Genomic DNA, 55717 nt, shown 5'->3' on the forward strand with positions numbered 1-55717 from the left:
AGGGACCCGCCCAGCACGGCTGCCAGCTTCAGGATGCCGAAGCGCTCGACCAGGCGGGCCTGGGCATCCACCCAGTCCTGCACGGTGACGACGGGGAAGTCGGCGCCCCAGGCCCGGCCCGTGGCGGGGTTGACATGCATGGGGCCGGTCGAGCCGAAGCAGGAACCGAGGTTGTTGACGCCGATGACGAAGAACTTGTCGGTGTCCAGCGGCTTGCCCGGGCCGATGAGGTTGTCCCACCAGCCCTCGCTCTTGGCTTGGCCGGCCAGGGTTCCGGCGACATGGTGGCTGGCATTCAGCGCATGGCAGACCAGCACGGCATTGCTGCGCTCGGCATTGAGCTGGCCATAGGTCTCGACCATCAGGTCGTAGGCCGGCAGGCTGGCCCCGCTGCGCAGCGGCAGCGGCTCGTCGAAATGAAAACTCTGCGGCGACACGTCGCCGACGCTACGGCCCGTCATGGCCTCACTCCAATAAAAAAACCGGCGCCGCTGTTGCGGGACGCCGGTTGATCGGAGCCCTGTTTAGCGGCATTTATTGAGCGCCCGCAATCCGGAACAAATCGGCGCTGATGAATTGTAGGCCCCTCGGCCAAGGAGTACCTTGGCCGGTCTTGCAGACCGCGCTGCGGCAGGCGCCGCAGCCCTTCGGCAGGCACATCGCGCCCACTGGGCGCAATGTGTCCGGCCTCAGCCCCCGCGGGGACGGCGATGCTTGCGGCATTGAACCGCAAGCACATCGCCAGCGGGGCCGGCTTGGGACGGCCCGGCGCTCGCCCCCAAGAACGCACTACGGCCGCATCAGAACCTGAACTGCGAGACCGCGCCGGTCAGCAACTGCAGCTGCTGGCGCAGGCTGTCGGCGGCGGCGGCGGACTCCTCTACCAGCGCGGCGTTCTGCTGCGTCATGTGGTCGAGCTGGCTGACGGCGCCGTTGATCTGGCCGATGCGCGAGCTCTGGTCGGCCGCACCGGCCGCCACCTCGCCGATCATGTCGCTGACCTTTTGCACGTTGTCGACGATCTCCTGCATGGTGGTGCCAGCATGCTGCACGAGCCGGGAGCCCGTCTCGGTGCGCTCCAGGCTGGCCGCGATCAGCGACTTGATCTCGCGCGCCGCGTCGGCCGAGCGCTGCGCGAGCAGGCGAACCTCGCTGGCGACGACCGCGAAGCCGCGCCCCTGCTCGCCGGCGCGTGCCGCCTCGACGGCCGCGTTCAGCGCCAGGATGTTGGTCTGGAAGGCGATGCTGTCGATCAGCCCGAGGATGTCGCCGATGCGGCGCGAACTGGTGTTGATCTGCTCCATCGTCGCGACGACGTCGGCCACCTCCTGGCCGCCGCGGCGCGCCACCTCGGCTGCGCCTTCGGCCAGCTGGCGGGCCTTGCCGGCAGCGTCGGCGCCATGGCGCACGCCGCTGGTCAGGTCCTCCATCGAACTGGTCGTCTGCTGCAGGCTGGACGCCGCCTGCTCGGTGCGCTGGCTCAGGTCCTGGTTGCCCGAGGCGACCTCGGTGCTGGCCGTCTCGATGCTCATCGCGGAAGTCTTCACCTGCCGCACCAGATCGCGCAGGCTGGATTGCATCGCATCCAGGGCGCGCAACAGCTCGGAGGCTTCGTCGCGACCGACGATGCGGATGGCGTTGTTCAGGTCGCCGCTGGCGATGGACTGGGCCACGCTGCCGGCATAGCGCATCGGGCTGGTGATGGTGGACGAGTTGATCAGCGTGAGCGGCACGACGAGCACCATGACGAGGACCAGCACGGCCAGCGATCGCCAGGCGATGCGGCCCATCTCGGCGCCGAACTCGGCCTCGGTGGCCTTGGCCTGGGCATCGATGAGGGCGGCGATGCTCTCAACGCGCTTCTCGGTCTCGCGCATCGCTGCCTTGGGCCGGTTCAACATGCGGTCGGCCACCTTGGCGGTGTCAAAGCCGCCGGCCTCGATCTGGTTGAGCACCGGCTGGGCCGCCGTGCGGTAGTCCTGCAGAAACTTCAGCGCCTCGGCCGCCACGGCCTTGTTCTCCTCCCGCGTGCCCTCCTGCAGGCCCTGCAGCGCCGCTACCAGGCGCTGGGCTGCCGCGTCCCAGCGCTGGCGGAACTGCTTGACCTGCTCGGGCGTCTCGTAGGCGATGACCATCTCCTTTTCCTCCAGCCGCACGTCGGCCAGCCCTTGGCGGATGGCGGCCAGGTGCTGCAGGTCGCGCATCGCATGCGTGGTGACGTCGACATTGAGCGCCATCAGCTGGCGGCCACCAAGCAAGCCGGTCACGCCCAAAGCGGCAAACATCAGCAGCACCAGCAAGATGGCCCCGTGCATGCGGGTGCGGATGGTGAAGCTGCGCATCCAGGTGGCGAGGTCCATGTTCGTGTCTCCTAGTTAGGCCGCTTGGGCAGCGGCCTCGTTGCCTGCATGCTAGTGAAGCGGCTACTGATGGCAAGCGACCTTTTGCCGCAACTTGTGGTTACTGAACACTTGACCAATAATCGCCGACATGCCCCGCCCCAGCCAAGATCAGGATCAAGCCCTGCTCGCCGCCGGCGCCGCCCTCTACCCGGGGCTCGGCTGCGCGGGTCTGTCGGTGCGCCGCGTGGCCGAGGCGGCCGGCGTCAACCCGGCCATGGTCCACTACCACTTCGGCAGCAAGGACGCCTTCCTGCGCGCCTTGTTGCAGCGGCATTACGAGGAGATGTTCAGCGCGCTGTCGCTGAGCAGCCAAGGTGAAGCCGATGTCATGGAGCGACTGGCCACGGCCCTGCTGGGCGTGGCGCGCTTTGTGCGCGAGCACCGGCCGCTGATCGCGCGGGTCTGGGCCGATGCTCAGGCCGGTCAGGGCGTGGCCCAGGATTTCTTGCGCGCCAACGCGCCGCGCCACCTGGGCGTGCTGCTTGCCCTGCTGCAGGAGGCCGAGGCGCGCGATTGCCTGCCGCGGCAACCGCTGCTGACACGCTTTTCCTTCCTGATGGGCGCAGTCGTTGCGCCGCTGATCCTGGTCGGCGGCATGAAATCCATCGATGTTGTCCCCCCCGCGCTGCTGGCCGCAGTGGACGACGAAGTGCTGTCGGATGCGGCCTTGCAACGGCGCATCGAATGGGCGCTGCTCGGCCTGGCCAGCGGCGTCTGAGGAGTCGACATGAAACGAATCCTTCCCTTGCTCGCCGTGCTGCTGGTCGGCTGCGGCGACAAGCCGCCCGAGGGCTGGACGGGTTATGCCGAGGCCGAATTGGTCTATATCGCGCCGCCGGTGGCCGGTCGGCTGGCCACGCTGGCCGTTCGCTCCGGCGAGGCCGTCACCGCCGGCCAGGCGCTGTTCGAGCTGGATGCGACACCCGAGCTCGCCGCCGACGCCGAGGCCAGCGCACGCGCGAGAAGCGCCCAGGCCCAGGCACAGGATGCCGACAAGGGCCGGCGCGGCCCCGAGCTGGCCGTCACGAAGGCTCAACTCGACCAGGCCCGCGCTGCTGAACGCCTGGCCAGCATCGACCTGACGCGCCAGCAGGAGTTGCTTGGCCGGGGCTTCGTCGCCCAGGCTCGCGTCGACGACGCCGCGACGGTGCTGGCCCAGGCCCGTGCTCGCGTGATGGAGCTGGACGCCGCGTTGCAAGTGGGCCGGCTGCCGGCGCGGGATGACGAGCGCAATGCCGCCCGCGCTCTGGCCGACGCAGCCCAGAGCAGCCGCGCGCAGACGGCCTGGCGCGTCGAGCAGAAGCGCCAGAGCGCACCCATGCCGGCGCGCGTGCAGGACGTCTTCCTGCGTCCCGGCGAGTGGGTGGCCGCTGGCCAACCCGTGCTGGCCCTGCTGCCGCCGGCCAACCGCAAGGCGCGCTTCTACGTGCCGCAGTCGGCGGTCGGCGGCTTGAAGCTGGATGCGCCGGTGAACTTGCGCTGCGACGGCTGTGGCGCAGCCATTGCGGCGCGCATCAGCTTCATCGCCGCCGGCCCGGAATACACGCCGCCAGTCATCTACTCCAACCAGCAGCGCGACAAACTCGTCTTCCTTGTCGAGGCGCGGCCGGTGAAGGCCGAGGACGCGGAGCGCTTGCATCCGGGGCAGCCGTTGGATGTCACGCCATGACGGCGCCGAGCGCAGGGCCGCCCCAAGCCGGCGCGCATCCCCTCGGGGGATCGGGCGCGGTACACCGCGACCGAGGGGCCAGCAACCTCGAGCTGGCCATTGATGTCCGGGGGCTGAGCAAGTCCTATGGCAAACGCAAGGTGGTCGACAACGTCGACATGCAGGTCGCCACCGGCCGCATCGTCGGCTTCCTTGGCCCCAATGGCAGCGGCAAGACGACGTCCTTGCGCATGCTGTGCGGGCTGCTGACGCCCGATGCTGGCGAAGGGAAAGTGCTGGGCCTGGACTTCCGCCGCCAGGCCGCCGAGGTCAAGCGCCAGGTCGGCTACATGACGCAGAAGTTCGGCCTCTACGAAGACCTGTCGATCCGCGAGAACCTGGACTTCATCGCACGCCTGTTCTCGATGGAGAACCGCCACGAGGCCGTCGATGCGGCGCTGCAGCGGCTCGGGCTCAAGACCCGCGAGAAGCAACTCGCCGGCGCGCTGTCCGGCGGCTGGAAGCAGCGCCTGGCCCTGGCCGCCTGCCTGCTGCACAAACCTCGCCTGTTGCTGCTGGATGAACCCACGGCCGGCGTCGACCCCAAGGCGCGGCGCGAGTTCTGGGACCAGATCCACCAGCTCGCTCAGGAAGGCATCACCGTGCTCGTGTCCACCCACTACATGGACGAAGCCGAGCGCTGCGACGAGCTGGTCTATATCGCCTATGGCCGCGTGCTGGCGCGTGGCACGGCAGCATCCGTCGTGCAGGAGGCGGGCGCCAAGGATCTCGAAGACGCCTTCGTCAAGCTCGTCGGCCAGGCCACTGACAACTATTCGGAAGCGCACTGATGCAGTCCCTGGCCCGCATCGTCGCCATCGCGCTGAAGGAAGTGCAGCAGATGCTGCGCGACAAGCTCACCTTCGCGATGGCGGTGGGCGTGCCCATCATGCAGCTGGTGCTGTTCGGCTATGCCATCAACACCGACCCCAAGGGCCTGCCCACGGCCGTCGTCTCGCAGGACACCAGCCCGATGGCACACAGCCTGGTCGCGGCGCTGCAGACGAGTGGCTACTTCCACATCGTCGAGAGCGGCATCGCGGAGTCGCGCGGGGACGCGCTGCTGCAGAGAGGCGACATCCAGTTCCTCGTCGTCGTGCCGGACGACTTCGGCGCCCGCGTTGTGCGCGGCGAAAAGCCCGCCGTGCTGATCGCCGCCGATGCCACCGATCCGTCGGCCGGCGGCAATGCCATCGCCGCCTTGAGCCAACTCGGCCAGACGGCGCTGAACCGCGACCTGCGCGGTGCCCTGGCCTCGCAGGCCCCGCAGCCCCTGCCCTTCGAGGTGCGCATCCAGCGCCGCTACAACCCCGAAGGCCTGTCGCGCTACAACATCGTGCCCGGGTTGGTCGGCACCATCCTGACGATGACCATGGTCATGCTGACGGCGCTGGCCATGACGCGAGAACGCGAGCGCGGCACGATGGAGAACCTGCTGGCCACGCCGGTGCGGCCCTTCGAGGTCATGGCCGGCAAGATCCTGCCCTATATCGTGCTGGGCTATGTGCAGCTGGGCGTCATCCTCGGCGCGGCCTTTGCGCTCTTCAACGTGCCCATGGTGGGCAGCGTGACGCTGCTGCTGGCCATGATCGGCGTCTTCATGCTGGCCAACCTGGGCGTGGGCTTCACCTTCTCGACGCTGGCGCAGAACCAGCTGCAGGCCCTGCAGCTGACCTTCTTCTTTTTCCTGCCGTCCATGCTGCTGTCGGGCTTCATGTTCCCTTTTCGCGGCATGCCGCAATGGGCGCAATACCTGGGCGAGGTGCTGCCGCTGACCCACTTCCTGCGCATCGTGCGCGGCGTCATGCTCAAGGGCTCGGGCGCAGCCGAGCTGCTGCCGGAGTTGTGGCCCATGCTGGCCTTTCTGGCCGCGGCGGGTGGCATCGCATTGCTGCGCTACCGGCAGACTCTCGACTGATCAATAGACGGGATCCGGCAGCTTTTCCTTGGCCACGACGCGCTGCGTTGCCGCCCGCTCGAACACCCGCTTCAGATAGGCGCCCAAAGCCGGCCGCGTCTTGGCCGGGTTGGCCTGCATGCGGGTCCAGCGGCACAGCATGAAGGCCAACGGGTCCACGGCGGTGAACTGGTCACCGAGAAACCAGTCGCCGCCGTGGCGGGCCAGTTCGGCGTCCATCTGGTCCAGCATCGGCGCGATCTGCGCCTCGGCACGGGCCTTCACCTCGTCGGCGTTGGCGGCCATGCGGTCGGGGTAGAAATAGTGGATCAGCATGGCCTGCAGCGTGTTGGTCAGCCAGACCATCCACTTGTAGTACTGGGCCCGCTCGGCGGTGCCGGGCGCTGGCGCAAAGCCGGCGTGGCAGTCGGCCAGATGCATCAGGATGGCGGCCGTCTCGTAGAGCACCAGGTCACCGTCGACCAGCACCGGGATCACGCCGTTCGGGTTGAGCTTCAGATAGGCCGGCGACTTGTGCTCGTTGTTGGCACGGTCCACCTGGCGCAGCGTGTAGGGAATGCCCATTTCCTCGAGCAGGAGATGGGGCGCGAAGCTCGCGTTGCTGGGGTAGTAAAACAGTTCGATCATGGCGGTGCGACAGGCTGGGAACAGGAAGCGGTGAACTTTACGTGGCCGCAATGCCACCGCAGTGCACCCGCGCGACGCTGACGGCGTTGGCAATCCACCCCTGACTTCGGGTTGAAGACGATGAAGACTCTGCTCCATTCCTCTGCTGCGGCCCTGCTGGCGCTGACCGCTGTTCTGGCCGCACCGGCCGCCCACGCCGACGTGCGCGTTCGCGCCAACATCGGCATGGTGTTCGACAACCGCTACCACCACGACCACTACTACCCCGCGCCCGGCTATGTGGCACCCCACGTGCCCTACGGCTCGGTCATGATCGGCGCCGGCCCGGGGCGCTACTGGTTCCACGGCGGCGTCTGGTACCAGCCCTATGGCCCGCGCTACCGCGTCGTGCTGCCACCGGTCGGCGTGGTCATTCCGCTGCTGCCACCGGCCTATGTCACGCTGACGCTGAGCGGCCTGCCCTACTACTACGCCAACGGCGTCTACTACCGGCCGGTGCCGGAAGGCTACGTCGTCACGACACCGCCGCCCGAAGCCGCCACGGCCCAGGTGATGCCGGCACCTGCGGCCCCGGCGCCGAGGCCCGAACCCATCGTCTATCCGCGCAACGGCCAGTCGCCCGAGCAACTGGAGAACGACCGCCGCGACTGCAACCGCTGGGCGACGACTCAGCCGAACGCGCAGGCCGACAGCAGCGTGTTCAACCGCGCCATCGAAGCCTGCATGGACGGCCGCGGCTACACGATGAAGTAACGCCTCTCTGGGGCCGAGCGCCGGGCCGCTCCCAAGCCGGCCCGTCAGGCGATGTGCTCGCGGCTCAACGCCGCGAGCATCGCCGTCCCCTAGGGGGACCGACCAGGCGCGTCCGCGTTCAGCGAGACGCGACTGGGCGAGGGGCGCCCGTACCTCACGGCGGTCATCTCCGCCAGGATGCTGAGCGCAATCTCCGGCGGCGTGCGCGCACCGATGTCCAGGCCGACGGGGCCATGCAGGCGATCCAGCTCCGCATCGGTCAGCCCGAAATGCTCGCCCAGCCGCGCACGGCGCTTGGCCTGGTTGACGCGCGAGCCGATGGCGCCCACATAGAAGGCCGCGCCCTTGAGCGCCTCCATCAGCGCGAGGTCGTCCAGCTTGGGGTCGTGCGTCAACGCCACGATGGCCGTGGCGCCATCGGGCTTGAAGGCGATGACGACGTCATCGGGCATGTCGCGCGTCAACGTGACGCCAGGGATGGCGAAACCATCGGCGTACTCGGCGCGCGGGTCGCAGACGGTGACGCCATAGCCCAGTGCCAGCGCCATCTGGGCGAGGTAGTCGGTCATCTGGCCGGCGCCGATGACGAGCAAGCGCCATTGCGGGCCATGGTGGCTGACGAGCTGGGTGTCGGTCAGCGTCAAGGTGTCGGCACCCGGCTCGGCGTCGGCCAGCGTGGCGATGCCGGTTGCCAGGTCCAGCGTGCGGCGCACGCGCTCGCCGCGCTCCAGCCGTGCCAGCAACGCGTCGACACCCGACTGCGGCCCCAGTGGCTCCAGCATCAGCTCCAGCGTGCCGCCGCAGGGCAGGCCGAAGCGGCGCGCCTCCTCGGCGCCAACGCCGTAACGCAACGGCGTCGGCCGGGCCAACTTCAAGCTGCCCGCACGCAATTGGGCGACCAGGTCGTCCTCGATGCAACCGCCGGACACCGAGCCGGCGATCAGCCCGTCGTCGCGAACGGCCACCAGCGACCCGACCGGCCGCGGCGCCGAGCCCCAAGTGCGCGTGATCGTGCCCAGCACGACGCCACGTGCCTCGGCCCGCCACGCGGCGGCCGTGCGCAAAACGCTGAGATCGAGGTTGTCCATGTCTTGTCGGTGAGGTCAGCCGCCACCATACCGCGAGCGGCGCCAGCTTGCAGCGACCATGACGTGCGGCCACACACGGGCCGCTTCCTACACTGGCCAACCCTCGTTGAAAGTCCCTCATGAAGAAAGCCTTTCTCGCCACCCTCCTCTTTGCCAGTTTGGCCAGCCTGGCCGGCTCGGCCCTCCCCCAGCTGCCGGTCCAGGCCCAGCCCGACCACGCCAAGCTGCTGGCCAGCAGCGACCCCAAGCTCGCGGCCAACAAGCGCCTGGTTTACAACTTCTGGCGCGAAGTCTTCGAGGGCGGGCACATGGAGCTGGCGGACCGCTACCTGGCCGAGTCCTATATCCAGCACAACCCGGAGGTGCCGACCGGGCGCGCCGGCTTTGTCGACGTGTTCTCCAAGGTCGCCACACCCAAGCCCATCGAGGCCCGCGTCAAGGCGCCGCTGGTTGCCATCGTGGCCGAGCGCGATCTGGTGATCCTCAGCTTCGTCAGCGAGCTGCCCGACCCCAAGGACGCCACCAAGACCTACACGACCACCTGGTTCGACATGTTCCGCATCGAGAACGGCAAGATCGCCGAGCACTGGGACCCCGACACCAAGCACTGACACCCGCCGGGCAGCTGACTGCCCATCTATAGGGGTTTGCGCAGCCCCTGCCTGCCCGACGGCAGGCGACGATAGCCTCGCGACGGCCACCCAGGCCGCACCGAGGAGACATCGAGATGGGCATTCCTATCAAGCTGGCAATAAACGGGCGGACGGTGAGCCGCGAGGTCGCGCCCGACCAGTTGCTGGTGCAATTTCTGCGCGAAGACCTGGCACTGACCGGCACCCATGTCGGCTGCGACACCGCGCAATGCGGCGCCTGCACCGTCCACTTGAACGGCCGGGCGGTGAAGTCCTGCAGCATGCTGGCCGTGCAGGCCGACGGCGCGGCGGTAACCACCATCGAAGGCCTGACTGGCGCCGACGGCGTCTTGCATCCCATGCAGGCCGCTTTCAAGGAATGCCACGGTCTGCAATGCGGCTTCTGTACGCCGGGCATGGTCATGAGCGCCATCGATCTCGTGCAGCACCACGACTGTTCCAGCGAGACCGCCATCCGCGAGGGGCTGGAGGGCAATCTCTGCCGCTGCACGGGCTATCAGAACATCGTGCGCGCCGTGCAGGTCGGTGCCCAAGCCATGAAGGGAGCCTGACCATGAACGCACCCAAGGAAGGCTTCATCGGCCAGAGCGTCAAGCGCCGCGAGGACGCGCGCTTCCTGACCGGCCGCGGCCAGTACACCGACGACATCGTGCTGCCACGCCAGACGTTCGGCGTCTTCGTGCGCAGCAGCCACGCCCATGCGCGGCTCCAGCGCGTGGACACCGCCGCGGCGAAGGCGGCCGAGGGCGTGCTGGGCGTCTACACGGGCGAGCACTTCCGCGACGTCGGTGGTCTGCCCTGCGGCTGGCTGATCAACAGCATCGACGGCACGCCGATGAAGGAGCCCAAGCACCCCATCCTGGCTGACGGCAAGGTGCGCTACGTGGGCGACGCGCTGGCCCTGGTCGTGGCCGAGACCCTGGCCGAAGCCAAGGCCGCGGCGGCGCTGGTGGAGGTGGACTACGAGGAGCTGCCGGCGGTAGCCGACACGGCCACGGCGGCCGGCCACGCGGGCACGGTGCACGACGAAGCCACGGACAACCGCTGCTACACCTGGGGCTGCGGCGACAAGGCCGCGACCGACGCGGCTTTTGTCAACGCGCCGCACATCACCAAGCTCCAGTTCCGCAACAACCGCCTCATCCCCAACGCCATCGAGCCACGCGCCGCCAACGCCAGCTACGACCCCAGCAGCGACCACTACACGCTCTATGTGGCCAACCAGAACCCGCACGTCGAGCGCCTGCTGATGTGCGCCTTCGTGCTCGGCATTCCCGAGCACAAGCTGCGCGTCGTGGCGCCCGATGTGGGCGGCGGCTTCGGCTCCAAGATCTTCCTGTACGCCGAGGAGACGGCGCTGGTCTGGGCCAGCAAGCAGCTGGGCCGGCCGATCAAGTGGACGGCCGAGCGCAGCGAGAGTTTCCTCAGCGACGCCCATGGCCGCGACCATGTGACGACGGCAGAACTGGCCACCGACAGCAACGGTGCCTTCCTGGCCATGCGCGTGCACACGACGGCCAACCTCGGCGCCTACCTGTCGACCTTCGCCTCCTGCGTGCCGACCATCCTGTACGCGACGCTGCTGGCCGGCCAGTACACGACGCCGAAGATCTACGCCGAGGTCACCGGCGTGTTCACCAACACCGCGCCGGTGGACGCCTACCGCGGTGCCGGCCGGCCCGAGGCAACCTATGTCGTCGAGCGGCTGGTGGAAACGGCCGCGCACGAGCTCGGCATCGATCCCGCCGAGATCCGCCGCCGCAACTTCATCAAGGAGTTTCCCTACGCGACGCCAGTCGGTCTGACCTATGACATCGGCGACTACGACGCCACGCTCACGCAAGTGCAGCAGCTCGCCGACGTGGCGGGCTTCGCGGCCCGCAAGGCCGTCAGCGCGGCCAAGGGGCTGAAGCGCGGCATCGGCTACTCGACCTACATCGAAGCCTGCGGCCTGGCGCCGAGCAATGTCGCCGGGGCGCTCGGCGCGCGCGCCGGCCTGTTCGAGGCCGCCGAGGTGCGCGTGCATCCAACCGGCAAGGTCACCGTCTTCACCGGCAGCCACTCGCATGGCCAGGGCCATGAGACGACCTTCGCGCAGGTCGTGGCCGACCGCCTCGGCATTCCGCTGGAAGACATCGACATCCAGCACGGCGACACCGGCAAGGTGCTGTTCGGCATGGGCACCTATGGCAGCCGCTCCCTCGCCGTGGGCGGCGCGGCCATCGTCAAGGCGGTGGACAAGGTCATCGCCAAGGGCAGGAAGATCGCCGCCCATCTGCTGGAGGCGGGCGAGGGCGACATCGAGTTCAAGGACGGCGAGTACCGTATCGCCGGCACCGACCGCGCCATCCCCTTCGCCCAGGTGTCGCTGACGGCCTACGTGCCGCACAACTACCCGCTCGACAAGCTGGAACCCGGCCTCAACGAGAACGCCTTCTACGACCCGAGCAACTTCACCTATCCGGCTGGCAGCTATGTCTGCGAAGTGGAGGTGGACCCCGCCACCGGCGTCGTGCGCATAGCCCGCTTCAGCGCGGTGGACGACTTCGGCAACATCGTCAATCCGATGATCGTCGAAGGCCAGGTGCATGGCGGCTTGGCGCAGGGCATCGGCCAGGCGCTGCTGGAGCATGGCGTCTACGACCCGGAATCGGGTCAGCTGCTCACGGGCAGCTACATGGACTACGCGATGCCGCGCGCCGACGACCTGCCGAGCTTCACCGTGCAGACAGCCAAGGGCACGCCCTGCACGCACAACCCGCTGGGCGTGAAAGGCTGCGGCGAAGCCGGCGCGATCGGCTCGCCGGCCGCCGTGATGAACGCGATCTGCGACGCCATCGGCGTCAAGGACCTGGCCATGCCGGCCACGCCGTGCACGGTCTGGACGGCGCTGCAATCGGCCAAGGCCTGAGGAGATGACGATGAACTACCAAGCCGCATCCTCCGTCGCCGCCGCCCGCCTGGGCGCGGAAGACAAATTCCTGGCCGGTGGCCAGTCCCTGCTCGGCGCCATCAAGCTCGGCCTGGCCGCGCCCGCAGGCCTGGTCGACGTGCGCCGCCTGCCCGAGTTGCAGGGCATCACGGTCGATGCCAAGACCGTGCGCATCGGCGCCGCGACGACGCACGCGACGGTCGCCGCCTCAAGCGACGTGCAGCGCGCCATCCCCGCGCTGGCCGACCTGGCCGGCCGCATCGGCGACCGCCAGGTGCGCAACGTCGGCACGCTGGGCGGCAGCCTGGCCAACAACGACCCCGCCGCCTGCTACCCGGCCGCCGTACTGGGCTTGGGCGCCACCATCCACACCAGCAGCCGCCAGATCGCCGCCGACGACTTCTTCCAGGGCCTGTTCACGACGGCGCTGCAGGACGGCGAGCTGATCACCGCCGTCAGCTTCCCCATCCCGAAGGCGGCCGCCTGGCAGAAGTTCAAGCAGCCGGCCTCGCGCTTCTCGCTGGTGGGCGTGTTCGTGGCGCGCCTGGACGGCGGCGTGCGCGTGGCGGTCACCGGCGCTGGGCCGGGTGTGTTCCGCTGCAGCGAGCTGGAGACGGCGCTCGGCCGCGACTGGAGCGCGGCCGCGGCACGTGCGGTCAAGGTCAGCGCCGATGGGCTGAACAGCGATCTGCACGGCACGGCGGCCTATCGTGCGGCGCTGATCCCGGAGCTGGCCGCGCGGGCCATCGCAGCGGCTTAGCTCGCGGTCTTTTCGCTCTCCTGCGCCGCCACCACCGCCTCGCGCCACAGCCGCGAGGGAATGAAGGTGCGCAACTGCTCCATGGCCTTGTCGATCAGGGCCGGGTGCAGGCCATGGTCGAGATGGGGCAGCAGATCGGCCGTCACATCGGCACCGAGGTCGACCAGGGACTGGGCTGCGTCCACCAGGTGGCGGTAGGGGAAGCGCTGGTCCGCCAGCCCATGCAGCAGGTGCACGCAGACGTCCTGCGGCGCATGCTCCGGCCGGGCCAGGTAGCCGCCGGCAAAGGCCAGCACGCGGCCGACGAGTTCGGGTTCGGCCTGCACGGCCTCCAGCGCCAGCAAAGCGCCGTCGCCAACACCGGCCAGCGCAACGCGCTGCCAGGGAAGATCCAGTTTGCGGGCCTCCAGGCGCAGGCGCTCGATCAGATGGGGCAGCGCGGCGCTGACGCCCTCGGCGCCGGGCGCAGCGTCCAGCCACCAGCGGCAGCGGCCCTCGGCGTCGCGCAGGGGCGGGTGCAGATTGAGCGTCAGCGCGTTGGGATATTGGGCATGCAGGGCCGCGGCCAGCGGTGCGAGGGTGTCGGGGCCATCGGGGGCGATGCCGCTGTCAGGGAGCAGGGCGAACAGCAGGCCGGGCGCTGTTGCATCTTGAGGGAGGCTCATGACGCCATTTTCGGTCCTGCCCGCTATCCTGCGCTGCTGTTTTGATGTTTCGCCCCACCCGGGCCCGCCTTGATGGAACTGAAAGTAAACGGCCAGGCCATGACGCTGCCAGGCATCGCCAGCGACCCGGCGATGCCGCTGCTGTGGGCGCTACGCGACGGCCTGAACCTGACCGGCACCAAGTTCGGCTGCGGCATCGCCGCCTGCGGCGCCTGCACGGTGCATGTCGACGGCGCAGCAACGCGTTCCTGCGTGACGCCGGTGGGCGCTGTGGCGGGCAAGTCCATCACGACCATCGAAGGCCTCGCAGGCAAAGACCATCCCCATGCATTGCAGCTCGCCTGGCTGGCCGAGCAGGTGCCGCAATGCGGCTACTGCCAGAGCGGCATGCTGATGGCCGCCGCGGCGCTGCTGGCCAAGAACCAGGCCCCCAGCGACGCCGACATCGACGCGGCGATGACCAACCTCTGCCGCTGCGGCACCTACCCGCGCGTGCGCGCCGCGATCAAGCAAGCGGCCAGACAGATGAAGGCCAAGCCATGAGGCGGGCCGAGCGCTGGGCCGCTCCCGAGCCGGCCCGCATCCCCTCGGGGGCTGAGGCCCGACTTCGCCAGCCCGGTGGGCTGGCGATGCCTGCCGAAGAGCTGCGGCACCGACCGCAGCGCGGCCTGCAAGGCCGACCGATGTACCCATCGGGCGAGGGGCCGACATGAAGCGACGGACGCTGCTCTTGACCGGGGCTGGCGCGTTGGGGGCGCTGATCGTCGGCTGGGGCTTCATGCCGCCACGCTCACGCCTGGGCAACGCCCACACGCTGCCGCCGGTCAACGGCGAGGTCGGGCTGAATGGCTGGATCAAGATCGCCGCCGATGGCACTGTGCTGCTGGCCATGAACCGCAGCGAGATGGGCCAGGGCGTGCATACCGCACTGGCGCAGCTGGTGGCCGAAGAGCTCGACGTGCCGCTGCACACGGTGCGCCTGACGCCAGCCGGCCATGACGCCATCTACGGCAATATCGCCACCTCCCTGGGCAATATCCCTTTCGGTCCACGCGACCACGAGCGCCGCGCCTTCAGGTTCTCGTCCTGGGTCACGGCCAAGGTCGCTCGCGAGCTCGGGCTGAACCTGACAGGTGGCTCCTCGACCGTCGCCGACGCCTGGGATGCACTGCGCCTGGCGGCCGCCACGGCGCGCGCCCAGTTGCTGGGCGCCGCGGCGCTGAAGCACAAGCTGCCGGTGGCCGAGCTGTCGGTCAAGGCCGGCGTCATCCACCATGCAAGCGGCGCGCTCAGCCACTATGGCGAGCTCGCCACCCAGGCGGCGCTGACACCGCCTGGCGACGTGGCGCTGAAGCCGCGCAGCCAGTGGACGCAGATCGGCCAGGCCCTGCCGCGCCTGGACCTGGCCGCCAAGGTGGACGGCAGTGCGCGCTTCGGCCTGGACGTGCGCGAGCATGGTCAGGTCTTCGCCACCATTCGCCACTGCCCCATGCTGGGCGGCGGCCTGGGGCCGGCCAACGTCGACGCGGTGCGCGCGCGGCCCGGCGTGCTGCGCGTCGTGGCCCTCGGCCCCATCGCGGGCTCCACGGCGGCCTATGCCGTCGTCGCCCGCACCACTTGGCATGCCTTGGAGGCCGCCAAGGCGCTGGACGTGCAATGGCAGCCGCCGCCGAACGGCAGGCTGGATTCCAGGGCCATCCTCGCGTCGCTGGAGAGTGAGGCGCGCCGCGCCCACGAAGCCGGCGATGGCTTCGCCTTCCTGAAGCAGGGTGATGTGAAAGCCGCGTTGGCCGGGGCCGCGACGAAACTGGAGGCTATCTACAGCGCGCCTCATCTCGCTCACGCCACCATGGAGCCGATGAATTGCACGGTCCAAGTGCTGGACGGCCACGTCAGCGTCTGGGCGCCGACCCAGGTGCCGGGCTTTGCGCGCGACATCGCCGCGCGCGTGGCCGGCGTGACGCCGGAAGCGGTGACGGTGCACGTGACCTATCTCGGCGGCGGTTTCGGCCGGCGGCTGGAGGTGGACTTCATAGCCCAGGCCGTGCGCGTCGCGCTGGAGATGGGCGGGCTGCCGGTGCAGTTGGTCTGGTCGCGCGAGGAGGACATGACGCACGACTTCTATCGCCCCGCCGAGGTGGCCGTGCTGCAGGGCGGGCTGGACGCCCAAGGCCGCCCTGTGGCGCTGGCCATCACCAATGCCGCGGACGCCCTGCTGCCGCGCTGGGCCGAGCGCGTCATGCCCGGGCTGGCGCCGACGCTGGACGTGCTGAACCGCAACGCCTTCCCCGATGGCCGCGCGCCGGCCGCCCTCTTCAAGCGCGGCGACGCGCCCGACAAGACGGCCTCCGAAGGATTCTTCGACCTGGCCTATGCCATCGCCAACACGCGCGTCGCCCACCAGGCCACGCACAGCGGCGTGCCGGTCGGCATGTGGCGCGCCGTGGGTCATTCCCACCACGCCTTCTTCAAGGAAAGCTTCATCGACGAGATGGCCCACGCCGCCAAGGCCGATCCGGTGGCCTTTCGCCTGGCGCTGCTGGAGGGCCTGCCGCGCCACCAGGCCGTGCTGAAGCGCGCGGCCGAGGCGGCCGGCTGGGGGCAGCCACTGCCAACGGGCGTGGCGCGTGGTGTGGCCGTGCACGAGAGCTTTGGCAGCGTCGTGGCCCAGGTCGTGGAAGTGACGCGGAACCAGGGGCCCAGCGTGAAGCGGGTCGTCTGCGCCATCGACTGCGGCACTGTCGTCAACCCCAGCATCGTCGTGCGCCAGATGGAGAGCTGCATCGTCTTCGGGCTTACAGCCGCGCTGTGGGGACGCATCGACATCGTGGGCGGCGAGGTGCAGCAGAAGAGCTTCCCCGACCACCCGCTGATGACGCTGGCCCAATGCCCTGTCATCGAGACCCATCTGATGCCCAGTGACGGCCTGCCCAGCGGCGTCGGCGAGCCTGGCTTGCCGCCGGTTGCGCCAGCCCTGGCCAATGCCTGGTTCGCGCTGACGGGCGAGCGCCGGCGCAGCCTGCCGCTGCGGGCCTGAGGGCAGCCGCCCCCCTCGTTCACGGGGTGTCGATGCAGCTGACAGTCGTGCTCTCCGTCGCACGAAGCGGCCGCTTACCGCCCAGGAAGAATGGGCAATGGCGCGAAGTTTGCGTGCCGTAGATCATTTCTTCTTTCGAGGGCGGCGCCATGAGAACTCTTCAGCATCTGCTTGCCACCGCCCTCCTCGCGGGCACCGCGTTTGCCCAGGCCGCACCCGTCTACTGGACCGACTGGCAAAGCAGCAATCCCAACGCCGCCGGCTTCGAGGGCTATGGCGTCATCACGACGACCACCGCCACGGTCAACGTGACCTATACCAACCGCCAGGGCGTCGGTTTCTACGACACCGGCAGCGGCTTCGACTATTGGGCCTACGGCACGTCCTACACCAGCAGCGCCGTCGACAACCGGCCTACCGGCTCTGACCAGATCGCACTGGCGGCTGCCGGCTCACAGACGCTGCACTTCTCCCAGGCCATCGCCAATCCGGTGTTTGCCTTCATCAGCCTGAACGGCAACGGCTACGGCTTCGACCAGGACTTCGACATCCTCAGCGTCGGCTGCGGCTACTGGGGTTGCGGCAATGTCACCAAGAACGTCATCGACCACGGCGGCGGCGTGTTCGAGTACCAGCTTATCGGCAGCGGCGAGCCCCACGGCGCCATCCGCTTCAAGGGCAGCTTCGACACCGTCACCTGGAACAGCCTGACCAACGAGTACTGGAATGGCTTCACGGTTGGCGTGCAGGGTACGGCGGTCGAGGTCTTCGGCCTGCCCGAGCCCACGGGCCTGGCGCTGACCAGCCTGGCACTGGTCGTCGCGGTCGGCGCGCGCCGTCGCCGCAGCTGAACCCACAGTCCTCCATGAAAAACGGCGGCCCGCGGGCCGCCGTTTTGCTTTGGGCCCGCGGTATTCCGGACCAAGCGCCGGGCCTGCCATTGGCCAGAGGCCAATGGCCTTCCGTAGGCACAAGCAGTCCGCAGGGACTGCTTGTGTCCGGCTCCAGTTCACCAAGCCGGCCCGTCTGACGATGTGCTTGCCGGTCGATCCGGCAAGCATCGCCGTCCTCCAGGGGGACCGGGCGAGGGGCTCACACTTTTATCGAGAACGGGTTGAAGTTGGTGCCGCGGTCGTAATGGTCTTCACCTTCGGCGCGCTTCAGGAAGGCGACGACCTTGGCAGTCAGCGGGTACATGACGGCCTCCCAGATGGTCTTGAACAGGTACTGCGTGACGATGACGGCGAAGAGCTGGTCGTTGGGCCAGATGCCGTAGAAGGCGATCAGGAAGAAGACACCCGTGTCGACCAGTTGGCCCACCACCGTGGAGCCGACGATGCGTGCCCACAGCATGCGGCCCTGCGTCGCGATCTTCATCTTGGCCAGCACGAAGCTGTTGGCAAAGCTGCCGCAGGCAAAGGCGATCATCGAACCCGCGACGATGCGCCAGGTGTTGCCGAACACGGCGTCCAGGTGCGGCTGGTAGGCCGCCATGAAGTCGTTCTGCGCCGGCGGCAGGTTGACGACGACAAAGGCCATGAAGGCCGAGAACACCAGGGCGCCAAAGCCGGCCCAGACGACGCGGCGGTCGCGGCCGTAGCCGTAGACCTCGGTCAGGATGTCGCCAAAGATGTAGCTGATCGGGAAGAAGAACAGGTCGGCGCCGAAGGTGACCGTGCCGATGACCGGCAAGGTCAGCTGGGCCGCCTTGGCCGCACCGATCAGGTTGGAGCACAGCAGCACGCAGACGAAGGCCGCCATGATCAAGTCGTAGTACTTGAAGCTGCGGGGCGCTGATGGGGTCATGGGGCTCCTCCTGTTGGAGCCGGCATTGTCAGTGCTTGCCTGTGAGACGCAGCAAGGTCTGATGCAGCTTGGGCGTGTCGATCGGCTTGGTCAGGAAGTCGTTCATGCCGGCGGCAAAGGCATCGTCGCGCTCCGAGATCAGGGCCGCCGCCGTCAGCGCAACGATGGGCAGCTCGGCGGCCGAGAAGTGCTTGCGCAGTTCGCGGGTGGCGTCGTGCCCGCCCATGACGGGCATCTGCACGTCCATCAGCACGATGTCGAAGGGCTTGCCGACGCTGGCCGCGGCCAGCACGGCCTCGATGGCCTGGCGGCCGTCGCTGGCCTGGGCGACCTCCATGCCCCACTGCTCCAGCTGGGCGACGGCGATCAGCATGTTGACCGGATGGTCCTCGGCGATCAGCACGCGCCGGCCATGCAGGGCCTCGTGGGCCGCACTCTGGGCACGCGTCTCGCGCGGCTGGTGGGCCATGGGCGCCGGCGCGGCGGGCAGGGGCAGTTCGGCCCAGAAGGCCGAGCCCTCGCCCGGGGCGCTGTTGACGCCGACTTCGCCGCCCATCAGCATGGCGAGTTCGCGGCAGATGGACAGGCCCAGACCCGTGCCACCGAAGCGCCGCGTCGTCGACTCGTCGGCCTGGGTGAAGGGCTGGAAGAGCCGGCCCTGCTGTTCGGTCGCGATGCCGGGGCCGGTGTCACGCACCTCGATGTGCACCCACTCGCCGGCGCTGCCGCGCGCGTTGGCGGGCAGGGCCTTGACGCTGACCGTGACGCCGCCGGTCTCGGTGAACTTCAGCGCATTGGTCAGGTAGTTGGACAGGATCTGGCGCGTGCGCAGCGGGTCGCCGAAGACCCAGCTCGGCAGGGCCGGGTCGATCTCGACGGCGAAGGTCAGGCCGCGCGCCTGGGCCAGCGTGAGGTAGGCCAGGCGGATGGAGGCGAGCAGCTCGCGCAGCGAGAACGGCTGGCTCTCCAGCGTCAGCCGCCCGGCCTCGATCTTGGACAGGTCCAGGATGTCGGAGATCAGCCCGGACAGGCTTTCGGCGCTGTCCATCATCTGGTTGAGATAGTCGCGCCGCTGCTGGTCGGAGAGGTCGGGCTGCTGGGCCAGGCGGCCCAGGCCGAGCAGGCCGTTGAGCGGCGTGCGGATCTCATGGCTGGTGTTGGCCAGGAAGGCGCTCTTGGCGCGGCTGGCGGCCTGGGCCTCGTCCTTGGCGTGGGCGAGCTGCTGCTCGACGCGGCGGCGCTCGGTGACGTCCTCGATGATCCAGATCGTGCCGCCGCGGCTCGGGTGGGCCGGGTCGACGGCCTGGGCGAGCAGGCGGGCCAGGAAGGTGGAGCCGTCGCGGCGGCGCATGATGCGCTCGGCCTCGACCTGCTGGCCGCCCGCGAGCTGCGGCCCGAGGTCGCGGCCCACGGCCTGCCACTCCTCGACGCCGGGCCAGACGACGCTGCCATGCTGGCCGATCAACGCGCCGCGCTCCCAGCCGAACATGGCCTCCACGCGCGGGTTGGCCAGCACGAACTGCTGGTCGCGCGTGAGGGCAATGCCGATGGACGCGTTCTCCAGGATGGCGCCATGCACGAGGCGGGTGCGCTCGCTCTCGCTCACGTCGCGCGCATACAGCACGAGGTAGTTCTGCCCGTCCATCTCGAAAGGCGCGACCGACACCAGCATGGAGACGGCGCTGCCGTCCTTGCGGCGGAAGCTGATGGGCACGTTGTTGGCGAGGCCGTYGCGGTGGATGGCCTCGCGGATGGCGGTGCGGTCGGCGGCGTTGTGCCAGATGCCGATGTCCTCGGCCGTGCGGCCCAGCACCTCGGAATTGCTCCAGCCGGTCAAGCTTTCGAAGGCCTTGTTGACCATCGCATAGCGGCCGCTCTCGGCCTCGGTCAGCGTGATGACGTCGGGGCTGGTGGCCACCAGGTGCGACAGCAGGCCCTCCGAGCGGCGCAGCGCGTCCTGGGCGCGGCTCTGCTCGGTCTGGTCGGTGAAGAAGGTCAGCGTGGCCGGACCCGAGGCGGTCTCGACACGCACGCTGGTGGCCTGCACCAGGCGGCGCCGCCGCGACAGCGTGCGCAGCCGGTACTCGGCCATGGGCTGCATCGCGCCCGGGGCCATGCCCTCCAGCCGTGCGGCCTGCTGGCGGGCGGTCTCGTCGTCGCCGGGCTCGTAATGGCTGAACAGGTCCTGCCCGATCATGCTGGAGCGCTGCGCGTAGCCGAACATCGCCATGGCCGCCGGATTGGCGTCGACGACGCGGCCCCAGCGGTGCAGAACCAGCGGGCTGGGCGAGCGGCGAAACAACTCGCGGTAGCGCGTCTCGGTCGCCTGCACGGTCTGCTCGGCGGCCACTTCGCCCGTCACGTCACGGCCCACGCCCCAATAGCCGCGGAAGTTGCCCTGCGCGTCAAAGCGCGGTTCGCCGCTGATGGAGACCCAGCGCGCGCTGCCGTCCATGCCGACGCGTCGCGCCACCATGCCATGGAAGGGTCGGTGCGATTCGAGATCGGCGCGGTGAGCGTCGAGCTCGTCATCGGACAGGCCCATGCCGTCGATTTCCCACGGGGTCTTGCCCAGGCGTGAATTGAGGTCCAGGCCCGAGGTGCCGGGCCTTTCCTCGGCGACATGGGTGAAGCGGAACTCGCGGTCCATCTCCCAGTACCAGTCCACGGCCATGCCCAGCAGGCCGCGGAAACGCGCCGTGCGCTCGTCGGCCTCGGCCAGCGAGCGCTTGACCATCCTCAACAGGCCCAGGCCGGCCACCAGGCCCGAGCCCAGCAGGCCGAACTGCACGATGACACGCAGCACGAGGCTGGACGCCCCCATGGGATGCGTGACCCAGCCCAGTGCCTCGCCGGCGCCAAGGCCCGCCAGCGCGACGGCGCCCAGCAACGTCAGCACGGCGCCGGCAAACAGGCCCAGCAATCCCGTGGCGAAGGCGACGACCAGACTCATCAGCGGCAGGCACAGCGACCACAGGCCCAGGTCGCGCGACACGGCAGCGGCCACCGGCAGGGCCAGTACCAGCGCCATCATGCCCAGCGTGATGAGAGGCTGTTCCTTGCGGCGCGGCGCGCGCGAGAGCACGACCAGGCGCAGCAGGGCCAGCACCGAAATCAGCAGGGCCAGCGCCACCGGCGGCCAGCCGTCCAGCCATTCACCGCGCTGGCGCGTGAGCCACAGCAGCGCGGCCACCGGCACGAAGACCGGGCCGCAAGCCATCAGGAAGACCAGCGAGGCCTGCCAGCGCATGCTGGTTTGCAATCGTTCCCGCTGCTGCTCGGGCGGTTCGGCGTGCCCGACGAGGCTGCTGAGTTCTTCGCCGGTCCGCACCATGTTCAGGCGAGCGCCAATCTGGTGGCTTCGGCCACGGCACGGGCGCGCTCGGCGAAATCGGCACCGCTGCTGGCGTAGAGGATGGCGCGCGAGGAGTTCACGACCAGCGGCGCACTGCGGCCCGCGGCCTGCACGACGGCTGCCGCATCGCCACCCTGTGCGCCAACGCCCGGCACCAGCAGCGGCAGCGTCGGTGCGAGCTCGCGCACACGGGCGATCTCGCCAGGGTAGGTGGCGCCCACGACAAGGCCGAGCTGGCCATTGCGGTTCCACTGCGTCTCGGCCAGATGGGCCAGATGCTCGAACAGCCGCGGCTGGCCGGGCACGTCGGCCAGGCGCTGCATCTGCCAGTCGTCGCCACCCTTGTTGGAGGTGCGGCACAGCAGGATGGCGCCCTTGCCTTCGTAGGCGAGATAGGGTTCGACGGAATCGAAGCCCATGAAGGGCGACAGCGTGACGGCGTCGGCCTGGTAGCGCACGAAGGCCTCGCGGGCGTATTGCTCGGCGGTGGAGCCGATGTCGCCACGCTTGGCGTCGAGGATGACGGGCACGCCGGGCGCGACCTCGTGGATGTGCGAGATGAGGCGCTCGAGCTGCCCTTCGGCACCGTGGGCGGCGAAGTAGGCGATCTGCGGCTTGAAGGCACAGACGAGGTCCTTGGTCGCGTCGACGATTGCCGCGCAGAAGTCATAGAACTTCGACGCGTCGCCGGCCCAGGCGCCCGGCAGCTTGGACGGCTCGGGATCGAGGCCGACGCAAAGGCGCGATTGGGGAGTCAGGGCTTGGAGCTGGGCGACGAAGGTCATCAGTAGGCGGAAATGGGAAGGGTTCGGGCAAGGACGAATTCTGCAAAGGCCTCGGCCGGCAGCGGCCGGCTGAACAGATAGCCCTGCACGGCATGGCAGCCCTGGCGGCGCAGGAAGGCGAGCTGGCCCTCGGTCTCGACACCCTCGGCCAGGGTCTGCAGGCCCAGGGCGCCGGCCATGCGGATGACGGCGTCGACGATGGCGCGGTCTTCGGCGTCGTCGGTCAGGTCGCGCACGAAGGACTGGTCGATCTTGAGCTTGCTGACGCGGAACTTCTTCAGATAGCTCAGCGATGAGTAGCCGGTGCCGAAGTCGTCGATGGACAGATGCACGCCGCGGGCATGCAGTTCGTTCATGACGGTGATGGCGACGGCCGGGTTGTCCATGGCGGCGCCCTCCGTCAGCTCCAGCTCCAGGCGCCCGGCCGGCATGCCGACCTCGTCCAGCACGCGGCCAACGAGCTCGGGCAGGTCGTCATGGCGGAACTGCACGGCCGACAGGTTGACGGCCATGGTCAGCCCGGGCAGGCCGGCGGCATCCCAGCGACGCAGCTGCGACAGCGCTTCACGCAGCACCCATTCGCCGATCGGCAGGATCAGGCCTGAGGTCTCGGCCACCGGGATGAACTCGGCCGGCGAGACCCAGCCCAGCTCGGGATGGTTCCAGCGCAGCAGGGCTTCGGCGCCGACGATGGTGCTGTCGCCATCGGCATCCAGCGAGAACTGCGGCTGGTAATGCAGGCTGAGCTGGTTGCGTTCCTGGGCGCGGCGCAGCGCGTTCTCCAACTGCAGGGCACGGGCCGACTGGGCCTGCATCTCGCTGGTGAAGAAGCGGTAGGCGTTGCGGCCGTCACGCTTGGCGCGGTACATGGCCGCGTCGGCGCATTTGCACAGCGTGTCGAAGTCGTCGCCGTCGGTCGGGAACATCGCGATGCCCATGGACGGCGTGACGGTCAGCTCCTGCTGCTCGACGTGAAAGGGCGCGCTGGCCAGCGCCATCAGCTTGGTGGCCAGGTGGGCGGCGCCAGCGATGTCGGTCAGCGGCAGCACCAGCACGAACTCATCGCCACCCATGCGGGCCACGGTGTCCTGCTCGCGCACCGCGCCACGCAGCCGTGAGGCGAGCTGGGTCAGCAGGCTGTCGCCGACGCGGTGGCCGAGGGAGTCGTTGACGTTCTTGAAGTGGTCCAGGTCCAGGAAAAGCACGGCCAGCGGCTCGTCGCCGCGGCGCGCGATGTCGATGGCCTGGCTGGCGCGGTCGGCCAGCAGGTGGCGGTTGGGCAGGCCGGTCAGGCCGTCGAACAGGGCCAGGCGCTCGGCGCGTGCCTCCGCCGCCTGCTGCTCGGCAATCTTGAGCTCCAGGGCTGCGACGGTCTGGCTGAGCTGCTCGGTGCGCTGCACCACCAGGGCCTCAAGCTGGGCCTTGGCCTGCACCAGCTCCAGCTCGGCCTGCTTGCGGGCGGTGATGTCCTGGGTGATCCAGATCGAGCCGCGCGACAGGTCGCTGCGGTCAATGGCCTTGCTGCGCACCTCGCAGTAGATGGAGGTGCCGTCCTTGCGGGCGAGCAGCATCTCGGCGTGGAAGGCGTCGCCGCGCGCCAGCGGCGCGTAGCAGGCGTCGCCAGCGGCCTTCCAGTCCTCGTCGGTCAGGTACCAGGCGCGCGACAACTGGCCGTCGAGCTCGCCCGGCGCATAGCCGAACAGTTGCTCGAAGGCGCGGTTGCAGCGCGTCACGCGGCGGCCGCGCAGGAAGACGATGCCGACCATGGCGTGGTCGAAGATGAGCTGCTGCTCGGCGTGCAGGTCCTGCAGCGTGGCATCGGCCAGCTTGCGCTCGTGGATGTCATCGACGATCCAGATCGAGCCATCGGCCGGATCGTCGGCATGGATGAGGCGGCCCGTCAGATGGGCCCAGAACAGCTCGCCGTTCTGGCGCCGCATCAACTGCTCGTCGCGGAAGGTTTCACCGGCGGCCAGCACCGGGTAGGCCCGGGCGCCCAGGCTGCGGGCGTCCTGCTCGCTCTCGTACAACTCCAGGCTGCTGGTGCCAACGGCCGCATCCGGGCTGTCAAAACCGAAGATCTCGGCGTAGCGCTGGTTGCAGCGCACCAGGGTGCGCGCCTTCACGAAGACAACGCCGACGCCCGCGTTGGCCAGGATGACATCCAGTTCGCGCAAAGCCTGGCTGAGCGCGGGGTTGTCGCTGGAGTCGGGCGCGAAGCTCATGAACGGGCTATACGGCGGCAGGGGTCCGGTGGGCGGGCAGGAATTGGAGCATGACCGGTTATTGTCTGACCTCATGCATATCCTGGATACCGAACGCCTGTCGCTGCGTGAATTCACACCGCTAGACGCGCCCTTCCTGCTCCGCCTGGTCAACGAACCGGGCTGGATCCGCAACATCAACAACCCCGGCGTGCGCACCGTCGATGACGCCCTGGCCTGGGCCGAGGGGCGGCTGTTCAAGGCCTACCGGGAGCTCGGCCACGGCTTCTGGGCCCTGGAGCGGCGCACCGACGGCGTGCTTGTGGGCATGTGCGGCCTGTTCAAGCGCCCCGCCCTGCCCGAGCCCGACCTCGGCTATGCGCTGCTGGCCGAGCATGAAGGCAATGGCTACGCGCTGGAGGCGGCGCAGGCCTGCGTGGCGCATGCGAAGGCGGCGCTGGGCTGGCCGGTGCTGATGGCCATCACGGCCGTTGACAACACGCCCAGCGTGGCCCTGCTGGGCAAGCTGGGCTTCATCGAGCAGGGCCAGGAACAGCTCGAGGGCTACAACGATCTCTCGAGGGTGTTCCGCTTGGCTCTCTAGCCAGTTGGGGACAGAGCGGCTCGCTTGCGCTCGCTCGGTCTGTCCCGCAAAGCTTCCCTAATCAGTTGGGGACAGAGCTACTCGCTTGCGCTCGCTCGGTCTGTCCCGCAAAGCCATTAGATTCGCTTCGCCAGGTCTTGCGCCAGGCCGGTGTAGCTGCCCGGCGTCATCTTCAGCAACCGGGCCTTCTCGGCCTTGGGCAGGTCCAGGCCTTCGATGAAGGCGCGGATGGATTCCTGCGTGATGGCCTTGCCGCGCGTCAGCTCCTTGAGCTGCTCGTAGGGGTTGGGCAGGCCGAAGCGGCGCATGACGGTCTGGATGGGCTCGGCCAGCACTTCCCAGGCGGCGTCGAGATCGTCGGCCAGCGCGGCCTCATTGACCTCCAGCTTGCCCAGTCCCTTGGCCAGCGAGTCATAGCCCAGCAGTGCATAGCCCAGGCCCACGCCCATGTTGCGCAGCACGGTGSWGTCGGTCAGGTCGCGCTGCCAGCGGCTSAYCGGCAGCTTCTGGCTCAGATGCGTCAGCACCGCGCTGGCCAGGCCGAAGTTGCCTTCCGCGTTCTCGAAGTCGATGGGGTTGACCTTGTGCGGCATCGTCGAGCTGCCGATCTCGCCGGCCTTGGTGCGCTGCTTGAAGTAGCCCAGCGAGATATAGCCCCAGACGTCGCGCGACCAGTCGATCAGGATGGTGTTGGCGCGCGTGAACGCGTCGAACAGCTCGGCCATGTAGTCGTGCGGCTCGATCTGGATCGTGTACGGGTTGAAGCTCAGCTTGAGCTGCTTCTCGATGACGCCCTTGGAGAAGGCTTCCCAGTCGTGCTTGGGCCAGGCCGACAGGTGGGCGTTGAAGTTGCCGACCGCGCCGTTCATCTTGGCCAGCGGCTTGACCGCCACGATGCGCGCGCGCGCCGTCTGCAGGCGGGCCACGACGTTGGCGATCTCCTTGCCAACCGTCGTCGGGCTGGCCGTCTGGCCGTGCGTGCGGCTCAGCATCGGCACGGCCGCGAACTGGTGGGCCATGCCACGCAGCTTCTCGATGATGCCGTCCAGCGCAGGCAGCATGACCTCATCGCGCGCCGCCTTCAGCATCAACGCGTGGCTGGTGTTGTTGATGTCCTCGCTGGTGCAGGCGAAGTGGACGAACTCACTCGCCGCCAGCAGTTCGGGCTGGCCCTCGAAGCTGCGCTTGATCCAGTACTCCACCGCCTTCACGTCGTGGTTGGTCGTGCGCTCGATGGCCTTGATCTCTTCGGCATCGGCCTCGCTGAACTTCTTGACGAGCCGGCGCAGGCGCGAGCGGGCGGATGACGACAGCGGCTTGAACTCCTTGAAGCCGGCGTCCGACAGCGCGATGAACCACTCCACCTCGACCTGCACGCGGCGGTGCATCAGGCCGTACTCGGACAGCAGCGGGCGCAGGGCGGCCACCTTGGCGGCGTAGCGGCCGTCCAGCGGCGAGAGGGCGCTGATGGCGGAGTATTCGGACGTTGTCATGGCGGGCCGGCGGAGCGTGGAAAACCCGCGATTCTAGTTTTTGGGGGCTGCGGGGCCTTCGGCCTTGAAGAAGGCGATGCGCTCACTGTCGCCAGGATGGGAGCTGAACGCAATGGCCAAAGGGCTCTCGGCACCGCCATACTTTTCGCGGATGCGTTCGAAGAAGACAGCGATGCGCGCCGGGTCGACACCGCCCCGGCTGGCCAGTTCGCGGGCAAAGGCGTCAGCTTCGCGCTCGTAGTCGCGTGAGTAGCCTTTGGTGAGCAACGCGATGGGCAGACCATTGAGCAGGCTGGAATAGTCGCCCAGCCACAACGCCGTGACGGCGGCCGTGACGCCCGCGCGCAAGCCCATGCGCAGGCCGTGGCGGTGCCTGACATGGCCGGCCTCGTGGGCGAGGATGGTCAGCACCGCGTCGGGCTCGCCCTTCAGCATTTCGAGGAGTTCGTCGGTCACGCACATTTGCTCGCCGGGCAGCGCAAAGGCATTGGGTCCCAGCGCAGGGGTGGTGCGCCGGAAATGCAGCTGCCAGTGCTCAGGCAGGTCGCGCATGCCGGCGGCGCGCGCCGTGGTCAGCATGCGCTCGAAGCGCTGGCGCCAGGCCTGCTGCTCTGCCTCGCTGAGCTGGGTGGGTCGCACCATCTGCCTGTCGATCAGCGCCATGGCCTGCTCGCCGATTGGCTGCTCGGCGCTGAGGGGCACGCGCTCGACGAGGCGGTCGCTGGCCCAGGGCAGGCCCCAGCGCCAACCAGCAGCGAGCAGCACCGTGAGCAAGGCCAGAGACATCAGCGCCAGATGCCAGCTGAGTTGCCAGCGCGCGACGAGGCCCGGCAGTTGGCCGACGCTGTCGGCCCAGGCGTCGAAGGCGGCGGCATCGGGGAAGCTGATCACACCCGCGCCGCGCAGCAGGATCTGCCTTTGGCCATGGCGCATCCGCTCGGGCCATTGCACCTGATCCAGCGGGGTGGCGCGGTCGCCGAAGCGCAGCGCGCCGTTGTGGAGGCTCACCTCGACGGGCTGGGCCATGCCGCATTGGCCGTCGAACCAACGGCCGGTGATGAAAGTCGATGCGCTCATGTCAGAGCCCCACGTCCATGCCGAAGAAATCTCCCGCCACCTCGCCGCTGGCGTCGGTGCGCTCAGTCCCGGCAGGCGCCACCCATGTGGCCGGGTCCGTGCTGCTCTCGATGCTCACCGACTCCAGCCGCAGCCGCATGGTGGCGATGACGGCGAAGGGCCGGTACAGGCCCAGCGTGGCGACGATCAGCAGCCAGTTCTTCAGCGTCAGCCCCCTCAGGCCGGAGAGTTCGCTGCGAAAGCGCAGGGACGCGCTGTGGGTATTGCCCCAGACGAGGTTCTGGATGCGCGAGGCGTAGTAGGGCAGCACGACGCTGCCGACGAACAGGTAGACCATCCCCGCCCAGGCAAACCCGGCGTAGGTGCTGCTACCCTTGGCGTCGATCTTGCCGGTGGTGGCCAGCCCCAGCAGGCTGCCCAGGGCGAAAGCGCATATCGAGACAACCACCAGCATCAGTACCGCCAGCAGGACGGACTTGAAGCCGATGAAGTAGACCGAGCGCGTGTGCAGCCGGATGCCGCTGTGCTCGCCGGCGATGCGGTAGCCGCTGTGCTGGTAGCGCTTGATCAGCGCCGTGGACCAGGGCGCCGCCAGCAGGGCGGCCAACTGCAACGCCTGCCCGAGCCAGGCCAGGACGCCACCGCCTGAGCCCTCACTCTTCAGGCTCCAGGCCAGCGCCAGCGCGGCAGGCACGAACACCGGCAGGTAGGCGAGATAGGCTGCGCCCAGCGACCCCTCAAAGCCCATCCGCAAGCCACGCCAGCTGGTGTTGCCGAGGCGGAACTGCATCGATGCCCGCCACAGCGCCGGCCAGGCGGCACCCGCCAGCACGAAGGCCAGCAGCGCCGCCATGGGCGAGAACTCTCCGGCAAACGTGTAGACGAGCATCAGCACGGCCATCAGCACGAAGCCGCGGAACATCTTCCAGACGTCACCATGGAAGGCCAGCGCCTCGCCGTCGATCAAGGTGTTGGCGTAGAGGTAGCGGATGCGCCGCATCTTGGCGAACGGCAGGTAGAGCCCGCAGCTCAGCAGGATCAGCAGCAGGTTGACGGCCCAGATGCGGAAGTACTCGCTGCCGGAGCCGGTGAAGCGGATCTCGAGAACACGCGGCGCGGGCTCGGTGTTGGGCGGAGGCAGATCGGCCGTCGTCGGGACGGCTGCGGCGGTGTGCATGGAAACTCCCTGGGTGAAGGCGCCGCCGTCTGCTGCAGCGGGCTGCCCGTGACTGTGGCATGGCCGGCGCGCGTCACGAGCTCCGCTCGCGACGTGATTGTTCACCGCTGACTGAAGAAGGCGATGCGCTCCTCGTCTGCGGGGTGGGACGAGATCGCGATGGCCAACGGGTTGTTGTCCACCGTTGCATGCTTCTTGGCCAGACGCTCGAAAAACACGGCCATGCGCGAGGTGTCCACGCCGCCGGCCCGGGCCAGCGTGCGGCCGTAGAGGTCAGCCTCGCGCTCGTTGTCGCGCGAGTAGGCGTTGCTCGCCAGCAAGGCCGGTGCCGCGGCAAGCAGCGTGGAGAAGTCACCCACGATGACCGAGGCGACGACGCCGACCGCACCCGCCCGCAGCATCAGCCGCAGGCCGTGACGGTGACGCACGTGACCCAGTTCGTGCGCCAGCACGGTCATCACGGCGTCAGGTTCGTCGGCCAGCAGTTCCAGCAACTCGTCGGTGATGACGATGTCGCCGCCGGGCAGCGCAAACGCATTCGGTCCCAGCGCCTTGCCCCCGTTGCGGAAATGGATCTCGAAGCGCTCCGGCACCGCCGGCCCACCGTCAGCGCGGGCTCGCGCGATGGCCTTGGTCCAACGGTCTTGCCAGACCTGTTGCTGGGCCGTGCTGAGGGCGCTCGGCTTGAGCCAATCGCCGTCCAGACCGTTCAACAAATGCTCGCCCAGGGTCCGCTCAGCGGATTGGGGCAGCGCGTCGACGGCGGTGTCGACCGCCCACGGCAGTCCCCAGCGCCAACCCGCTGCCAGGCCCGCCGCCAGCAACACCAGCGCCAGCAGCGCCAGCAGCCAGCTCTGCTGCCACTGCACGATGGCGCTGTCACTGCGACCGGACGCGCTCGCCCAGGCATCAAAGGCCGTGGCATCGGCAAAGCTCAGCAGGCCGCCGCCAGGCAGCAGGATCTGGCGCTGGCCATGGCGCTGGCGTTCGGGCCAGGTCAGGCCTGACAGCGGCGCGCTCTGCTCACCGAAGTGCAGCGTCGCACCGTCCATCCAGACCTCAATGGGCCGCGCGCGGGCGCTGCGCCCATCAAACCAGTCCGCGGCGAGGCGGGGCGAAGCATCCATCACAGGCCCATGTCGATGCCGAAGAAGTCGCCGGCGATGTCGCCCGTCGCGTCGGCGTGGCCGGCATGGGCTGCGGCCACCCAGTCGGCCGGGTCTTCGTCGCAGCCGATGCTGACGGCCTCCAGGCGCAGCCGCGCCGTGGCGATCGCCGCGAAGGGCCGGTACAGGCCCAGGGTCAGTCCGGTCAGCAGCCAGTTCTTCAGCGTCAGGCCGAACAGGGACGAGAAGCTCAGCGTGCTGCGAAAGCGCAAGGCTTCGCTGCGCGTGCCGCTCCAGGCCAGGTTCTGCATGCGTGCGGCGCTGTAGGGCATGACGACCGCGAAATACAGCAGGTAGGCGAGCAGCACCCCAAAGCCCAGCGCGGCCATGCTGACGACACGACCCATGCTCTGCTGCATGGTGCTGCCCAGCGCGACGAACAACGCGATCAGCACGCCGGAACCGATCATGGGCAGCAACGAGACGCCGATGGTCTTCAGCCCGAGCAGATAGACCTTGGCCACCGACAGCTTGAGCCGGGCATGCTGTCCGGCGATGCGGTAGCCGTTGTGCTGGTAGCGCTTGAACAGGGTCAACGACCAAGGCATCAGGACCATCATGCCCAGCAGGCCGACGACGTTCAGCCACAGCGCGGGCGTCATCTCCTTGGCCGTGCCTGCGTCTGCGGAGGCCATCAGCGCGGTGCCGGCGACCATGGCGATGGCCGGCAGATAGCTGGGTGCGCAGGCCAGATAGGCTCCTTGCAGCGACCCCTCGAAGCGCAGGCGCAGGCCGCGCCAGCTGGTGTTGCCCAGGCGAAACTGCATCGAGGCCCGCCACAGGGCCGGCCAGACGGCGCACAGGATCAGGAAGGCGATGAAGGCCGCCAGCTGCGACAGCCGGCCCGCGCCGCTGTAGACACCCATCAACACGACCAGCAGCACGAAGCCGCGGAACATCTTCCACGGGTCGCCATGAAAGCTCAGCGCCTGGCCATCGACCAGGGTGTTGGCATAGAAGTAGCGGATGCGCCTGGCCTTGGCGAAGGGCAGGTACAGGCCCAGCGTGACGAGGATGAGCAGCAGGTTGACCGACCAGATGCGGAAATACTCGCTGCCCGAGCCGGTGAAGCGGATGTCGAGCACCCGCGGCGCAGCGGGCGGCGTGGCGACGGGGGCCGCATCGGCCGCGGCGTCGAGGTCTTGCATGGAATCTCCCTGTTAGCGGGCCGCTGTTCAGCGCGGCGTGCCGGCCGAGACTTTGGCGGTGGCCAGCGTGCCTGGCAACTCTGGTTTGTCAGGCCCCGTGATGTGATTTTTTACGGCTGCCTGAAGAAGGCGATGCGCTCTTCGTCGCCCGGGTGGCTTGAGAACGAAGCCGAAAAAGACCTGGACCGAGTCGTCGCGGTCGTGTCGGAATCAAGCATTCATCCTCCCTCGGATGTCCTTTGTCCCGGCTTCCGGGGACGGCGCCGGTGTCTGAGCGGCAGCACTGTGCAGGGCGCCCTCCCTACTGGCAACCCCTGCTTGCGGTGGCTGTCGGCCCCAGCCGACAGGCCTTTTTCACGGGCAGTCCGCCAAGAAGCGCTCGCTAGAATCGTTTCGACTTGTGATCCCCTTGCCTGCCCTATGACGATGAAGTTGATCGGTTCTCTCGCCAGCCCTTACGTGCGCAAGGTTCGCATCGTGATGGCCGAGAAGAAGCTCGATTACCAGTTGGTGCTTGAAGACGTCTGGGGCAGCGACGCCATCCTGAAGATGAACCCGCTGGGCAAGGTGCCCTGCCTGGTCATGGAAGGCCAGGATTCGATCACCGGTGCCGTCTTCGACTCGCGCGTCATCGTCGAGTACGTGGACACGCTGTCACCCGTGGGCAAGCTGATCCCCGAGCGCGGCCGCGAGCGCTGCGAGGTGCGCACCTGGGAGGCCCTGGCCGATGGCGTCGTCGATGCCGGCATCCTCGTGCGCCTGGAGCGCACCTGGGCGCACCGCCCCGCGGAGCAGCGCAGCCCGGCCTGGATTGACCGTCAGCTGACCAAGGTCAACGCCGCGTTGGCCGCGATGAGCCAGGGCCTGGGCGAGAAGGCCTGGTGCTCGGGCAACCATTTCTCGCTCGCCGACATCTCCGTCGGTTGCGCCCTGGGCTGGCTGGAATTCCGCTTCCCGGAGATCAACTGGCGCGAGGACTACCCCAATCTGGCTCGCCACATGGACAAGCTGTCCCAGCGCCAGAGCTTTGCGGACACCGTGCCGGCCTAGGCGATCAGCAGTTCCCGCGAACGCACATGCAGCAGACGCACCAGGCGCCAGATGCGGCGCTCGATCTCGGCAACGTCCAGCTTCCACAGCGTCGCGATCTCGGCCAGTAGCAGGCCTTGCGCCAGCAGCGTCAGCAGATGACGGCTGGCCTGGTCGATCTGGCGGCCGGCGGGGCTGGCATCCAGCGGCGCTGCGGCCTGGCGGGCCGTGACGATGGGGCTGCGCTCGATGCCGAATGCCGCCAGGGCCTGGCGGGCCAGCTGAGGGTTGAACATGGAGCGGCGTTCATGCAGGCGAGTCAGCGCCTGGACGAGGCCGGCACCGCTGCCGTCGTCCACGTGATAGGCATTGGCGCCGGCACTTAGCGCGGCGAACAGCTGCAGGTCATCGGCCGTCGGCGTCAGCAGCAGCAGCTGGGGCCGCACCGGCAGGCGGCCGAGTTCATGGGCGACACGCATCGCATGGCTGTCGACGAGACGCAGGTCGCTGGCGACGATGTCGGGCGCCAGCGCGGCGAGTTCGTCCAGCGCGTCGGCCAGCAGGGTGCTGCTGCCGGCCAGCTCCACGCCGTCGGCCTGCAGCAGCAGCGAGCGCGTGCGCTGCAGCGTGGGCTCGCTGAGACGGAGGAGATAGACGGTGGGCATGATGCGCGGATGTAACCGCTGCGCATTGTGCGCGTTTTGGTCGCCGTCCCCCTAACTTGTAGGCGCCATCCCCCGCGGGCGCGGGCCCCTCGTCCAAGGAGGGGATCGCCAGGCGCCCGGCCCGAGATTCACGCGGCAGCGGTGCGCTCGATGGCGCCCTGGGGCGCAAAGCTGTGGGCGCTGGCCAGCGGCCAGTAGATCCTGAAGGTGTTGTGCCTCATGTCGCCGCGCAGCAGCGAACCCGGCTCCACGAAAGGCAGCAGGTTGGCCAGCAACCTGACCTCGTGCTTGTCCAGGCGGTGCACGATGTGCTGAGCCGTGATTTCCTGCGGGTGGCACAGGCCGGCGGCCTCGACGAGTTCCTTCAGCGCCTTCAGCGTGCCCTGGTGAAAGTTGGCGACGCGCTGGGCCTTGTCGGGCACGACGATGGCGCGCTGGCGCACCGGGTCCTGCGTGGTCACGCCCGTCGGGCAATGGCCGGTGTGGCAGGCCTGGGCCTGGATGCAGCCCAGAGCGAACATGAAGCCGCGCCCGGCGTTGCACCAGTCGGCGCCCAGCGCCATCAGGCGCACCAGGTCGAAGGCGGTCGTGACCTTGCCGGCGCAGCCGATCTTGATCTTGTCGCGCAGGTTCAATCCGACCAGCGAGTTGTGCACGAGCAGCAGGCCCTCCTGAACCGGCGCGCCGACATGGTTGGTGAACTCCAGCGGCGCGGCGCCCGTGCCGCCTTCGGCACCGTCGACGACGATGAAGTCGGGCGTGATGCCTGTCTCCAGCATGGCCTTGCACACAGCGAACCACTCCCAGGGGTGGCCGATGCAAAGCTTGAAGCCGGTGGGCTTGCCGCCCGACAGCGTGCGCAGCCTGTCGATGAACTGCATCATCTCGATGGGTGTCGAGAAGGCGCTGTGCCGGGCCGGTGAGATGCAGGCCACGCCCTCGGGAACGCCACGTGCGGCCGCAATCTCCGCCGTCACCTTCGGGCCGGGCAGCACGCCGCCGTGGCCGGGCTTGGCGCCCTGGCTGAGCTTGAGCTCGATCATCTTGACCTGCGGGTCGCGGGCAGCGGCCTCGAAGCGCTCGGGGCTGAAGCTGCCATCGTCATTGCGGCAGCCGAAATAACCCGAGCCAATCTCCCAGATCAGGTCGCCGCCATGCACGCGGTGGTGGGCGCTGATCGAGCCTTCGCCCGTGTCGTGGGCGAAGCCGCCGAGCTTCGCGCCCTTGTTCAGCGCCAGGATGGCGTTGGCGCTGAGCGCGCCGAAGCTCATCGCCGAGATGTTGAAGACGCTGGCCGAATAGGGCTGGGCCCGGCCCGCGCCAATGGTGATGCGGAAGTCGTGGCTGGTGAGATGGGTCGGCGCCAGGGAATGGTTGATCCATTCATAGCCGCGCGCGCTGACGTCCAGCTGGGTGCCGAAAGGGCGCTGGTCGGCCTCGCCCTTGGCGCGCTGGTAGACGATGGAGCGCTGGGCACGCGAGAACGGCGCGGCATCGTTGTCGCCCTCCAGGAAGTACTGGCGGATCTCGGGGCGGATGAACTCCAGCAGGAAGCGCAGATGGCCGATGACGGGATAGTTGCGCAGAATGGAATGACGCGTCTGGCGGGTATCGCGCAGGCCGAGCAACGTCAGGCCCAGGAAGACGACGACCAGCACGCCGTCGACGAGCCCACCCATCCAACCGATGGCGAAGAACAGCGCGAACAGGCCGCACAGCATCCACGTCAGATAGCGCAGCGGGAAATACTCGTTGATGCGTCGTGTCCAGCTGGGCCAGGCAAGCATGAGGGGTCCTTAAACCGTGACCGACGGATGCTAAGGCCGGAGGAGCCTGAGCGGCAGCGGGCGTGGCCCGCGTTGTGACTGGCAAGGGCGCAGGCTAGGCGCGAGGAGGCAGCGGGTGCGTACCCGCAACGACGAGCAACAACGCCTGCGCCCTTGCCAGTCACAACCCGGAGGGCCGAGCGATTTGCGGGGCCATGCGGCGTTACCGGCTCGTTGTGGGTCCCTACCCACGCCTCGCCGGCGCCTGGCCTGGCCCCGCAAATCGCCTCGGCGCGGGCCACGCCCGCTGCCGCTCAGGCTCCTGACCTCACAATTGCCCGCATCAACCCTCAAGGTAGCTGTCGATGAAGTCCTTTTTCTCCACGCTGGGCTGGCTGTTCTCCAAGGCCTGGTGGCTGCTTGACGGCACGCGCCGCGCACTGATGAATCTCTTCGTCCTGCTGCTCCTCGTCATCTTCGTCACCGCCGTGGCGACGCGCGGCCCCAAGCCGCTGGCCGACAAGACGACGCTGGTGCTCAAGCTCGACGGCAGCCTCGTCGAACAGTTTTCCGGCAGCCCGCGCGAGCAGCTGGCAGCCCAGGCCCGCGGCCAGAGCGTGCCGCACCAGACACGGTTGCGCGACGTGCTCGCCGTGCTCGACCAGGCCGCCAAGGATGACAAGATCAGCGCCCTGCTGCTGGACGTCGAGGAGCTGCAAGGCGCAGGTCTGGCCGGCCTGCACGAGGTCGTCAGCGCGCTGCAGCGCTTCAAGCAGAGCGGCAAGCCGGTGCTGGCCTATGCCGACAGCTACAGCCAGCGCGGCTACTTCCTCGCCGCCCAGGCCGGCGAGGTCTATCTGCATCCCATGGGCATGGTCGGCATCGAAGGCTTTGGCCGCTACCGCACCTACTACAAGGACGCGCTGGACCGCATCGGCGTGACGCCGCACGTCATCAAGGTCGGCACCTACAAGAACTTTGCCGAGACCTACACGGCCAATGGCCCCAGCCCCGCGACGCTGGAGTCCGAGGGCCTGGTCTATGGCGAGCTGTGGAGCGGCTTCACCGGCAGCATCGAGGCCGCACGCAAACTGGAGGCGGGCAGCATCGCCAAGGACATCGCCGGGCTGCCGCAACTGCTTGCCGCCACGCAGGGCGACACGGCCAAGCTGGCCCTGCAGGCCAAGCTGGTCGACGGCCTGAAGACGCGCGACGAAATGCGCGAACTGCTCATTGCCAAGGGCGCCAAGGACGAGGACAGCAAGAGCTTCCGCCAGATCTCGCTGAACCAGTACCTGGCCTATGTGAAGGACGCCGGCACGCCCAACAAGTTGCAGCCCGGCATTGGCATCGTCGTGGCCGAGGGCGAGATCGTCGATGGCGATGCCGGCCCGGGCCGCATTGGTGGCGACTCCACGGCCCGCCTGATCCGCAAGGCCCGCGAGGACGAGGCCATCAAGGCCATCGTGCTGCGCGTGAACTCGCCGGGCGGCAGCGCCTTCGCCTCCGAGATCCTGCGCCGCGAGCTGGAGCTGACCCGCAAGGCCGGCAAACCAGTCGTCGTGTCGATGGGCGACGTGGCGGCCTCGGGCGGCTACTGGATCTCCATGGCCAGCGACACCGTCATCGCCGACGCCGGCACCATCACCGGCAGCATCGGCGTGTTCGGCATGCTGCCCACCGCCGAAGGGCTGATGGACAAGCTGTCGCTGCACACCGGCGGCGTCACGACCACCTGGCTGGCCGGCGGCTACGACCCGCGCCGCCCGCTGGACCCGCGCCTGCAGGCCACCGTGCAGGCCAGCATCGACAACATCTATGGCCGCTTCACCAGCCTCGCGGCCCAGGCGCGCAAGAGCACGCCGGAGAAAATTGATGCCGTCGCGCAGGGCCGTATCTGGACGGGCTCGCAAGCCAAGGAGCGCGGCCTCGTCGACCGCCTGGGCAGCTTCGACGATGCCGTGCAGACGGCCGTCCAGTTGGCCAAGCTTGAGGTCAAGGAGGGCGAGAAGCCGCGCCTGGCTTATGTGGAGCGCGACCTCAGCCGCAGCGAGCGGCTGCTGGCGTCGCTGACCGACACACTGGCGCCGTCCATCGCCGCGGCCATCGGCAGCTCGCTGGGCCTGGACGCCCTGCCCGCGCCGGTGCGCGAGGAGCTGGCGATGCTGAAGGATCTGTCGCAGTTCGCCGCCCGCGGCCAGTGGGACAAGGCCGCCGCCGTGCACTGCCTGTGCGGTGCTCCCTGACCTGCGAACCGATTAACTGGCCGGCGTCTGCCAGCCCCCGCTTCATGGCCAGTGGCGTTGGAACACTGCAGCCACCTCGGGATGCTGCTCCACGCGCAGCAACTGGGCGAAGAAGCTCGGCCGCTCGGCCTGCAGGAAGGGCCGCGACCCCGACCACTTGGACACCACCGTGGCCAGCAGCTCCAGCGCGCCGGGCACGCCGGCCTCGAAGCCGATCTCGAACTGGTCGGCAAACAGCCGCCAGTGCTCGTGCAGGCGGGCCCGCGTGCCGGCGCGGATCTGCGCCTTCATCGCGTCGTCGCAGGGCTCGCACCAGCGCTCGGGGTAGTCGATGACGCTGATGGCCGCATAGCAGTTGGCCGCCACATAGACCAGGCCTCGGATGGCGCGCGCCCGCGCGCTGGCGTCGGCGGGCAGCAGCAACCCCGGCGGCACCGTCAGGCCCAGGTGGATGAGGATGGCGGCGCTCTCCGTCAGCACCGTGCCGTCGGCCAGCACCAGCGTCGGAATCTGCCCCAGCGGATTCACGCGCAGCAGCTCATCGCGCCCGGGCCCGGGGTTCCACGAGGCTGCGTCCACGGTCGTGTAAGCCAGGCCGGCGCGCGCCAGCGCCGCCTCGATGACCGCCGAACCCGAACCCTTGGTGCCGTACAAGGTCAACATTGCCATGACTCCTTCATCGAGCGTGCTCTCGAGCATGCAAAATCGTCTCACATCATGAGCCCCGGCCCCTCGCTTCCCCCTTCCCGGCATCCGGTCGTCAAGCCCAGCTTCGGCCGCGTCAGCGTGGGCGTGCATGGCCGCGTCATGGTGTCGATCGCCGAAGGACCTTTCGACGCACCGCTGATGGCAGCCGTCAAGCGCGCCGTCGCGCTGGCCGGCAAGCGCCTGCCGGCCGACCGCCGCTTCGGTGACCTGCTCGAGATCCGCGGCAGCCTGCAGATGGACGCCGATGCGCTGCAGGAGCTGCGCGCCAGCATCGATGCCTTCGGTTCGCGCGGCATCGTCTCCCTGTCCACCGTCTTCCTGGTGCGCCCCGGCATCCCCGGCATCGAGCGCCTGCCGGCGCTGATGGACATCTGGCGCGCCAGCCGCCCGGTGCGCCGCGCCGACAACTTCGAGTCCGCCTGGGCCCTGGTCAACGCCGACCTGGCCGCAGCCGGCCTGCCGACGCAAGAGCCGCCAGTGCGCCGATGACAGACGCGCCCGGCCTGCAATGGCCCCTCGACGCCAAAGGCAAGCGTGCCACCGGCGCGCCGGGCCAGCGCATCATCGCGGCCGCCCTGCGTGGGCTGGACGCAACCGCGGCCGATGCCGTCGCCGCCGAACACGACTGGCGCCACGCCTACCCCGCCCATTGGTGCGCCCTGGTGCAAGCTCAAGCGGCCCGGCCCGGGGGTGTCGTCGCTTCGGCACGCGCCGGCCTCGCCGCGGCCTGGCGCGAACTGCCCTTCATGCGCGCCGGCCAAGCCCACGCTCTGGCCGACGCAATGAACACGCCCCAGCGCCGCCTGCAAACGCTGCAACTGCGCGGCAGCGGCGATGCGGCACCCGCTCGCTGGACCGTGCCCCACCAGGGCCGCGAGCTGCATGGCGATGCCCTCGCCCGCCAGATCGACCGCTGGGAGAAGGGCGGCATCTGCGAGGCCGCCCACGCGGGCGCGCTGCGCGACTGCCTGGCCCACCCCGAATGGTTCGACCTGTCCGACCAGCACCTCGTGCTGCTCGGCGCCGGCAGCGAGGCCGGGCCGCTGGCCTGGCTGGCGAAGTGGCGCGCCAATCTCGTCGGCATCGACCTCGCCCGCGCCGCGACCTGGAAGCGCATTGCCGCCATCGTCGCCGCCGGCAATGCCACGCTGATCGCGCCCGTCGCGCCGGGCCAGCCGCTGGACGTCGCCCATGCCGGCGCCGACCTGCTGGCCGACACGCCGGATATCGCCGCCTGGCTGGCGTCGCTGAATCAACCGCTGAGCGTGGCCAACCTCGCCTACCTGGATGGCGAGCGCCATGTGCGCGTGTCCCTGGCGATGGACGCCATCAGCGCGACGCTGTGCGCCGCCGACGCCCGCACCCAGCTCGCCTACATGGCCACGCCGACCGATGTCTTCGCCGTGCCGGAGCAGCTGGCGCGCGACGTCATGCGCCGTTATGCCGAGCGTGGCCTCGTCAAGAAGCTGGCCCAGTTCGGTGCGCGTCTGGGCAGCGGCGGCCGCGGCTTCGCTCCGCATATCGAGGGGCTGATCGACGCTGGTGACTTCGGCAGAGACTCTGGGAAATGGGGCCTGGTCGACGCGCTGGTCGTCGAACAGGGCCCGAACTACGCGCTGGCCAAGCGGCTGCAGCAGTGGCGCGCCTTGGTGGCCCGCGCCGATGGGCACCGCGTCGCCTTCAACGTGGCGCCCAGCACCACGACGGCCTCAGTTGTCTCCAATCCGCTGCTGGCAGCGGGCTTTCGCGGCGCCAAGGCTTTTGGCGTCGAGGTCTTTGCGCCGGCGACCACGAATGCGCTGATGGCCGCGATGTGGGTGCACCAGCTGCGCACGGCGCCGCGCGACTTCGCCCACCCACTCAAGCTGCTCGTGCACACCGCCAACCACGGCGGCCTATGGCGCCTGCCCTACCGGCCGCGCTCGGTGCTGCCGATGGCGGCGCTGCTCGGGTTCGTCAAGCGGCGCTGACGCTGCCTGGCGCCAGTTTGGCGTCGAACAACTGCAGCCCCGGCGGCTCGGAGGCCATCGTCACCAGCGCCTTGGCGAACTCGCGCGTGCCCGGCACACGGAAGTGGGCCTGCAACGCAGCCATGTCGCTCCACTGCTCGACGAAGACGAGGCGCAGCGGGTTCTCTGTATCGCGATGCACGTCATGAGCCAGGCAGCCCGGCTCGACGCGTGAGCGCTCGACATGCTGCCGGCTCAGCTGCAGCACCTCTTCGAAGTGTTCGGGGTGCGTGGTGATGTGGCCAAGAACGAGGATCATGGGCGACTTTCAGAAAGGCCAGGGGCGTTGCTCGGGTCGCAACCGCTCCCACGCTGCGCCCAAGGCCAGCACGCCAGCGTCGTCGAAGCGCCGGCCGATGATCTGCAACCCGATCGGCAAGCCGGTCGACGTATAGCCCGCATTGATGGACAGGGCCGGCTGCTCGCTCATGTTGTACGGCAGCGTGAAGGCGATGTGCTCAAAGGGCCGCGCCGGGTCGTGCAGCGGGCTGGCCAGGTGGGCCGGGTAGGCCGGCATGGGCGCGACGGGCGACAGCACGAAGTCAAAAGGCTCGCAGGCCGCATTGGCCGCCTCGCGCAAGGCCTGCATCTGGCTGTAGCCGCGAAAGACCGTGCCGCCGTCGTAGCCGGCCGCGGGCGCGACCCAGCCGAGGATGTAGGGCAGCACCTTGGCACGCTGCTCGGGGGCGAGGGCGGAGATGTCCAGCCAGGAGCGCATGCGCCAGAAACGGTCGATGCCGTCGGCCATCTCGCGCGTCGTGAAGGGGGCGAGCGGCTCGACGATGGCGCCGGCCTGCTCGAAGACGCGCGCCGCCGCGACCACCGCCGCATCGACCTCCGGCTGCACGGCATCGCCCCAGCCCGCATCGAGCATCAGGCCGATGCGCAGGCCATGCAGTTCCAGCGGCCGCGATGCGACCGAGCCCGGCGGCAGCTGCGTCGGGTCGCGCGCATCCGGTTGCGCGAGCACGGCCAGCATCAGCGCGGCGTCTTCGACGGTGCGCGTCAGCGGACCGGCGACCCGGCCGGCATAGCCCGGCTTGATGGGCACGCGGCCATGGCTGGGCTTGAGGCCGACCAGGCCGCACCAGCCGGCCGGCAGCCGGATGGAGCCGCCAATGTCCGTGCCCAGGTGCAGAGGGCCATAGCCGGCCGCACCCGCCGCCGCGGCACCAGCGCTGGAACCACCAGGCGTCATCGCCACGTTCCAGGGGTTGCGTGCCGGCTCGGCATAGAGGCTGGACAGGCCCGAGCTCAGCATGCCGTAGTCGGGCATGGTGGTGCGCGCCCAGGCGATGGCACCGGCCTCGCGCAGCCGCGCGGCGGGCGGAGCCTCGAAGTCGGCAGTCGCGTCATCCGCCGTCGCGGCAGTGCCCAGCCGGTAGCTCGCGCCGGGCACGGCGATGTTCTCCTTCAGCGTGACCGGCACGCCGTCCAGCGCCAGCGCAGTGCCGGCACGCCAGCGCGCCTCGCTGGCGCGGGCCGCGGCCAAAGCGCCCTCGGCATCCATGGCGCACAGTGCGTGCAGTTCGCCCTCACGCTTGCCGGCCTGGGACAGCACGGCGCCCATCACCTCGACGGGCGACAGTTCGCCGCTGCGGTAGGCGGCGATCAGCTCGGCCGCCCCCAGCCCGAAAACGGCAGTTGACCGCTCGCTACTCATCGCAGGCCTGACGCTTCGACAAGACCGCTTGCCAGCCTCGCATGCCACTTCGATCACCAGCGCTGCACGTCCGCTGGTCTGGCGCTTCGGGCTGCCGGCTGCGTTGTTCTTCCTTGCGGGCACGAGCCCGCTGCGTCGTCTCGCCTTGCGGGCAACCCGCCTCGCCAGCCCCTCGGACGCGCACAACCGCCGTTTCCGGGCCGGCAATCATTTCTTCAGTTGCTGAGCCGCCTTCAGCATCGCGTCGATGTGGCCGTCCGGGTTCATGCTGGCATGCACAGCAGCGACCTTGCCATCGGTGCCGATCAGATAGGACACGCGGTCGGCCATGGTGCCCGGCACCATCTTCAGCGTGACGTCGTAGTCCTTGATGACCTTGCCGCCGGCGTCGGCCGCGACGGCGAACTTGTTGCGGCAGGCCTCGACGCTGAACTTCTTCAGCGTCTCGATGTCATCGTTGGACATGCCGATGACCGTCGTGTGCAGCGCCTTGAACTTGTCGGTCGCCTCGGCGAACTGGTGGGCCTCGACGGTGCAGCCGCTGGTGAAGGCCTTGGGATAGAAGTACAGCACCACCGGGCCTTGCTTGAGGGCCTCGGCCAGCTTGAACTTGAAGGACTGGCCGCCGACGGCGGCGTCAGTGCTGAAGTCGGGGGCCGGAGCGCCGACGCTGAGGGCGGCGTGGCCTGGCAGGGCCAGCAGCAGGGATAGCGAGGCAAACAGGGGAGCAAGGCGCGACGACATAACGACTCCAACAGGTGAACAATCACGGGGCCGGCACCAACAACCAAAGCCGGCTTGCGCCTAGTATCCACTCGCTCGAAATTCAAGGTGTACCGATGACCTTTTCCTCCTGCTGCCGCGTGACGGCGCCCCTGCTGTTCTCCCTGCTCGCCATGGCAGGCTGTGGCGGCGTAGGCCACGACGTCGCTGACGTCGTCGGTGCCATGGCCGACGGCATCGTGTGCGGCCTGCGCAACTGCACCGAATCCTCGACGCTGAACGTCGACGAGATCAGCCCTCGCTTCAGCGCGGCCCAGGCAACGGGCGACAACCGCGTGGTGGTGGACGGCTTCCTCGGCAAGTCCGCCAACGTACTGACGACGGTGCTGATGGCGCCGGATGAGCGCCTGTCGGTCAGCGTCGACGGCGGCCCCGAGGTGACGATGAGCAATCCCGACGGCGAGCGTCTGGGCTACACCGCCAGCTTGGCCGCCGCGAGCGCCCAGCCGGTGGTGCAGCTGGTGTTCACGCGGGCCGGTGTGCGCCATGTGAGCCAGGTCACGCTGCCCGTCGGCTTCACGGTGCTGCAGCCCACTGGCAACCCTTTGCTGACACGCAGCGGCGCCGCCCTGCCGGTGCGGCTGAACCTGTCCGGCGTGAACGACGCCGTCGCCACGGGCAGCGGCAGCTGCAGCCGCAGCGATGGCAGCAGCTTCACGGTCAAGAACGAGAATCTGGGCGCACGCATCGAGGGCAGCGTGGCGGGCGGCTACCGACTGGAGCCGGCTCTGGTGGACGACAACCTCAACATCGCCAGCCGCAATGCCAACAACAGCGATCCCAAGACCGCGGCCGTCAGCCGTTGCGAGCTCACAGTGACCTGGACCAAATCCTCTCGCGGCACCATTGCGCCGACGATGAACGGCCACGGTACTTTGCTCGGCGAACGCCAGGCCAGCCACCCGCTGGTCTACGACGCGCGCTCCTGAAGCAGACTGTCGGCGAGCCAGCGCTGCAGGGCGCCGACGACGGCGGGCGCTGCGGCCTCGGGGTCGCCCAGCACCTGGGCGGCGCGCTCGCAGAGCTGCGCGAACGGCAAGCCCTCGGCCACCGCGCCCAGCAAAGCGGCCTCCASCGGCTCCAGCGAGCGCCAGCGGGTCTCGCCGGCCTGGCGCCAGGCCAGCAGCGTGTGTTCATGCGCCACCGGCTCAGGCAGCTCGGGTTGGTCGTCGCCGGACTCCGGCTCCCACTCACGCAGCACGCGCCAGGCGGGCTCGATGGCGTAGGCCAGCACCACGCGCAGCACGCTGGGCTGCAGGTGCAGCACCAGACCAGCCCAGTCGTCGGGGCTCAGCGCGGCCAGCGAGGCCGGCTCCAGCACCGGCGCCTCGGCGGCATCGAAGGCGCCACGCAGAGCCCAGTCCATGCGCGCGAAATCGATCAGGCTGGCATGGGGCACGAGTTCATCGTCTGCCGCGGCCATGAAGTCGGCCAGCTCATGGCCGAACCAGCGGATCGACGGGTGCTGGCTGGGCCGCGCGGCGAGATAGGCCTGGCCCAGGGCTTCGAAAGCCTCGTCGCCCAATGCCCGGGCGAGCACGGTGTAGTTGTCGGTCAGCGCCGCCACGAGGCGGGCCTGATAGGCATGGCGGTAGACCTCCAGGCCTGTCGCGTAGTCGCCAGCGAGCAGGTCGGCCGCGTCGGCACCGTCGCGGATCGCAGCGGCCAGCCGCCGCTGTTGCTGGATGACGCTCATGAGGTGGTCGCCAGGCGGCGGGCCACGGCCAGTTCGGCCAGCAGGCTTTCCAGCGGCGGAATGTGGTCGTCGCGCTCGATCATCGTCGGCACCGCGCCGAAGCGCTTCACGGCATGCTGGTACAGCGCCCAGACCTCGTCACGCACCGGGTGGTCGTGGGTGTCGATGACGATGTCGCCACGGTCCTCGTGGCCGGCGAGGTGGATCTGGCGCACGGGCTCGACGGGGATGACGTCCAGGTAGGTGATCGGGTCGAAGCCGTGGTTGCGGCCCGAAACATAGACGTTGTTGACGTCCAGCAGCAACTGGGCGCCGGTGGCCTTGAGCAACTGGGCGATGAAGTCCCACTCCGTCATCTCGTCGGCCGCGAAGCGCACATAGCTGGACACGTTCTCCAGCACCAACGGCCGGCCGAGGATGTCCTGCACCTGGGCAATGCGGCCGCCCACATGGTCCAGCGCCGCTCGCGTCAGCGGCACCGGCAGCAGGTCGTGCAGCTGGCTGTGGGCGTCGGCACTCCAGCAGAGGTGGTCGGACACCCAGCCGGGTTCAAGCCGGTCCGCCAGCGCTTTCAATTCGCGCAGATAGCCCAGGTCCAGCGGTGCGGGCCCTGCCACGGACAGCGACACGCCGTGCATGACCAGCGGGTAGTCCGCCCGGATGCGCTCCAGATGCGCCATCGGCGGGCCGCCGGGCACCATGTAGTTCTCGGAAATGATCTCCAGCCAGTCGGGCCGCACGGCGGCATCCACGCCCGCCTCGAAGGCCGCGTAATGCTCGACGCGCAAGCCGAGGCCAAAGCCTTGGATGTGGGTCATGGCGAGAAAAAGGAAACGGCGCGGCACCGAAAGGTGCTCGCGCCTCATCAAGCGGCAGCCGTGGATCTGGCTTTGCCAGGCCACTGGCTGCGCCCCCTTGAGGGGGAGACGCGTGAGCGTCTCGGGGGTGGGCTTATTTCTCGACTTTTCCGCCAGCCTTGGTGCACTCGTCAGCGCTCTTCTTGCTGACCCAGCCCTGGCCCTTGCAGCCGTTGTGGCCCTTGCAGTCGCTCTTGGCGGTCTTGCACTCGGAAGTGCCCTTGCAGCCGTTCACGCCGGAGCACTTGACCATGCCGTCGGCGGCCATGGCGGTCGTCGGCACGGCGGTGGCGAACAGGGCAGCAGCGGCGGCAGCGATGCCCAGGCCAGTCTTGAGGGATGCGTTCATATCGAGTCTCCAGGAGATAAAGGTGGATGAATGTGAGAGGTTTCACCACAGGCCGATTCCGGATGCATCCGACATCGACTTGCCAGCTTCTGTCGGGGGCCATGCCCAACTCCTTACAACCGACAGGCAGATTCTGATTACCTGACGTTATGACTGCAATGGCGCGTGGCATTCGTCATGGTCCGGCGCCAGCCGCTAGAGTCCGTCAGCTTCGCTTCCGATCCCCATGCTGAACACCGAAACCCCGAGCACCCGGCATCCCGACCTGGACACTTACGCCACGCCGGCACTGCTGGATGCATTCATCGCCGATCAGGTCGATGCCGTCGCAGCCGTCAAAGCCGCCGCGCCTCAGCTCGCCGCCGCCGTGGACGCCGCACTGCCGCGCATCCGCGCCGGCGGCCGGCTGCTGTATGCCGGCGCCGGCACTTCCGGGCGGCTCGGCGTGCTGGACAGCGTGGAGCTCTACCCCACCTTTTCCTGGCCACGGGAACGGGCCGTTGCCGTCATCGCCGGCGGCCAGGGCGCGATGTTTGTCGCCGTTGAGGGCGCGGAGGACGACCGCGCCCAGGGTGCCGCCGACCTGAACGCGCTGAACCCCGGCCCCAACGACGTGGCCCTGCTGCTGGCCGCGTCCGGCGGCACGCCCTATGTGCTGGGTGCCATTGAGGCCGCCCGCGCAGCCGGCGCGCTGACCATCGGCTTTGCCAACAACCCCGGCGCGCCGGTCACCCAGCAGGCCGAGATCGGCATCGTGCTGGACACCGGCGCCGAGGTCATCTCCGGCAGCACGCGCCTCAAGGCCGGCACCTCGCAGAAGATCGCGCTGAATACCTTCTCGTCGGCCCTGATGGTGCGGCTCAACAAGGTCTACGGCAACCTGATGGTGGACCTGAAGGCGACCAACGTGAAGCTCGTCAAGCGGGCGGTGGCGCTGACCGTGCGCGCTTCGGGCGCGAGTGAGGCCGATGCGCAGGCTGCGCTGGCGCAATGCGACCACCATGTGAAGACGGCGCTGGTGATGCTCAAGCGCGGTGTCGATGCGCGCGAGGCGCAGGCCTTGCTGGACAAGGTCGATGGCAGCGTGAGCCGGGCACTGGCTGCGTGAACACCCAGCAACGCTCGCCCTGGGCGTGGATCCCGACGCTCTACTTCGCCCAGGGGATTCCGTACGTCGTCGTCATGACGCTGTCGGTGGTGCTCTACAAGAACCTCGGCATCTCCAACACCGACATCGCCCTCTACACCAGCTGGCTCTACCTGCCCTGGGTCATCAAACCGCTGTGGTCGCCGTTGGCCGAGTTGTTCGGCACCAAGCGGCTCTGGGTCACGGTGCTGCAGTTCTTCGTCGGCGCGGCGCTGGCCGGCGTGGCGCTGACGATCCCGACCGACAAGGTCTTCCAGCTGTCGCTCGCGGTCTTCTGGCTGATGGCGTTCGCGTCCGCCTCGCACGACATCGCGGCCGACGGCTACTACATGCTGGCCCTGCCGCAGCACCAGCAGGCCGCCTTCGTGGGCGTGCGCTCGACCTTCTATCGCCTCGCCAACATCGGCGGCCAGGGCGGCCTGGTCTATCTCGCCGGTGAGCTGACCGAGCGCAGCGGCAGCGTCGTGCAAGCCTGGACCTGGGTGTTCTGGCTGCTGGGCGGGCTGTTCGTGCTGCTGGCGGCCTGGCATGCGCTCGTGTTGCCCCGGCCTGCGGCCGACGTGCAAGGCCCTGGCCGCAGCGCGGCACGCGGGCTGGCAGCCGAATTCATGGCCGTGTTCGCCAGCTTCTTCAAAAAGCCCGGCATCGCCATCACGCTGGGCTTCCTGCTGCTCTACCGCTTCCCCGAGGCACAGCTGCTCAAGCTCGCTTCACCCTTCCTGCTCGACCCCGTCGACAAGGGTGGCCTGGGCCTGTCCACCAAGGCCGTTGGCATCGCCTATGGCACGGTCGGCCTGACGGCACTGACACTGGGTGGCCTGGCCGGCGGCTGGGTCATCTCCCGCATCGGCCTGAAGCGCGCGCTGTGGCCGCTGGTGCTGGCCATGCATGTGCCCAACGTCGCCTTCCTGCTGCTGGCCATCACGCATCCAACCAGCCTCGCCGTCATCAGCAGCGCCCTGGCCGTCGAGCAGTTCGGCTACGGCCTCGGGTTCACGGCCTATCTGATGTACATGATCCACGTCGCCGATGGCGCCCAGAAGACGGCGCACTACGCCATCTGCACCGGCTTCATGGCCCTGGGCATGATGATTCCCGGCATGTGGAGCGGCTGGCTGCAGGACCACATCGGCTATGTGCCCTTCTTCGCCTGGGTGCTGGTGGCCACGCTGCCGAGCTTCATCATGGCGGCGCTGATCAAGGTGCCGGAAGGCTTCGGCAAGAAGGCCGAGGCATGAAGGACCGCGCGCGCCCGCCGCCGGGCCGCCCCAAGGCGGGCGACATCCCCTCGGGGGATCGGACGCCGTACCCGGCGACCGAGGGGCGCATCCTCTCACTGGACGCCTTCCGCGGTTTCGCGATCGCGGCGATGCTGCTGGTCAACAACCCCGGCGACTGGGGCAACGTCTACGCGCCGCTGCTGCACGCGCACTGGAACGGCTGGACCTTCACGGACTGGGTCTTCCCCTTCTTCGTCTTCATCTCCGGCATGGCGATGACGCTCAGCCTCGCGCGCCGCGCGCAGGCCGGCGCCAACAAGACGGCGCTGCTGCTGAGCACGTCACGCCGGGCGCTGGTCATCATCGGCATCGGCCTGCTGCTCAACCTGATTCCCAGCTTCAATTTCGAGACCCTGCGCATCCCCGGCGTGCTGCAGCGCCTGGGCCTGTGCACGCTGGCCGCGGCGCCCATCGTCATCTGGTGCGGCGCACGCGGCGTGGCGCTGTGGGCCGTGCTGCTGATGGCCATCTACTCGGCAATACAGCTCTGCTTGCCGGTGCCCGACGCAGACGGCATCGTCCACGTCGGCCTGCTGGATCCGGGCAAGGATGCCGGTTCCTGGCTGGACCGCCTGTTGCTGGACGGCCACCTGTGGAAGCAGGCCAAGGTCTGGGACCCTGAGGGCCTGCTGTCGACGTTGCCTGCCGTGTCGACCCAACTGCTGGGCGTGCTCGCCGGCTATGTGCTGGCCTCCAAGAGGCAGCCCGCCGACAAGGCCATGACCTGGGTGCTCTATGGCCTGGCCTCGCTGTGGCTGGGCCAGGTGCTCGACGCGCTGCTGATGCCCATCAACAAGTCGCTGTGGACGCCGTCCTTCGTCTTCGCGATGGCCGGCTGGGCCTTGCTCGTCTTCGCCGTCTTCTACTGGCTGCTGGACGCCATGCCGCAGCCGCTGGCCCGCCAGCGCTGGGCGCGCGTGTTCCACCCGCTGGTCGTCTTCGGCATGAACGCCCTCTTCCTGTTCGCGCTGTCGGGCCTCGTTGCCAAGACGCTCTACACCGTCAAGTTTGCCGACGGCGCCAGCCTCGGCCGCGCGCTGTACGCACCACTGCGCGACTCGGGCCTCGCACCGAAGAACGCCTCGCTGCTGCACGCCTTCGCCTTCGTGCTCTGCATGTACGCCATCGCCTGGCTCATGCATCGCAAGCGCTGGTTTATGAAAGTCTGATGCCATGAAACGCCGCGACCTGCTCAGCCTCGCCTCCGTTCCGCTGCTTTCCGCCTGCGCCACGGCGCCCGCCCCCGTGCCGCCGGGCGAGGCAGCGCTGGCGGCCACGCCGCCAGCGCCCGCAGCATCGGCCGCCACCGTGCTGACCCCGCCGCCGCGCGAATGGCGCGCCGCCTGGATCGCCACCGTCGCCAACATCGACTGGCCCAGCAAGCCTGGCCTGAGCGCTGAAGCGCAGCAGGCCGAGATCAAGTCCTTGTGCGACACCGCCGTGCGCATCGGCCTTAACGCGCTGATCCTGCAGGTGCGCACCAGCGCCGATGCCCTCTACGACTCCAAGCTGGAACCCTGGAGCGAATACCTCACCGGCACCCAGGGCCAGCACCCCGGCTACGACCCGCTGGCCGTCTGGCTGGCTGAGGCTCGCGCCCGCGGCCTGGAGCTGCATGCCTGGATCAACCCCTACCGCGCCCGGCACAGCACGGCCAAATCCGCGCTGGCCGAGACGCACATCGGCCGCAGCCGCGACTGGGTCAAGCGCTATGGCGACCAGCTCTGGATGGACCCGGGCGAGCCCGCCGCTGCCGAGCAGACCCTGGCCGTGGCGCGCGACATCCTGAGCCGCTATGCCGTCGACGGCATCCACATCGACGACTACTTCTACCCCTATCCCATCAACGATCCGGCCACCAAGCAGGAGGTCGACTTCCCGGACGAACCGAGCTGGCAGCGCTACACGGCCAAGGGCGGTTCGCTGGGCCGCCACGACTGGCGCCGCTACAACGTCAACACGCTGGTGCAGCGCCTGTACGCGCTGGCCCATGAAGTGCGCCCCGGCACGCGCGTCGGCGTCAGCCCCTTCGGCATTCCCAAGCCCGACGCCCGCCCGGCCGGCATCAGTGGCTTCAGCCAGTACGACAAGCTCTATGCCGACGTGGAGCTGTGGCTGCGCGAGGGCTGGATGGACTATCTCGCGCCCCAGCTCTACTGGCCGCGCTCGCAGACGGCCCAGTCCTTCGAGCCGCTGCTGCAGGCCTGGCGCGCGTCCAACCCGCTGGGCCGGCCCATCCATCCGGGCCTGTTCACCAGCCGCATCAACGACACCGACAAGAGCTGGCAGCCCGACGAGGTGCTGGCCCAGATCGACATCATCCGGCGCGCCTCGCCGGGCAGCGGCCACATCCACTTCAGCATGGCGGCGCTGTCGCAGAACCGCAAGGGCATCGCCGACGCCTTGCGCAGCGGCCCCTACGCGGCGCCCTGAACGCCGGGCTCAGAACGCGTAGGCAATCTTGCGCAGCTGCACCTCATAGCCGCGGTCACTGGTGCTCAGCGACGACGAGGTGCTCTTCACGCGCAGGTAGACGGCCATCGTCTTGCCCGTCGCGTTGAAGTAGTTGACCTCGGTCTTGCCGTTGATGATGGCGCCGGCCTTGATCAGCTTGCCGCTGGCGTCCAGCAGCTCCATCGTCGCGTTGAAGGAGAAGATATCCAGCAGCGTCGGCGGGTCCAGCGTCAGCGTGGTCTGCAGCGTCGTCGAAGCGGCCAGGTTGACCGCGTAGATGTCGACGAACTGCGGGTAGGCCGGCTGCAGCGTGCCGCGCACCCGCGCCGGGAACACGTTCAGGTATTGGGCCTGGGCCAGCGTGTCGTTGGGCTCCCTCTCCAGGCGCAAGCCGCGCGCCGCAATGATGGCCTGCTCGGCGTCGACGATGCCGGCACCACAACCCGTGCAGCTGCCCGGGAAGGCGCGCGCGGTGGACCGCATCAAGGAGGCCATGTCCGACGGCAGCACCGTCGAGTTGACGGCCGCCATCAGCGCGGCCACGCCGGCGACATGGGGCGCCGCCATCGACGTGCCGCGCAGCCAGCTGTAGCCGTCGGCCACCGGGCCGCTCATGCCGGAGTTGGACAGCGACAGCACGTTGCCGTAGGTCGCGTCGCCGCCGGGCGCCGCGATGTCCACCATGTCGCCGTAGTTGGAATAGCTGGAGCGCGCGCCGACCTTGTTCGTCGCGGCCACGGCCATCACATGCTTGCAGTTGGCCGGCGTCTGCTTGGCGACGTCCTGGTTGTCGTTGCCGGCCGCGACAACGATCACCGCCCCCTTGTTGTAGGCGTAGTTGATGGCCGACTGCGTGATGCTGGCACAGGCCGCCTCGCCGCCCAGCGACAGGTTCATGATCAGCGCCGGGTTGGCGTTGGCCGGCACGCCGGCGACCGAGCCGCCCGCGGCCCAGACGATGCCGTCGGCGATGTCCGACGTAGCACCACCGCATTTGCCCAGCACGCGCACCGGCACGATCCTGGCCTTGGGCGCCACGCCGGTCACGCCCAGCGCGTTGTTGCCCACGGCGGCGATGGTGCCGGCGACGTGGGTGCCGTGCCAGCTGCTGTTCTGGGCCGGTTTGTCCGCGCCGCACTGGTTGGCTGTGACGTTGTCGCCGGGGTCGCCGGCATTGCTGTCGCGCCCGCCACCGTCGCCGGCGCGGGTGCTGTCGGTGATGAAGTCATAGCCCGGCAGCAGGTTGGCCGCGATGTCGGCATGCGGCAGTACGCCGGTGTCCAGCACCGCCACGCGCACGCCGGAGCCCATGCCGATGTCCCAGGCCTTGGGCGCGTTGATGCCACCGGTCGGGTCGCTCATGTCCCACTGGTTGGCCCAGTTCGTGTCGTTGGGCGTGAAGGTGGGCTGCATGACGTGGTCGATCTCGACGGACTCGATGCTCGGGTCCGACAGCTGGATGTCGCGTGCCAGTTGGGCCAGTGCGCTGGCCGGCACGCGCTGGGCGAGGCGGATGACGCGATGGCCCAGTGCGCTCTCGCGATCGAAGGCCACGCGCTGGCCGCGCGCCTCGCTCATGGCCCGAAAGCCCTGCAGCGCCGCCTTGGCGGCCACCGGCGTGCGGCTGCCGTCCTTGAACTTGATGATGAGGCCGGCGGCCTGCGGCTCTGTGCGGGCCTGGGTCTGGCTGGAGGCCGGGTTCATCACGCTCAACAGTGCGGCGGCGATGAAGCTGAGGGCGAAAGGCTTGTAGGTCGGGTGCATGGAAGGCTCCGTGTCAAAGAACCCTCATGCTCGACAGCGCCCGTTGCAGCCCCGCTTCAGCGGCGCACGCGGTTGGTTTCGTTTGTTGCGCGCGCCCCCTAGCTTGCGCGCCCGGGCGCCGTTGTCATGCCGGCTTCACGGCGGCTGCCTAGCCTGCCGTGCTTGAACCAACGGAGACATCCATGCGCCGCACCTTCACCCGCCTCGCACTGCTGCTGCTTGCCGCCGCCAGCCTGCCCGCCTGGGCCCACGATGCCGATGGCGACCGCCGCGGCGGCAACACCGGCATCGCCAGCGTGCAACTGGGCCCGCGCCCCTTCTTCCTCGTCAACGAGATGAACGACAGCCCGCTGAAGAAGCGCCTGCAGCATTGCGCCGCCTCGCGCGAAAGCTACAGGCCCACGCTGTTCTCCATCGGCCACCGCGGCGCGCCGCTGCAGTTCCCCGAGCACACCAAGGAGAGCTATGAGGCCGCCGCACGCATGGGCGCCGGCATCGTCGAGTGCGACGTGACCTTCACCAAGGACAAGGAGCTGGTCTGCCGCCATGCGCAGAACGACCTGCACACGACCACCAACATCCTCACCACGCCGCTGGCGAGCAAATGCATCAAGCCCTTCACGCCGGCCGCCTTCGACGCCGCCGGCACCCTCATCGCACCCGCTGCGGCCGAATGCCGCACCAGTGAGCTGACGCTGGCCGAGTTCAAGACGCTGCGCGGCAAGATGGACGCCTTCAACCCGCGCGGCCGCACGGTGGCCGAGTACATGGCCGGTACGCCGAACTTCCGCACCGACCTCTACGCCGGCCCCACCAGCGGCACGCTGCTGACGCTGAAGGAAGCCATCGCCTTGTTCAAGCAGCTCGGCGTGAAGATGACGCCCGAGCTGAAGGCACCCAGCGTCGTCATGCCCTTTGACGGCTTCACGCAGGCCGCCTATGCGCAGAAGATGATCGACGAACACAAGGCCGCGGGCGTGCCGGCGCGAGACGTGTGGGCGCAAAGCTTCGACCTCAACGACATCCTGTACTGGGTCAAGAACGAGCCGTCCTTTGGCCGCCAGGCCGTCTACCTCGATGACGCCAACGTGCCCGCCGACGTGCCCACCGCCGAGCAGCTCAAGGCCTACCGCGCCCAAGGCGTGCGCATCGTCGCGCCGCCGCTGTGGGTGCTGCTGGCCGCCGACACCAGCGGCAACCTGCTGCCCTCGCAATACGCGCGCAACGCCAGGGCCGCCGGCCTGGACATCATCACCTGGTCGCTGGAGCGCAGCGGCATCCTGGCCGACGGCAACAACGGCTCCTACTACCAGACCTATGACAGCGCCATCACCCGCGAGGGCGACATGTTCCGCATGCTGGACGTGCTGGCCGAGCAGGTCGGCGTGATCGGCGTGTTCTCGGATTGGCCGGCCACCGTCAGCTTCTACGCCAACTGCACCGGGCAAAAATAGCCCACCCCCTACCGGCTTCGCCGGCCCCCTCAAGGGGGCACCACCAGTGGCCCGGCGAAGCCGGTTCCACGGTGGTCGCTGGGTGGCCCGCGCGCTTCGCCGCGGGGATCAAACGACATCAGCTTGTCTGGCGCGCCACCATCAGGTGGTAGCTGCCACGCAGCCCCGCCTCCTCGAAGCCGCAGCTGGCGTACATGCGCCGCGCCGGGTTCTCGGGATGGACGGTCAGCGCGACCTGGGCATGGCCGGCCCGCCAGGCGGCGTCCAGCGACGCCAACATCAGCGCCTTGCCGATGCCCTGGCGCTGGAAGGCCGGCCACAAGCCGATGCCCAGCTGCGGCGTGCTCGCATCCACCGACGCCAGGCCCACGCCCTCGGGCAGCACACGCATCCAGCAGGCGCCCGCATCCGCGCCATTGCGCACGGCCACGAGGCCGATGTCGCCGGGCCGGCCCCAGTCATCGGCATAGATGCGCACGCCAGGGTCGTCCAGCACCTCGCGCGGGCGCAGCGGCGCGGGCGGCGGGTCCCACAGCGCGATGTGCAGCCAGTCCCACAGCGTGGACTGGTCCTGCGGGAACAGCGGGCGAAAGTGCAGCATAGGCCCGAGCCTAACGGATCGGTCAGTCGCCAGTCTGAGGTCATGGCGATCACGCCAGCAGCAGCTTCGCCGCAGCGGCCATCGCGGCCTCGTCCTTCAGCACGTCGCCGGGCCGCGTGCCGTCGCCCAGCACGGCGCCGCCCCAGCGCATCTTCATGTAGCCGGCGCTGAAGCGCAGGCTGTCCACCAGGGGCGCAGCCAGGTGGGCCTCGTCACCGCTGCTGGTGGCGCACACCACATACATCGCCTTGCCGGCCATCTGCGGCTTGAAGTCCAGGCCCGGCACGCGCATGAAGGCGCTCCAGTGGTCGAGGTAGAGCTTGAGCGGTGCGGGCAGGCTGTACCAGTACAGCGGCGAGGCGACGAGGAGGTCGGTCGCCCACAAGGTGTCGTCCAGCAGGCGGGCGAGGTCGCCAGTGGGGGCCGGGTACTGGCCAACGCTGTGCCGGATGTCCTCGAAGGGCGGCAGGGCCAATTCAGCCATGCGCTGCCAGCGCACCTCGGTGCCGGCGGGCAACGCCGCCACCGCGGCGCGGGCCATCAGTTCGGCGTTGCCATCGGCGCGGGTGCTGGCGAGGAGGATGAGGACGCGGCGTGCAGCGGTTTCGGTCATGGCGGCAGGGGTTGCTGGGGCAGGGCCAAATGATGGCGCCAAGCCCATGCCCTTTGCCCGCCGCGGGGCACGCCTGCGGCCTGCCGGCTGCCCCCTCCATCTGCGGGGCGCCCCCCAGGGTTTGGGGTGGGCGCCGGCAGGGCTTCGGTCGCCCAATGGTGCAACACCCCTCGGGAGACCCACCATGCGCCGTGCCCTCCTTGCTCTTGCCCTGTCCACCCTGAGCGTGGCCCAGGCCGCCAGCGTGTCCGTCTACAACAGCCTCGCGGCATGGCAGGGCGCCATCAGCGGGGCGGCGCAGACGCAGGACTTCTCCGGTTATTCGTCCGGCACCAACCTGACAGGCGTGGCGGTGCTGCCCGGCGTCACCCTGACCAGCAACCTCGGCCCGGTCCAGGCCTTCGCGCAGACGGCCACGGCCTTTGGCGCGCGCAACCTCGGCAATGCCTACTTCGAAGGCCATTACGCGCTGCCCTTCCTCGCCGCCGCGCTGGACATCACCGCCTTCGAATCCAGCCCCGGCGTGCCCAGCACCGCGGTCGACCAGGGCCTGCTGTCATTCCTCTTCAGCGACGGCACGACGCAGGACCTCGCCATCTCGGGCGGCAGCGGCGCGCCGATCTTCGTCGGCGTGATCTCGACCAGTGCCATCGCGGCCGTCCGCTGGACCGAGGCGCATGAAGGCAACGGCGGCAACGAAGAGACGGGGCTGGACAACCTGCGCGTCGCGATGCGCACCGTCAACCAGCTGCCGCTGCCGGGCACGCTGCCACTGGCGTTGCTGGCCTTGCTGACGTCAGGTGTGCTGCCGCTGGTGCGAGGCCGCCCGCGCTGATCGGCGCGAGCCGCTTCGCTCAGAAGAACCCGAGCGCGTTCGGCGAATAGCTGACCAGCAGGTTCTTCGTCTGCTGGTAGTGGTCGAGCATGGCCTTGTGGGTCTCGCGGCCGATGCCGGACTCCTTGTAGCCRCCRAASGCCGCATGCGCCGGRTAGGCGTGRTAGCAGTTCGTCCACACGCGACCGGCCTGGATGGCGCGGCCCATGCGGTAGGCGCGGCTGCCATCGCGGCTCCATACACCGGCGCCCAGGCCGTAAGGCGTGTCGTTGGCGATCTGCAGCGCCTCGGCCTCGGTCTTGAAGGTGGTCACGGCCAGCACCGGGCCGAAGATCTCCTCGCGGAAGATGCGCATGTTGTTGTTGCCCTGGAAGAGCGTCGGCTGGATGTAGTAGCCGCCCGCCAGGTCGCCGCCGAGATGGGCGCGGTCGCCACCGATC

50 protein-coding genes, 1 pseudogene and 1 riboswitch (2 of these 52 only partly in view) are annotated in these 55717 nt (G+C 68.9%); of the genes and pseudogenes, 24 read left to right on the plus strand and 27 right to left on the minus strand.

Translation table 11 applies throughout. The annotated features are described in order from the left end of the window. A protein-coding gene (gene metX / locus ACXJKM_RS05585) for a homoserine O-succinyltransferase MetX (protein WP_457350842.1) crosses the window boundary here: on the minus strand, window positions 1-461 show its start. It extends 712 nt beyond the left edge of the window; 461 of the gene's 1173 nt are visible here — the first part of the coding sequence; it begins with the start codon at window positions 459-461; its stop codon lies off the left edge, out of view. 42 nt (window positions 462-503) lie between these two features. After that, window positions 504-579: riboswitch (SAM riboswitch) on the minus strand. A gap of 221 nt (window positions 580-800) precedes the next feature. Next, window positions 801-2360, minus strand: a complete 1560-nt coding sequence (locus tag ACXJKM_RS05590) for a methyl-accepting chemotaxis protein (protein ID WP_457350844.1) — start codon at window positions 2358-2360, stop codon at window positions 801-803. Between the two features lie 130 nt (window positions 2361-2490). On the opposite strand from ACXJKM_RS05590, the gene ACXJKM_RS05595 reads away from it, so the two are divergent. The 4 genes and pseudogenes from ACXJKM_RS05595 to ACXJKM_RS05610 all read left to right on the plus strand — a co-directional run bounded on the left by ACXJKM_RS05595 (window position 2491) and on the right by ACXJKM_RS05610 (window position 6028). Next, window positions 2491-3120, plus strand: coding sequence for a TetR/AcrR family transcriptional regulator (locus tag ACXJKM_RS05595; protein WP_056200148.1), 630 nt, complete (start codon window positions 2491-2493; stop codon window positions 3118-3120). Between the two features lie 9 nt (window positions 3121-3129). Continuing rightward, on the plus strand, window positions 3130-4071 hold the full coding sequence (locus ACXJKM_RS05600; RefSeq protein ID WP_457350846.1) for an HlyD family secretion protein: 942 nt from the start codon (window positions 3130-3132) through the stop codon (window positions 4069-4071). Next, window positions 4068-4817, plus strand: a pseudogene (ccmA, locus tag ACXJKM_RS05605) (heme ABC exporter ATP-binding protein CcmA); the annotation flags it as partial. The gene ACXJKM_RS05600 and the pseudogene ccmA, both read left to right, overlap by 4 nt. A gap of 83 nt (window positions 4818-4900) precedes the next feature. Continuing rightward, a complete protein-coding gene (locus tag ACXJKM_RS05610) occupies window positions 4901-6028 on the plus strand; it encodes an ABC transporter permease (protein WP_457350848.1) in 1128 nt (375 codons plus the stop codon). Here the strand turns inward: ACXJKM_RS05610 and ACXJKM_RS05615 are convergent, their stop codons facing one another. Then, window positions 6029-6655: a glutathione S-transferase family protein gene (locus ACXJKM_RS05615; RefSeq protein ID WP_457350850.1), complete on the minus strand. Its 627-nt coding sequence runs from the start codon at window positions 6653-6655 to the stop codon at window positions 6029-6031. A gap of 120 nt (window positions 6656-6775) precedes the next feature. Between ACXJKM_RS05615 and ACXJKM_RS05620 the strand changes: the two genes are divergently transcribed. Further along, the gene (locus ACXJKM_RS05620) at window positions 6776-7408 is read left to right on the plus strand and encodes a DUF6515 family protein (RefSeq protein WP_157281813.1); all 633 of its coding nucleotides are present in this window, start codon (window positions 6776-6778) and stop codon (window positions 7406-7408) included. A gap of 89 nt (window positions 7409-7497) precedes the next feature. On the opposite strand, the gene ACXJKM_RS05625 is transcribed toward ACXJKM_RS05620, so the two are convergent. Continuing rightward, window positions 7498-8496, minus strand: a complete 999-nt coding sequence (locus tag ACXJKM_RS05625; RefSeq protein ID WP_056200158.1) for an XdhC family protein — start codon at window positions 8494-8496, stop codon at window positions 7498-7500. Between the two features lie 119 nt (window positions 8497-8615). Between ACXJKM_RS05625 and ACXJKM_RS05630 the strand changes: the two genes are divergently transcribed. From ACXJKM_RS05630 to ACXJKM_RS05645, 4 genes are all read left to right on the plus strand, one after another. Continuing rightward, window positions 8616-9107, plus strand: a complete 492-nt coding sequence (locus ACXJKM_RS05630) for a nuclear transport factor 2 family protein (RefSeq protein WP_056200161.1) — start codon at window positions 8616-8618, stop codon at window positions 9105-9107. Window positions 9108-9223: 116 nt separating this feature from the next. Beyond that, complete coding sequence (locus tag ACXJKM_RS05635) at window positions 9224-9700, plus strand: (2Fe-2S)-binding protein (RefSeq protein ID WP_200955308.1); 477 nt, start codon at window positions 9224-9226, stop codon at window positions 9698-9700. Window positions 9701-9702: 2 nt separating this feature from the next. Continuing rightward, window positions 9703-12060 carry a xanthine dehydrogenase family protein molybdopterin-binding subunit gene (locus tag ACXJKM_RS05640; RefSeq protein ID WP_056200164.1) on the plus strand — a complete coding sequence of 786 codons (2358 nt, stop codon included), beginning with the start codon at window positions 9703-9705 and terminating at the stop codon, window positions 12058-12060. A gap of 10 nt (window positions 12061-12070) precedes the next feature. Continuing rightward, on the plus strand, window positions 12071-12841 hold the full coding sequence (locus tag ACXJKM_RS05645) for an FAD binding domain-containing protein (protein ID WP_235532029.1): 771 nt from the start codon (window positions 12071-12073) through the stop codon (window positions 12839-12841). Here the strand turns inward: ACXJKM_RS05645 and ACXJKM_RS05650 are convergent. After that, entirely contained in the window at window positions 12838-13506 is a 669-nt protein-coding gene (locus ACXJKM_RS05650; RefSeq protein WP_056200170.1) for an alpha/beta hydrolase family protein, read from the minus strand. The genes ACXJKM_RS05645 and ACXJKM_RS05650 overlap by 4 nt on opposite strands. A 72-nt stretch (window positions 13507-13578) precedes the next feature. On the opposite strand from ACXJKM_RS05650, the gene ACXJKM_RS05655 reads away from it, so the two are divergent. The 3 genes from ACXJKM_RS05655 to ACXJKM_RS05665 all read left to right on the plus strand — a co-directional run bounded on the left by ACXJKM_RS05655 (window position 13579) and on the right by ACXJKM_RS05665 (window position 17394). After that, window positions 13579-14049, plus strand: coding sequence for a (2Fe-2S)-binding protein (locus tag ACXJKM_RS05655; RefSeq protein ID WP_056200173.1), 471 nt, complete (start codon window positions 13579-13581; stop codon window positions 14047-14049). 166 nt (window positions 14050-14215) lie between these two features. Continuing rightward, window positions 14216-16543, plus strand: coding sequence for a xanthine dehydrogenase family protein molybdopterin-binding subunit (locus ACXJKM_RS05660; RefSeq protein WP_056200177.1), 2328 nt, complete (start codon window positions 14216-14218; stop codon window positions 16541-16543). A gap of 149 nt (window positions 16544-16692) precedes the next feature. Next, on the plus strand, window positions 16693-17394 hold the full coding sequence (locus ACXJKM_RS05665) for a PEP-CTERM sorting domain-containing protein (protein ID WP_056200180.1): 702 nt from the start codon (window positions 16693-16695) through the stop codon (window positions 17392-17394). Between the two features lie 241 nt (window positions 17395-17635). Here ACXJKM_RS05665 and ACXJKM_RS05670 read toward each other — a convergent pair whose 3' ends face one another. From ACXJKM_RS05670 to ACXJKM_RS05685, 4 genes are read right to left on the minus strand one after another with little or no spacing between them, the layout of a single operon-like run. Then, window positions 17636-18349 (minus strand): queuosine precursor transporter, encoded by a 714-nt coding sequence (locus ACXJKM_RS05670; RefSeq protein ID WP_056200182.1) that lies wholly within the window; start codon window positions 18347-18349, stop codon window positions 17636-17638. Between the two features lie 28 nt (window positions 18350-18377). Further along, a complete protein-coding gene (locus ACXJKM_RS05675) occupies window positions 18378-21683 on the minus strand; it encodes a PAS domain S-box protein (protein WP_457350855.1) in 3306 nt (1101 codons plus the stop codon). Between the two features lie 2 nt (window positions 21684-21685). Continuing rightward, window positions 21686-22489 (minus strand): orotidine-5'-phosphate decarboxylase, encoded by an 804-nt coding sequence (gene pyrF / locus ACXJKM_RS05680; protein ID WP_457350857.1) that lies wholly within the window; start codon window positions 22487-22489, stop codon window positions 21686-21688. Continuing rightward, complete coding sequence (locus tag ACXJKM_RS05685; protein ID WP_056200193.1) at window positions 22489-24714, minus strand: putative bifunctional diguanylate cyclase/phosphodiesterase; 2226 nt, start codon at window positions 24712-24714, stop codon at window positions 22489-22491. The genes pyrF and ACXJKM_RS05685 overlap by 1 nt, the downstream gene beginning before the upstream one ends. A gap of 73 nt (window positions 24715-24787) precedes the next feature. On the opposite strand from ACXJKM_RS05685, the gene ACXJKM_RS05690 reads away from it, so the two are divergent. After that, entirely contained in the window at window positions 24788-25297 is a 510-nt protein-coding gene (locus ACXJKM_RS05690) for a GNAT family N-acetyltransferase (RefSeq protein WP_056200196.1), read from the plus strand. A 116-nt stretch (window positions 25298-25413) separates the two neighbouring features. On the opposite strand, the gene purB is transcribed toward ACXJKM_RS05690, so the two are convergent. The 5 genes from purB to ACXJKM_RS05715 all read right to left on the minus strand — a co-directional run bounded on the left by purB (window position 25414) and on the right by ACXJKM_RS05715 (window position 31358). After that, a complete protein-coding gene (gene purB, locus ACXJKM_RS05695) occupies window positions 25414-26790 on the minus strand; it encodes an adenylosuccinate lyase (protein WP_457350859.1) in 1377 nt (458 codons plus the stop codon). A 33-nt stretch (window positions 26791-26823) separates the two neighbouring features. Continuing rightward, window positions 26824-27867, minus strand: a complete 1044-nt coding sequence (locus ACXJKM_RS05700; RefSeq protein ID WP_457350861.1) for a M48 family metallopeptidase — start codon at window positions 27865-27867, stop codon at window positions 26824-26826. Window position 27868: 1 nt separating this feature from the next. Further along, entirely contained in the window at window positions 27869-29044 is a 1176-nt protein-coding gene (locus tag ACXJKM_RS05705) for a YjgN family protein (protein WP_457350863.1), read from the minus strand. Between the two features lie 101 nt (window positions 29045-29145). Then, window positions 29146-30171 (minus strand): M48 family metallopeptidase, encoded by a 1026-nt coding sequence (locus ACXJKM_RS05710; RefSeq protein WP_457350865.1) that lies wholly within the window; start codon window positions 30169-30171, stop codon window positions 29146-29148. Beyond that, window positions 30171-31358, minus strand: a complete 1188-nt coding sequence (locus ACXJKM_RS05715; protein WP_056200210.1) for a YjgN family protein — start codon at window positions 31356-31358, stop codon at window positions 30171-30173. The genes ACXJKM_RS05710 and ACXJKM_RS05715 overlap by 1 nt, the downstream gene beginning before the upstream one ends. A 426-nt stretch (window positions 31359-31784) precedes the next feature. Here ACXJKM_RS05715 and ACXJKM_RS05720 point away from each other — a divergent pair, with 426 nt between their 5' ends. Further along, entirely contained in the window at window positions 31785-32408 is a 624-nt protein-coding gene (locus tag ACXJKM_RS05720) for a glutathione S-transferase family protein (protein WP_457324626.1), read from the plus strand. Here ACXJKM_RS05720 and ACXJKM_RS05725 read toward each other — a convergent pair. Further along, window positions 32405-33052, minus strand: coding sequence for a response regulator (locus tag ACXJKM_RS05725; protein ID WP_056200213.1), 648 nt, complete (start codon window positions 33050-33052; stop codon window positions 32405-32407). The genes ACXJKM_RS05720 and ACXJKM_RS05725 overlap by 4 nt on opposite strands. A 128-nt stretch (window positions 33053-33180) precedes the next feature. After that, window positions 33181-34839, minus strand: coding sequence for an FMN-binding glutamate synthase family protein (locus ACXJKM_RS05730; protein WP_457350867.1), 1659 nt, complete (start codon window positions 34837-34839; stop codon window positions 33181-33183). Window positions 34840-35183: 344 nt separating this feature from the next. On the opposite strand from ACXJKM_RS05730, the gene sppA reads away from it, so the two are divergent. After that, window positions 35184-37064 carry a signal peptide peptidase SppA gene (sppA, locus tag ACXJKM_RS05735; RefSeq protein WP_457350869.1) on the plus strand — a complete coding sequence of 627 codons (1881 nt, stop codon included), beginning with the start codon at window positions 35184-35186 and terminating at the stop codon, window positions 37062-37064. Between the two features lie 42 nt (window positions 37065-37106). Here sppA and ACXJKM_RS05740 read toward each other — a convergent pair whose 3' ends face one another. After that, window positions 37107-37727 (minus strand): glutathione S-transferase N-terminal domain-containing protein, encoded by a 621-nt coding sequence (locus ACXJKM_RS05740; protein WP_056201277.1) that lies wholly within the window; start codon window positions 37725-37727, stop codon window positions 37107-37109. 54 nt (window positions 37728-37781) lie between these two features. Here ACXJKM_RS05740 and ACXJKM_RS05745 point away from each other — a divergent pair, with 54 nt between their 5' ends. Beyond that, window positions 37782-38261 (plus strand): hypothetical protein, encoded by a 480-nt coding sequence (locus ACXJKM_RS05745; RefSeq protein WP_056200222.1) that lies wholly within the window; start codon window positions 37782-37784, stop codon window positions 38259-38261. Then, window positions 38258-39742, plus strand: coding sequence for a hypothetical protein (locus ACXJKM_RS05750; RefSeq protein ID WP_457350871.1), 1485 nt, complete (start codon window positions 38258-38260; stop codon window positions 39740-39742). Before ACXJKM_RS05745 ends, ACXJKM_RS05750 begins: the two co-directional genes overlap by 4 nt. Here ACXJKM_RS05750 and ACXJKM_RS05755 read toward each other — a convergent pair. The 3 genes from ACXJKM_RS05755 to ACXJKM_RS05765 all read right to left on the minus strand — a co-directional run bounded on the left by ACXJKM_RS05755 (window position 39729) and on the right by ACXJKM_RS05765 (window position 42188). Next, window positions 39729-40040, minus strand: a complete 312-nt coding sequence (locus tag ACXJKM_RS05755; RefSeq protein WP_457350873.1) for a putative quinol monooxygenase — start codon at window positions 40038-40040, stop codon at window positions 39729-39731. The genes ACXJKM_RS05750 and ACXJKM_RS05755 overlap by 14 nt on opposite strands. Window positions 40041-40049: 9 nt before the next feature. Then, complete coding sequence (locus ACXJKM_RS05760) at window positions 40050-41444, minus strand: amidase (RefSeq protein WP_457350875.1); 1395 nt, start codon at window positions 41442-41444, stop codon at window positions 40050-40052. A 207-nt stretch (window positions 41445-41651) separates the two neighbouring features. Continuing rightward, a complete protein-coding gene (locus ACXJKM_RS05765; protein WP_082532814.1) occupies window positions 41652-42188 on the minus strand; it encodes a peroxiredoxin in 537 nt (178 codons plus the stop codon). Between the two features lie 95 nt (window positions 42189-42283). On the opposite strand from ACXJKM_RS05765, the gene ACXJKM_RS05770 reads away from it, so the two are divergent. Next, the gene (locus tag ACXJKM_RS05770; RefSeq protein ID WP_457350877.1) at window positions 42284-43156 is read left to right on the plus strand and encodes a hypothetical protein; all 873 of its coding nucleotides are present in this window, start codon (window positions 42284-42286) and stop codon (window positions 43154-43156) included. Here ACXJKM_RS05770 and ACXJKM_RS05775 read toward each other — a convergent pair. The 3 genes from ACXJKM_RS05775 to bufA2 form a co-directional block, all read right to left on the minus strand. After that, window positions 43138-43923, minus strand: a complete 786-nt coding sequence (locus tag ACXJKM_RS05775; RefSeq protein WP_457350879.1) for an HvfC/BufC family peptide modification chaperone — start codon at window positions 43921-43923, stop codon at window positions 43138-43140. The genes ACXJKM_RS05770 and ACXJKM_RS05775 overlap by 19 nt on opposite strands. After that, window positions 43920-44741 (minus strand): MNIO family bufferin maturase, encoded by an 822-nt coding sequence (gene bufB, locus ACXJKM_RS05780; protein ID WP_457350881.1) that lies wholly within the window; start codon window positions 44739-44741, stop codon window positions 43920-43922. The genes ACXJKM_RS05775 and bufB overlap by 4 nt, the downstream gene beginning before the upstream one ends. Window positions 44742-44874: 133 nt before the next feature. Next, window positions 44875-45129 carry a BufA2 family periplasmic bufferin-type metallophore gene (gene bufA2, locus ACXJKM_RS05785; protein WP_056200244.1) on the minus strand — a complete coding sequence of 85 codons (255 nt, stop codon included), beginning with the start codon at window positions 45127-45129 and terminating at the stop codon, window positions 44875-44877. Window positions 45130-45355: 226 nt separating this feature from the next. Between bufA2 and ACXJKM_RS05790 the strand changes: the two genes are divergently transcribed. From ACXJKM_RS05790 to ACXJKM_RS05805, 4 genes are read left to right on the plus strand one after another with little or no spacing between them, the layout of a single operon-like run. Beyond that, entirely contained in the window at window positions 45356-46237 is an 882-nt protein-coding gene (locus tag ACXJKM_RS05790) for an N-acetylmuramic acid 6-phosphate etherase (RefSeq protein WP_457350883.1), read from the plus strand. Then, entirely contained in the window at window positions 46234-47514 is a 1281-nt protein-coding gene (locus tag ACXJKM_RS05795) for an MFS transporter (protein WP_457350885.1), read from the plus strand. Before ACXJKM_RS05790 ends, ACXJKM_RS05795 begins: the two co-directional genes overlap by 4 nt. After that, window positions 47511-48725, plus strand: a complete 1215-nt coding sequence (locus ACXJKM_RS05800; protein ID WP_457350887.1) for an acyltransferase family protein — start codon at window positions 47511-47513, stop codon at window positions 48723-48725. The genes ACXJKM_RS05795 and ACXJKM_RS05800 overlap by 4 nt, the downstream gene beginning before the upstream one ends. Window positions 48726-48729: 4 nt before the next feature. Beyond that, window positions 48730-49989: a glycoside hydrolase family 10 protein gene (locus tag ACXJKM_RS05805; protein WP_457350889.1), complete on the plus strand. Its 1260-nt coding sequence runs from the start codon at window positions 48730-48732 to the stop codon at window positions 49987-49989. A 9-nt stretch (window positions 49990-49998) separates the two neighbouring features. Here ACXJKM_RS05805 and ACXJKM_RS05810 read toward each other — a convergent pair whose 3' ends face one another. Then, window positions 49999-51774, minus strand: a complete 1776-nt coding sequence (locus ACXJKM_RS05810) for a S8 family peptidase (RefSeq protein ID WP_457350891.1) — start codon at window positions 51772-51774, stop codon at window positions 49999-50001. Between the two features lie 182 nt (window positions 51775-51956). On the opposite strand from ACXJKM_RS05810, the gene ACXJKM_RS05815 reads away from it, so the two are divergent. Continuing rightward, window positions 51957-53228, plus strand: coding sequence for a glycerophosphodiester phosphodiesterase family protein (locus ACXJKM_RS05815; RefSeq protein ID WP_056200271.1), 1272 nt, complete (start codon window positions 51957-51959; stop codon window positions 53226-53228). A gap of 118 nt (window positions 53229-53346) precedes the next feature. Here the strand turns inward: ACXJKM_RS05815 and ACXJKM_RS05820 are convergent, their stop codons facing one another. Both ACXJKM_RS05820 and ACXJKM_RS05825 read right to left on the minus strand, forming a co-directional pair. Further along, a complete protein-coding gene (locus ACXJKM_RS05820) occupies window positions 53347-53829 on the minus strand; it encodes a GNAT family N-acetyltransferase (RefSeq protein WP_457350894.1) in 483 nt (160 codons plus the stop codon). A gap of 49 nt (window positions 53830-53878) precedes the next feature. Beyond that, window positions 53879-54442 (minus strand): flavodoxin family protein, encoded by a 564-nt coding sequence (locus ACXJKM_RS05825; RefSeq protein ID WP_457350896.1) that lies wholly within the window; start codon window positions 54440-54442, stop codon window positions 53879-53881. Between the two features lie 184 nt (window positions 54443-54626). Between ACXJKM_RS05825 and ACXJKM_RS05830 the strand changes: the two genes are divergently transcribed. Beyond that, on the plus strand, window positions 54627-55277 hold the full coding sequence (locus ACXJKM_RS05830; RefSeq protein WP_457350898.1) for a hypothetical protein: 651 nt from the start codon (window positions 54627-54629) through the stop codon (window positions 55275-55277). Window positions 55278-55296: 19 nt separating this feature from the next. Here the strand turns inward: ACXJKM_RS05830 and exaC are convergent, their stop codons facing one another. Further along, window positions 55297-55717: the end of an acetaldehyde dehydrogenase ExaC gene (gene exaC, locus ACXJKM_RS05835; RefSeq protein ID WP_457350900.1), read on the minus strand. 1103 nt of this gene lie beyond the right edge of the window; only the last 421 of its 1524 coding nucleotides appear in the window; its start codon lies off the right edge, out of view; the stop codon is at window positions 55297-55299.

This window comes from Roseateles sp. P5_D6 (assembly GCF_054049415.1).

Coding starts and splice junctions, on each gene's coding strand:
- ACXJKM_RS05590 (WP_457350844.1), bottom strand. CDS start 2,360: ATGGACCTCGCCACCTGGATGCGCAGCTTCACCATCCGCACCCGCATG.
- ACXJKM_RS05595 (WP_056200148.1), top strand. CDS start 2,491: ATGCCCCGCCCCAGCCAAGATCAGGATCAAGCCCTGCTCGCCGCCGGC.
- ACXJKM_RS05600 (WP_457350846.1), top strand. CDS start 3,130: ATGAAACGAATCCTTCCCTTGCTCGCCGTGCTGCTGGTCGGCTGCGGC.
- ACXJKM_RS05610 (WP_457350848.1), top strand. CDS start 4,901: ATGCAGTCCCTGGCCCGCATCGTCGCCATCGCGCTGAAGGAAGTGCAG.
- ACXJKM_RS05615 (WP_457350850.1), bottom strand. CDS start 6,655: ATGATCGAACTGTTTTACTACCCCAGCAACGCGAGCTTCGCGCCCCAT.
- ACXJKM_RS05620 (WP_157281813.1), top strand. CDS start 6,776: ATGAAGACTCTGCTCCATTCCTCTGCTGCGGCCCTGCTGGCGCTGACC.
- ACXJKM_RS05625 (WP_056200158.1), bottom strand. CDS start 8,496: ATGGACAACCTCGATCTCAGCGTTTTGCGCACGGCCGCCGCGTGGCGG.
- ACXJKM_RS05630 (WP_056200161.1), top strand. CDS start 8,616: ATGAAGAAAGCCTTTCTCGCCACCCTCCTCTTTGCCAGTTTGGCCAGC.
- ACXJKM_RS05635 (WP_200955308.1), top strand. CDS start 9,224: ATGGGCATTCCTATCAAGCTGGCAATAAACGGGCGGACGGTGAGCCGC.
- ACXJKM_RS05640 (WP_056200164.1), top strand. CDS start 9,703: ATGAACGCACCCAAGGAAGGCTTCATCGGCCAGAGCGTCAAGCGCCGC.
- ACXJKM_RS05645 (WP_235532029.1), top strand. CDS start 12,071: ATGAACTACCAAGCCGCATCCTCCGTCGCCGCCGCCCGCCTGGGCGCG.
- ACXJKM_RS05650 (WP_056200170.1), bottom strand. CDS start 13,506: ATGAGCCTCCCTCAAGATGCAACAGCGCCCGGCCTGCTGTTCGCCCTG.
- ACXJKM_RS05655 (WP_056200173.1), top strand. CDS start 13,579: ATGGAACTGAAAGTAAACGGCCAGGCCATGACGCTGCCAGGCATCGCC.
- ACXJKM_RS05660 (WP_056200177.1), top strand. CDS start 14,216: ATGAAGCGACGGACGCTGCTCTTGACCGGGGCTGGCGCGTTGGGGGCG.
- ACXJKM_RS05665 (WP_056200180.1), top strand. CDS start 16,693: ATGAGAACTCTTCAGCATCTGCTTGCCACCGCCCTCCTCGCGGGCACC.
- ACXJKM_RS05670 (WP_056200182.1), bottom strand. CDS start 18,349: ATGACCCCATCAGCGCCCCGCAGCTTCAAGTACTACGACTTGATCATG.
- pyrF (WP_457350857.1), bottom strand. CDS start 22,489: ATGACCTTCGTCGCCCAGCTCCAAGCCCTGACTCCCCAATCGCGCCTT.
- ACXJKM_RS05685 (WP_056200193.1), bottom strand. CDS start 24,714: ATGAGCTTCGCGCCCGACTCCAGCGACAACCCCGCGCTCAGCCAGGCT.
- ACXJKM_RS05690 (WP_056200196.1), top strand. CDS start 24,788: ATGCATATCCTGGATACCGAACGCCTGTCGCTGCGTGAATTCACACCG.
- ACXJKM_RS05700 (WP_457350861.1), bottom strand. CDS start 27,867: ATGAGCGCATCGACTTTCATCACCGGCCGTTGGTTCGACGGCCAATGC.
- ACXJKM_RS05705 (WP_457350863.1), bottom strand. CDS start 29,044: ATGCACACCGCCGCAGCCGTCCCGACGACGGCCGATCTGCCTCCGCCC.
- ACXJKM_RS05710 (WP_457350865.1), bottom strand. CDS start 30,171: ATGGATGCTTCGCCCCGCCTCGCCGCGGACTGGTTTGATGGGCGCAGC.
- ACXJKM_RS05715 (WP_056200210.1), bottom strand. CDS start 31,358: ATGCAAGACCTCGACGCCGCGGCCGATGCGGCCCCCGTCGCCACGCCG.
- ACXJKM_RS05720 (WP_457324626.1), top strand. CDS start 31,785: ATGAAGTTGATCGGTTCTCTCGCCAGCCCTTACGTGCGCAAGGTTCGC.
- ACXJKM_RS05725 (WP_056200213.1), bottom strand. CDS start 33,052: ATGCCCACCGTCTATCTCCTCCGTCTCAGCGAGCCCACGCTGCAGCGC.
- ACXJKM_RS05730 (WP_457350867.1), bottom strand. CDS start 34,839: ATGCTTGCCTGGCCCAGCTGGACACGACGCATCAACGAGTATTTCCCG.
- sppA (WP_457350869.1), top strand. CDS start 35,184: ATGAAGTCCTTTTTCTCCACGCTGGGCTGGCTGTTCTCCAAGGCCTGG.
- ACXJKM_RS05740 (WP_056201277.1), bottom strand. CDS start 37,727: ATGTTGACCTTGTACGGCACCAAGGGTTCGGGTTCGGCGGTCATCGAG.
- ACXJKM_RS05745 (WP_056200222.1), top strand. CDS start 37,782: ATGAGCCCCGGCCCCTCGCTTCCCCCTTCCCGGCATCCGGTCGTCAAG.
- ACXJKM_RS05750 (WP_457350871.1), top strand. CDS start 38,258: ATGACAGACGCGCCCGGCCTGCAATGGCCCCTCGACGCCAAAGGCAAG.
- ACXJKM_RS05755 (WP_457350873.1), bottom strand. CDS start 40,040: ATGATCCTCGTTCTTGGCCACATCACCACGCACCCCGAACACTTCGAA.
- ACXJKM_RS05760 (WP_457350875.1), bottom strand. CDS start 41,444: ATGAGTAGCGAGCGGTCAACTGCCGTTTTCGGGCTGGGGGCGGCCGAG.
- ACXJKM_RS05765 (WP_082532814.1), bottom strand. CDS start 42,188: ATGTCGTCGCGCCTTGCTCCCCTGTTTGCCTCGCTATCCCTGCTGCTG.
- ACXJKM_RS05770 (WP_457350877.1), top strand. CDS start 42,284: ATGACCTTTTCCTCCTGCTGCCGCGTGACGGCGCCCCTGCTGTTCTCC.
- bufB (WP_457350881.1), bottom strand. CDS start 44,741: ATGACCCACATCCAAGGCTTTGGCCTCGGCTTGCGCGTCGAGCATTAC.
- bufA2 (WP_056200244.1), bottom strand. CDS start 45,129: ATGAACGCATCCCTCAAGACTGGCCTGGGCATCGCTGCCGCCGCTGCT.
- ACXJKM_RS05790 (WP_457350883.1), top strand. CDS start 45,356: ATGCTGAACACCGAAACCCCGAGCACCCGGCATCCCGACCTGGACACT.
- ACXJKM_RS05800 (WP_457350887.1), top strand. CDS start 47,511: ATGAAGGACCGCGCGCGCCCGCCGCCGGGCCGCCCCAAGGCGGGCGAC.
- ACXJKM_RS05805 (WP_457350889.1), top strand. CDS start 48,730: ATGAAACGCCGCGACCTGCTCAGCCTCGCCTCCGTTCCGCTGCTTTCC.
- ACXJKM_RS05810 (WP_457350891.1), bottom strand. CDS start 51,774: ATGCACCCGACCTACAAGCCTTTCGCCCTCAGCTTCATCGCCGCCGCA.
- ACXJKM_RS05815 (WP_056200271.1), top strand. CDS start 51,957: ATGCGCCGCACCTTCACCCGCCTCGCACTGCTGCTGCTTGCCGCCGCC.
- ACXJKM_RS05820 (WP_457350894.1), bottom strand. CDS start 53,829: ATGCTGCACTTTCGCCCGCTGTTCCCGCAGGACCAGTCCACGCTGTGG.
- ACXJKM_RS05825 (WP_457350896.1), bottom strand. CDS start 54,442: ATGACCGAAACCGCTGCACGCCGCGTCCTCATCCTCCTCGCCAGCACC.
- ACXJKM_RS05830 (WP_457350898.1), top strand. CDS start 54,627: ATGCGCCGTGCCCTCCTTGCTCTTGCCCTGTCCACCCTGAGCGTGGCC.